58 protein-coding genes (1 of these 58 running past the window's edge) are annotated in these 54,402 nt (G+C 64.3%); 30 read left to right on the top strand and 28 right to left on the bottom strand.

Annotated features, from left to right (window positions below):
* The 5 genes from B5X69_RS04600 to B5X69_RS04580 all read left to right on the top strand — a co-directional run.
* Positions 1-181 carry the 3' end of a TonB-dependent receptor plug domain-containing protein gene (locus B5X69_RS04600; RefSeq protein WP_342745788.1) on the top strand. The gene continues 2,813 nt to the left of window position 1, outside the view, so only the last 181 of its 2,994 coding nucleotides appear in the window; the start codon falls outside the window, past its left edge; its stop codon occupies positions 179-181.
* 246 nt (positions 182-427) lie between these two features.
* Positions 428-1,357 carry a DUF4886 domain-containing protein gene (locus tag B5X69_RS04595; protein WP_079637526.1) on the top strand — a complete coding sequence of 310 codons (930 nt, stop codon included), beginning with the start codon at positions 428-430 and terminating at the stop codon, positions 1,355-1,357.
* 43 nt (positions 1,358-1,400) lie between these two features.
* Positions 1,401-3,281 carry an ABC-F family ATP-binding cassette domain-containing protein gene (locus B5X69_RS04590; protein ID WP_079637525.1) on the top strand — a complete coding sequence of 627 codons (1,881 nt, stop codon included), beginning with the start codon at positions 1,401-1,403 and terminating at the stop codon, positions 3,279-3,281.
* A 143-nt stretch (positions 3,282-3,424) separates the two neighbouring features.
* Complete coding sequence (gene hppD, locus B5X69_RS04585) at positions 3,425-4,510, top strand: 4-hydroxyphenylpyruvate dioxygenase (protein ID WP_079637524.1); 1,086 nt, start codon at positions 3,425-3,427, stop codon at positions 4,508-4,510.
* A gap of 93 nt (positions 4,511-4,603) precedes the next feature.
* Complete coding sequence (locus B5X69_RS04580; RefSeq protein ID WP_079637523.1) at positions 4,604-5,149, top strand: VOC family protein; 546 nt, start codon at positions 4,604-4,606, stop codon at positions 5,147-5,149.
* Positions 5,150-5,242: 93 nt separating this feature from the next.
* On the opposite strand, the gene B5X69_RS04575 is transcribed toward B5X69_RS04580, so the two are convergent.
* The 10 genes from B5X69_RS04575 to B5X69_RS04525 form a co-directional block, all read right to left on the bottom strand.
* Positions 5,243-5,893, bottom strand: coding sequence for a YqaA family protein (locus B5X69_RS04575; RefSeq protein ID WP_079637608.1), 651 nt, complete (start codon positions 5,891-5,893; stop codon positions 5,243-5,245).
* Between the two features lie 208 nt (positions 5,894-6,101).
* Positions 6,102-7,694, bottom strand: coding sequence for a bifunctional phosphoribosylaminoimidazolecarboxamide formyltransferase/IMP cyclohydrolase (gene purH / locus B5X69_RS04570; RefSeq protein ID WP_079637522.1), 1,593 nt, complete (start codon positions 7,692-7,694; stop codon positions 6,102-6,104).
* Between the two features lie 80 nt (positions 7,695-7,774).
* On the bottom strand, positions 7,775-8,173 hold the full coding sequence (locus B5X69_RS04565) for a phytase (protein ID WP_245798588.1): 399 nt from the start codon (positions 8,171-8,173) through the stop codon (positions 7,775-7,777).
* A gap of 105 nt (positions 8,174-8,278) precedes the next feature.
* Positions 8,279-10,030, bottom strand: coding sequence for a heparinase II/III family protein (locus B5X69_RS04560; protein ID WP_079637521.1), 1,752 nt, complete (start codon positions 10,028-10,030; stop codon positions 8,279-8,281).
* Positions 10,031-10,045: 15 nt separating this feature from the next.
* Positions 10,046-10,720, bottom strand: coding sequence for a ribulose-phosphate 3-epimerase (gene rpe / locus B5X69_RS04555; RefSeq protein ID WP_079637520.1), 675 nt, complete (start codon positions 10,718-10,720; stop codon positions 10,046-10,048).
* Between the two features lie 97 nt (positions 10,721-10,817).
* Positions 10,818-11,108 carry a hypothetical protein gene (locus B5X69_RS04550; RefSeq protein ID WP_079637519.1) on the bottom strand — a complete coding sequence of 97 codons (291 nt, stop codon included), beginning with the start codon at positions 11,106-11,108 and terminating at the stop codon, positions 10,818-10,820.
* Positions 11,108-11,308, bottom strand: a complete 201-nt coding sequence (locus B5X69_RS04545; protein WP_425441495.1) for a type II toxin-antitoxin system antitoxin — start codon at positions 11,306-11,308, stop codon at positions 11,108-11,110. The genes B5X69_RS04550 and B5X69_RS04545 overlap by 1 nt, the downstream gene beginning before the upstream one ends.
* Positions 11,309-11,327: 19 nt before the next feature.
* Positions 11,328-12,233 (bottom strand): SPFH domain-containing protein, encoded by a 906-nt coding sequence (locus B5X69_RS04540; RefSeq protein ID WP_079637517.1) that lies wholly within the window; start codon positions 12,231-12,233, stop codon positions 11,328-11,330.
* A gap of 313 nt (positions 12,234-12,546) precedes the next feature.
* Complete coding sequence (locus B5X69_RS04530) at positions 12,547-14,745, bottom strand: M3 family metallopeptidase (RefSeq protein WP_079637515.1); 2,199 nt, start codon at positions 14,743-14,745, stop codon at positions 12,547-12,549.
* A 123-nt stretch (positions 14,746-14,868) separates the two neighbouring features.
* The gene (locus B5X69_RS04525; RefSeq protein WP_079637514.1) at positions 14,869-15,738 is read right to left on the bottom strand and encodes an SMP-30/gluconolactonase/LRE family protein; all 870 of its coding nucleotides are present in this window, start codon (positions 15,736-15,738) and stop codon (positions 14,869-14,871) included.
* A 208-nt stretch (positions 15,739-15,946) separates the two neighbouring features.
* Here B5X69_RS04525 and B5X69_RS04520 point away from each other — a divergent pair, with 208 nt between their 5' ends.
* The 4 genes from B5X69_RS04520 (at position 15,947) to B5X69_RS04505 (ending at position 19,680) form a co-directional block, all read left to right on the top strand.
* Entirely contained in the window at positions 15,947-17,101 is a 1,155-nt protein-coding gene (locus B5X69_RS04520; RefSeq protein WP_079637513.1) for an acyl-CoA dehydrogenase family protein, read from the top strand.
* A gap of 95 nt (positions 17,102-17,196) precedes the next feature.
* Positions 17,197-18,366: an acetyl-CoA C-acetyltransferase gene (locus tag B5X69_RS04515; protein WP_079637512.1), complete on the top strand. Its 1,170-nt coding sequence runs from the start codon at positions 17,197-17,199 to the stop codon at positions 18,364-18,366.
* Between the two features lie 92 nt (positions 18,367-18,458).
* On the top strand, positions 18,459-19,241 hold the full coding sequence (locus B5X69_RS04510) for an SDR family NAD(P)-dependent oxidoreductase (protein ID WP_079637511.1): 783 nt from the start codon (positions 18,459-18,461) through the stop codon (positions 19,239-19,241).
* A 1-nt stretch (position 19,242) separates the two neighbouring features.
* Complete coding sequence (locus tag B5X69_RS04505; protein WP_079637510.1) at positions 19,243-19,680, top strand: acyl-CoA thioesterase; 438 nt, start codon at positions 19,243-19,245, stop codon at positions 19,678-19,680.
* 136 nt (positions 19,681-19,816) lie between these two features.
* On the opposite strand, the gene gmk is transcribed toward B5X69_RS04505, so the two are convergent.
* Positions 19,817-20,479 carry a guanylate kinase gene (gene gmk / locus B5X69_RS04500; protein ID WP_079637509.1) on the bottom strand — a complete coding sequence of 221 codons (663 nt, stop codon included), beginning with the start codon at positions 20,477-20,479 and terminating at the stop codon, positions 19,817-19,819.
* 59 nt (positions 20,480-20,538) lie between these two features.
* Here gmk and B5X69_RS04495 point away from each other — a divergent pair, with 59 nt between their 5' ends.
* The gene (locus tag B5X69_RS04495; RefSeq protein ID WP_079637508.1) at positions 20,539-21,093 is read left to right on the top strand and encodes a DUF2585 domain-containing protein; all 555 of its coding nucleotides are present in this window, start codon (positions 20,539-20,541) and stop codon (positions 21,091-21,093) included.
* A 440-nt stretch (positions 21,094-21,533) separates the two neighbouring features.
* Here B5X69_RS04495 and B5X69_RS04490 read toward each other — a convergent pair whose 3' ends face one another.
* Genes B5X69_RS04490 through B5X69_RS04475 form a run of 4 tightly spaced genes read right to left on the bottom strand, consistent with a single transcriptional unit; the run spans position 21,534 to position 24,124 of the window.
* Positions 21,534-21,899 carry a hypothetical protein gene (locus B5X69_RS04490; protein WP_079637507.1) on the bottom strand — a complete coding sequence of 122 codons (366 nt, stop codon included), beginning with the start codon at positions 21,897-21,899 and terminating at the stop codon, positions 21,534-21,536.
* Between the two features lie 17 nt (positions 21,900-21,916).
* Entirely contained in the window at positions 21,917-23,335 is a 1,419-nt protein-coding gene (fumC, locus tag B5X69_RS04485; protein WP_079637506.1) for a class II fumarate hydratase, read from the bottom strand.
* Positions 23,332-23,643, bottom strand: a complete 312-nt coding sequence (locus B5X69_RS04480) for a hypothetical protein (protein WP_176141513.1) — start codon at positions 23,641-23,643, stop codon at positions 23,332-23,334. The genes fumC and B5X69_RS04480 overlap by 4 nt, the downstream gene beginning before the upstream one ends.
* A 1-nt stretch (position 23,644) precedes the next feature.
* Positions 23,645-24,124 carry an SspB family protein gene (locus B5X69_RS04475; protein ID WP_079637505.1) on the bottom strand — a complete coding sequence of 160 codons (480 nt, stop codon included), beginning with the start codon at positions 24,122-24,124 and terminating at the stop codon, positions 23,645-23,647.
* Positions 24,125-24,211: 87 nt separating this feature from the next.
* Here B5X69_RS04475 and hisB point away from each other — a divergent pair, with 87 nt between their 5' ends.
* From hisB to B5X69_RS04450, 5 genes are all read left to right on the top strand, one after another.
* A complete protein-coding gene (gene hisB / locus B5X69_RS04470; RefSeq protein WP_079637504.1) occupies positions 24,212-24,799 on the top strand; it encodes an imidazoleglycerol-phosphate dehydratase HisB in 588 nt (195 codons plus the stop codon).
* Positions 24,800-24,808: 9 nt separating this feature from the next.
* On the top strand, positions 24,809-25,417 hold the full coding sequence (hisH, locus tag B5X69_RS04465; protein ID WP_079637503.1) for an imidazole glycerol phosphate synthase subunit HisH: 609 nt from the start codon (positions 24,809-24,811) through the stop codon (positions 25,415-25,417).
* The gene (gene hisA / locus B5X69_RS04460; RefSeq protein WP_079637502.1) at positions 25,405-26,160 is read left to right on the top strand and encodes a 1-(5-phosphoribosyl)-5-[(5-phosphoribosylamino)methylideneamino]imidazole-4-carboxamide isomerase; all 756 of its coding nucleotides are present in this window, start codon (positions 25,405-25,407) and stop codon (positions 26,158-26,160) included. The genes hisH and hisA overlap by 13 nt, the downstream gene beginning before the upstream one ends.
* Before the next feature lie 74 nt (positions 26,161-26,234).
* Positions 26,235-26,999 carry an imidazole glycerol phosphate synthase subunit HisF gene (hisF, locus tag B5X69_RS04455; protein ID WP_079637501.1) on the top strand — a complete coding sequence of 255 codons (765 nt, stop codon included), beginning with the start codon at positions 26,235-26,237 and terminating at the stop codon, positions 26,997-26,999.
* A 46-nt stretch (positions 27,000-27,045) separates the two neighbouring features.
* The gene (locus B5X69_RS04450) at positions 27,046-28,134 is read left to right on the top strand and encodes a calcium:cation antiporter (protein WP_079637500.1); all 1,089 of its coding nucleotides are present in this window, start codon (positions 27,046-27,048) and stop codon (positions 28,132-28,134) included.
* 3 nt (positions 28,135-28,137) lie between these two features.
* On the opposite strand, the gene B5X69_RS04445 is transcribed toward B5X69_RS04450, so the two are convergent.
* Positions 28,138-29,274, bottom strand: a complete 1,137-nt coding sequence (locus B5X69_RS04445) for a beta-ketoacyl-ACP synthase III (protein ID WP_079637499.1) — start codon at positions 29,272-29,274, stop codon at positions 28,138-28,140.
* Between the two features lie 184 nt (positions 29,275-29,458).
* Here B5X69_RS04445 and B5X69_RS04440 point away from each other — a divergent pair, with 184 nt between their 5' ends.
* Positions 29,459-30,010 (top strand): hypothetical protein, encoded by a 552-nt coding sequence (locus B5X69_RS04440; RefSeq protein ID WP_079637498.1) that lies wholly within the window; start codon positions 29,459-29,461, stop codon positions 30,008-30,010.
* Between the two features lie 21 nt (positions 30,011-30,031).
* Here B5X69_RS04440 and B5X69_RS04435 read toward each other — a convergent pair whose 3' ends face one another.
* Both B5X69_RS04435 and B5X69_RS04430 read right to left on the bottom strand, forming a co-directional pair.
* Entirely contained in the window at positions 30,032-30,799 is a 768-nt protein-coding gene (locus tag B5X69_RS04435; protein ID WP_079637497.1) for a sulfite exporter TauE/SafE family protein, read from the bottom strand.
* Positions 30,800-30,914: 115 nt separating this feature from the next.
* Entirely contained in the window at positions 30,915-31,841 is a 927-nt protein-coding gene (locus tag B5X69_RS04430) for a LysR family transcriptional regulator (protein ID WP_079637496.1), read from the bottom strand.
* 83 nt (positions 31,842-31,924) lie between these two features.
* Here B5X69_RS04430 and B5X69_RS04425 point away from each other — a divergent pair, with 83 nt between their 5' ends.
* Both B5X69_RS04425 and B5X69_RS04420 read left to right on the top strand, forming a co-directional pair.
* Positions 31,925-32,263 carry a hypothetical protein gene (locus B5X69_RS04425; protein ID WP_079637495.1) on the top strand — a complete coding sequence of 113 codons (339 nt, stop codon included), beginning with the start codon at positions 31,925-31,927 and terminating at the stop codon, positions 32,261-32,263.
* Positions 32,264-32,505: 242 nt separating this feature from the next.
* The gene (locus B5X69_RS04420) at positions 32,506-33,123 is read left to right on the top strand and encodes a response regulator (RefSeq protein WP_176141512.1); all 618 of its coding nucleotides are present in this window, start codon (positions 32,506-32,508) and stop codon (positions 33,121-33,123) included.
* On the opposite strand, the gene B5X69_RS04415 is transcribed toward B5X69_RS04420, so the two are convergent.
* Positions 33,109-35,436: a sensor histidine kinase gene (locus B5X69_RS04415; RefSeq protein WP_176141511.1), complete on the bottom strand. Its 2,328-nt coding sequence runs from the start codon at positions 35,434-35,436 to the stop codon at positions 33,109-33,111. The genes B5X69_RS04420 and B5X69_RS04415 overlap by 15 nt on opposite strands.
* A gap of 296 nt (positions 35,437-35,732) precedes the next feature.
* Between B5X69_RS04415 and B5X69_RS21675 the strand changes: the two genes are divergently transcribed.
* Positions 35,733-35,903: a hypothetical protein gene (locus tag B5X69_RS21675; protein ID WP_217699096.1), complete on the top strand. Its 171-nt coding sequence runs from the start codon at positions 35,733-35,735 to the stop codon at positions 35,901-35,903.
* 87 nt (positions 35,904-35,990) lie between these two features.
* Here the strand turns inward: B5X69_RS21675 and B5X69_RS04410 are convergent, their stop codons facing one another.
* Positions 35,991-36,527, bottom strand: a complete 537-nt coding sequence (locus B5X69_RS04410; protein ID WP_079637492.1) for a hypothetical protein — start codon at positions 36,525-36,527, stop codon at positions 35,991-35,993.
* A gap of 122 nt (positions 36,528-36,649) precedes the next feature.
* Between B5X69_RS04410 and B5X69_RS04405 the strand changes: the two genes are divergently transcribed.
* Positions 36,650-37,564 carry a Rossmann-like and DUF2520 domain-containing protein gene (locus tag B5X69_RS04405; protein WP_425441494.1) on the top strand — a complete coding sequence of 305 codons (915 nt, stop codon included), beginning with the start codon at positions 36,650-36,652 and terminating at the stop codon, positions 37,562-37,564.
* Between the two features lie 27 nt (positions 37,565-37,591).
* Complete coding sequence (locus B5X69_RS21335) at positions 37,592-38,407, top strand: hypothetical protein (RefSeq protein ID WP_176141510.1); 816 nt, start codon at positions 37,592-37,594, stop codon at positions 38,405-38,407.
* A gap of 145 nt (positions 38,408-38,552) precedes the next feature.
* Here B5X69_RS21335 and trmB read toward each other — a convergent pair whose 3' ends face one another.
* The 4 genes from trmB to B5X69_RS04380 are packed head-to-tail and all read right to left on the bottom strand — an operon-like array spanning position 38,553 to position 42,771.
* Positions 38,553-39,266 (bottom strand): tRNA (guanine(46)-N(7))-methyltransferase TrmB, encoded by a 714-nt coding sequence (gene trmB / locus B5X69_RS04395; protein ID WP_079637489.1) that lies wholly within the window; start codon positions 39,264-39,266, stop codon positions 38,553-38,555.
* A 52-nt stretch (positions 39,267-39,318) separates the two neighbouring features.
* A complete protein-coding gene (metK, locus tag B5X69_RS04390; RefSeq protein WP_079637488.1) occupies positions 39,319-40,542 on the bottom strand; it encodes a methionine adenosyltransferase in 1,224 nt (407 codons plus the stop codon).
* 52 nt (positions 40,543-40,594) lie between these two features.
* Positions 40,595-42,268, bottom strand: coding sequence for an apolipoprotein N-acyltransferase (lnt, locus tag B5X69_RS04385; protein ID WP_079637606.1), 1,674 nt, complete (start codon positions 42,266-42,268; stop codon positions 40,595-40,597).
* Positions 42,269-42,324: 56 nt separating this feature from the next.
* A complete protein-coding gene (locus tag B5X69_RS04380) occupies positions 42,325-42,771 on the bottom strand; it encodes an Lrp/AsnC family transcriptional regulator (protein WP_079637487.1) in 447 nt (148 codons plus the stop codon).
* A 124-nt stretch (positions 42,772-42,895) separates the two neighbouring features.
* Between B5X69_RS04380 and alr the strand changes: the two genes are divergently transcribed.
* Genes alr through B5X69_RS04365 form a run of 3 tightly spaced genes read left to right on the top strand, consistent with a single transcriptional unit; the run spans position 42,896 to position 45,664 of the window.
* Complete coding sequence (gene alr, locus B5X69_RS04375; protein WP_079637605.1) at positions 42,896-44,041, top strand: alanine racemase; 1,146 nt, start codon at positions 42,896-42,898, stop codon at positions 44,039-44,041.
* A complete protein-coding gene (locus B5X69_RS04370; protein ID WP_079637486.1) occupies positions 44,041-45,300 on the top strand; it encodes a D-amino acid dehydrogenase in 1,260 nt (419 codons plus the stop codon). Before alr ends, B5X69_RS04370 begins: the two co-directional genes overlap by 1 nt.
* 16 nt (positions 45,301-45,316) lie before the next feature.
* Complete coding sequence (locus B5X69_RS04365) at positions 45,317-45,664, top strand: RidA family protein (RefSeq protein ID WP_079637485.1); 348 nt, start codon at positions 45,317-45,319, stop codon at positions 45,662-45,664.
* Between the two features lie 24 nt (positions 45,665-45,688).
* On the opposite strand, the gene B5X69_RS04360 is transcribed toward B5X69_RS04365, so the two are convergent.
* The 3 genes from B5X69_RS04360 to B5X69_RS04350 are packed head-to-tail and all read right to left on the bottom strand — an operon-like array spanning position 45,689 to position 47,332.
* Complete coding sequence (locus B5X69_RS04360; protein ID WP_245798586.1) at positions 45,689-46,036, bottom strand: DUF2141 domain-containing protein; 348 nt, start codon at positions 46,034-46,036, stop codon at positions 45,689-45,691.
* A 7-nt stretch (positions 46,037-46,043) separates the two neighbouring features.
* Positions 46,044-46,802: a sterol desaturase family protein gene (locus tag B5X69_RS04355; RefSeq protein ID WP_079637483.1), complete on the bottom strand. Its 759-nt coding sequence runs from the start codon at positions 46,800-46,802 to the stop codon at positions 46,044-46,046.
* Positions 46,799-47,332, bottom strand: a complete 534-nt coding sequence (locus B5X69_RS04350; RefSeq protein ID WP_079637482.1) for a GNAT family N-acetyltransferase — start codon at positions 47,330-47,332, stop codon at positions 46,799-46,801. Before B5X69_RS04350 ends, B5X69_RS04355 begins: the two co-directional genes overlap by 4 nt.
* 96 nt (positions 47,333-47,428) lie before the next feature.
* Between B5X69_RS04350 and crtY the strand changes: the two genes are divergently transcribed.
* The 6 genes from crtY to B5X69_RS04320 are packed head-to-tail and all read left to right on the top strand — an operon-like array spanning position 47,429 to position 52,718.
* Positions 47,429-48,589 carry a lycopene beta-cyclase CrtY gene (crtY, locus tag B5X69_RS04345; protein ID WP_079637481.1) on the top strand — a complete coding sequence of 387 codons (1,161 nt, stop codon included), beginning with the start codon at positions 47,429-47,431 and terminating at the stop codon, positions 48,587-48,589.
* Entirely contained in the window at positions 48,586-50,100 is a 1,515-nt protein-coding gene (locus tag B5X69_RS04340; RefSeq protein ID WP_079637480.1) for a phytoene desaturase, read from the top strand. Before crtY ends, B5X69_RS04340 begins: the two co-directional genes overlap by 4 nt.
* Positions 50,097-50,678, top strand: a complete 582-nt coding sequence (locus B5X69_RS04335) for an LOG family protein (RefSeq protein WP_079637479.1) — start codon at positions 50,097-50,099, stop codon at positions 50,676-50,678. Before B5X69_RS04340 ends, B5X69_RS04335 begins: the two co-directional genes overlap by 4 nt.
* Positions 50,678-51,637 carry a phytoene/squalene synthase family protein gene (locus B5X69_RS04330; RefSeq protein WP_079637478.1) on the top strand — a complete coding sequence of 320 codons (960 nt, stop codon included), beginning with the start codon at positions 50,678-50,680 and terminating at the stop codon, positions 51,635-51,637. The genes B5X69_RS04335 and B5X69_RS04330 overlap by 1 nt, the downstream gene beginning before the upstream one ends.
* Positions 51,634-52,203: a nicotinamide riboside transporter PnuC gene (gene pnuC / locus B5X69_RS04325; protein ID WP_079637477.1), complete on the top strand. Its 570-nt coding sequence runs from the start codon at positions 51,634-51,636 to the stop codon at positions 52,201-52,203. The genes B5X69_RS04330 and pnuC overlap by 4 nt, the downstream gene beginning before the upstream one ends.
* Positions 52,200-52,718 (top strand): AAA family ATPase, encoded by a 519-nt coding sequence (locus B5X69_RS04320; protein WP_079637604.1) that lies wholly within the window; start codon positions 52,200-52,202, stop codon positions 52,716-52,718. The genes pnuC and B5X69_RS04320 overlap by 4 nt, the downstream gene beginning before the upstream one ends.
* A 70-nt stretch (positions 52,719-52,788) precedes the next feature.
* Here the strand turns inward: B5X69_RS04320 and B5X69_RS04315 are convergent, their stop codons facing one another.
* Positions 52,789-54,321, bottom strand: a complete 1,533-nt coding sequence (locus tag B5X69_RS04315) for a class I adenylate-forming enzyme family protein (protein WP_079637476.1) — start codon at positions 54,319-54,321, stop codon at positions 52,789-52,791.
* Between the last annotated feature and the right edge of the window lie 81 nt (positions 54,322-54,402).

The raw sequence follows: 54,402 nt of genomic DNA, 5'->3' as shown, positions 1-54,402 counted from the left end.
CTCGTTCGACGTAGATAGTGGCGGCCAGAAGTTCCGCCTTTATGGCGGGGTGAACAATCTTTTCGATTCGACCAGCCCGTTCCTCCCCACCGGTACCGAAAGCGGACGGCTGACCAACCAGAACGGCGTATATGATATCGCCGGTCGCCGCTTCTACGTCGGGGCAACGGTGAAATTCTGATGCAGGGCATCTTCGCTTTTCAGCTTCGCGGGCTGCATCCACTGGACCCGCGAAGGCCATCGCGGCGGCGGCGCTGCTGGTGCTGGCAGGGTGCGCGCCCGGTCGGCGCCCGCCAGCGCCGCCCCGCATGGCGAGTATGGAATGGCGGCGTCGTGGACGGCGTCTGCATCGCTTCGGGTAGGCGGGGAAGAAGTTTCTGCAAGCGGCTCGCAGCCATGAAGCGGCTCGGCAATTAGGGAGCAGGTTATGACGTATCGAAGGGATATCGGGCTCCTGATCGTTTCAGTCATGCTCGCCATGACGCCGGTGGCTAGGGCGCAGCAGGCGACGCCGGCGCCCGTCACGCAAAAGGCCGTGGCTCCGCGCACGATCCTGTTTATCGGCAACAGCTTCACCCAGGGCGCGCACTCGGCGGCTCGCAACTGGCGCGCGGGCACGGTCACCGACCTCAATGGCGCGGGCTATGGCGGCGTGCCGGCCCTCTTCAAGCTGTTCTGCGACCAGATGGGACTCGACTATGCCGTCAGCCTCGAGACGCAGGGCGGCAAGACGCTTGGCTTTCATTATGATAAGCGCCGTGCCCTGTTCGACCGTTCCTGGGACGTGGTCGTCCTGCAGGAGCTCAGCGTCCTCAACCGCGACAAGCCAGGCGACACTGCCCATTATCTGCGCGATGTGGCGCGGCTGACCTCGCTCTTCCGCGCGCGCAATCCGGCGGTCGATATCCGGCTGGTGGCGGCCTGGACGCGCGCCGACCAAATCTACCGTCCCCAGGGGCACTGGTATGGCCGGCCGGTCGCCGCGATGGCCAACGACCTGCGCGCCGCCGCTGACGGTGCCCGCGCCGCGACGCGGGGCGTCAGGGGGGTGCTTCCCGTGGGACAGGCGTGGAACCGAGCGATGGCGCAAGGCGTCGCCGACCCCAACCCTTATGACGGCATCGCCTATGACCAGCTCGATCTTTGGGCCTATGATCATTATCACGCGAGTGTCGCGGGCTATTATCTCTCCGCCCTGGTGACCTTCGGCGCGGTAACGGGCATCGATCCGACGACGCTCGGCGCGAAGGAAAAGGCGGCCGACGAGCTTGGCCTCTCCGAGGCGCAGGCCGCGGCGCTTCAGCGCGTGGCCCGGGATACGCTGGCGGCCGAAGGAGCGCGGCTCACCGAAGAGTGATCGCACTTGGGCTTCACGGCGCTCCGTGCTAGGCGGCGCGCCCATGCTGACGATCAACGACCTGACCGTGCGCCTCGGTGGGCGCACCATCCTCGACCGCGCGAGCGCGAGCCTGCCGGCGAAGAGCCGGACGGGACTGATCGGCCGTAACGGCGCGGGCAAATCGACGCTGATGAAGGCGATGATCGGCAGCCTCGAACCGGACGAGGGCGGCATCGAGATGCCGCGCAAGACGCGTATCGGCTATATTGCGCAGGAAGCGCCAAGCGGAACCGCGACGCCTTTCGAGACTGTCCTTGCAGCCGATACCGAACGCGCCGAGCTGCTTGCGCAGTCCGAAACGGTCACAGACCCCGACCGGCTGGGCGACATTCACGAGCGGTTGATCGCGATCGATGCCTATGCCGCGCCGGCGCGGGCGGCGCGCATCCTTATCGGCCTCGGGTTCGACGAAGAGATGCAGGGCCGGCCGCTCGACAGTTTTTCGGGTGGGTGGAAGATGCGCGTTGCGCTCGCGGCACTCCTTTTCTCGAACCCCGATCTGCTGCTGCTCGACGAGCCATCGAACCACCTCGACCTTGAAGCCACGATGTGGCTCGAAAGCTTCCTGCGCAGTTATCCGGGGCAGCTCGTTGTGATCAGTCACGAGCGCGACCTGCTCAACAATGTCGTCGATCATATCCTGCATCTGGAGGGCGGCAAGGTGACGCTCTATCCGGGCGGCTACGATGCGTTCGAGCGCCAGCGCGCCGAACGCGCGGCACAGCTCGCCGCTGCCAAGGCGGCGCAGGACGCGCAGCGCGCCAAGCTCCAGGACTATATCGCGCGCAACAGTGCTCGTGCCTCGACCGCGAAGCAGGCCCAATCGCGCGCCAAACAGCTCGCGCGCATGCAGCCGGTCGCCGCGATCGCCGAAGACCCCAGCCTGGTTTTCGATTTTCCAAGCCCCGCCGACGGGCTGAGGCCGCCTCTCATCACGCTCGACCTTGCCAGCGTCGGCTATAGACCCGGGGAACCCGTGCTCAGCCGCCTCAACCTGCGCATCGACCCCGACGATCGCATCGCGCTCCTGGGACGCAACGGCAATGGCAAGACGACGCTCGCGCGGCTGCTTGCGGCGCAGCTGCAACCCGAGGACGGCGCCATGGCCGCGTCGGCCAAGATGCGCGTCGGCTATTTCACGCAGTATCAGGTCGAGGAGCTCGACGGCAGCGATACGCCGCTTGGTCACATGACAAGGGTGATGGCCGGGAAAACGCCGGGCGCCGTGCGCGCGCAGCTGGGACGCTTCGGCTTTTCGGGGGCCAGGGCGACGACCGAGGTCGGCAAGCTGTCGGGCGGGGAGCGCGCGCGGCTCGCGCTCGCGCTGATCACGCGCGATGCACCGCACCTTCTCATCCTCGACGAGCCGACCAACCACCTCGATGTCGACGCGCGCGAGGCGCTGGTGCAGGCACTCAATGGCTTTGAGGGCGCCGTTCTCATTGTCAGCCACGACCGTCACATGCTCGAACTCGCCGCCGATCGGCTGGTGCTCGTCGATGGCGGGACCGCGAGCGACTTTGATGGCAACATGGACGATTATGTTGCCTTCATCCTCGGCAGGGCCGCGAACGAGGATGTGAAGACGGCGCCCGCGAAGCCGAAGGACGCCAAGCTTGCACGGCAGGAGGCGGCGAAAGCGCGCGAGGCCCAGGCGGCGCTGCGCAAGTCGGCGAAAGATCTTGAGGCGCAGGCTGCGAAGCTTTCGGCGCGGATTTCGGCGATCGACCGGGCGATGTTCGATCCCGCGAGCGCTGAATCTGCACTCGCAAAGCTCACGATGGGCGACCTCGCGCAGCGCCGCGGCAAGCTTGCTTCAGAGCTCGAAAGCGTCGAGGCGGCGTGGATGGATGCCTTGGAAGCGCTGGAAGCAGCCGCCTGATCCTGCTGTTTCGCCACATTCCATCCTGCCGGGTGACGCAAGATGCTGTTTCTCCAGCCAGGTCGCCCTGCCTGCGACGGCATTGACTTGCTGCCCCTTAACCCTCATAATAGTTTCATTTGAAACCATATGAGGGATTGACCATGGCCGATCTGTTCGAAAATCCGCTGGGGCTCGACGGCTTTGAGTTCGTCGAATTCTCAGCGCCCGAAAAGGGGATTCTCGAGCCGGTATTCGAGCGCATGGGCTTCACCTGCATCGCGCGCCATCGCTCGAAGGACGTGCAGCTTTGGCGCCAGGGCGACATCAACCTGATCGCCAACTATGAGCCGAAGTCGCCCGCCGCCTATTTTGCAGCCGAGCACGGCCCGTCGGCATGCGGCATGGGCTGGCGCTGCCGCGACGCCGCAAAGGCCTATGCCGAGGCGGTCGAGCGCGGCGCTGAGCCGGTCGAGGTGCGCACCGGTCCGATGGAACTGCGTCTGCCCGCGATCCGTGGCATCGGCGGCTCGATCATCTATCTGATCGACCGCTACGGCGACGACCTTAGCATTTACGATATCGACTTCGTCTATGAAGACGGCGTCGATCGCCATCCCGTCGGCGCGGGGCTGAAGGTGATCGATCATCTGACGCACAATGTGTACGGCGGACGCATGGCGCATTGGGCCGCCTTTTACGAGCGCATCGCGGGCTTCCGCGAGATTCGCTATTTCGATATCAAGGGCGAATATACCGGTCTGACGTCGAAGGCGATGACGGCGCCCGACGGCAAGATTCGTATTCCGTTGAACGAGGAAGGCGCGGGCGGAGGCGGCCAGATCGAGGAATATCTGCGCGCCTATAATGGCGAGGGTATCCAGCATATCGCCTTTGCGTGCGACGACCTCTGCGCCTCGTGGGACAAGCTGAAGGCGCTCGGCAATCCCTTCGCGCCGTCACCGCCTGAAACCTATTACGAGATGCTCGACGAGCGATTGCCGGGACATGGCGAGCCGGTCGAGGAGCTGAAGGGGCGCGGTATCCTGCTCGACGGCTCGACGACCGAAGGTGACCCCCGGCTGCTGCTCCAGATTTTCGGCCAGACGGTGATCGGTCCCGTTTTCTTCGAATTTATCCAGCGCAAGAAGGACGAAGGCTTCGGCGAGGGTAATTTCACCGCGCTGTTCAAGTCGATGGAACTCGACCAGATCCGCCGCGGTGCGCTTGAGGTCAAGGAGGACGCCTGATCCATCCGCTCACCCTCAAGCAGTCGCGGGGTGGGCCAAGGGAGATGCTTCAACAAGCTCAGCAAGAGCGGAAGGTGTAGAATGACGAGCCCCATGAAAAGTCCCGTCAGACTGGGCGGCGTTCACCACGCCGCCTACCGCTGCAAGGACGCCAAAGAAACCGTGGAATGGTATGAGCGCATGCTCGGCATGACCTATACGACCGCCTTTGCCGAGGATCATGTGCCGTCGACCGGCGAATACGACCCCTATATGCATGTCTTTCTCGACGCGGGCGGCGGCAATATCCTCGCATTCTTCGAACTGCCGAACCAGCCCCACATGGGCCGCGACGAAAATACTCCGGCCTGGGTCCAGCACCTCGCCTTCAAGGTCGGCAGCTATGACGAGCTGGTCGCGGCAAAAGCGCATCTTGAAGCGAACGGGGTCGAAGTCCTCGGCCCTACGCATCACGGCATTTTCAAGTCGATCTATTTCTTCGACCCCAATGGGCACCGGATCGAGCTCGCGTGCGACATCGGCACCGACGAACAATATTCCGAGCTGCGGCGCGTCGCGCCGCTGATGCTCGAGGAATGGAGCCGAACCAAGAAGGCGCCACGCCACGCCGACTGGCTGCATCAGCAGGCGAACGAATAAAGATCGCGGGCCTGGCCCACCTCGCATCAAGCGAAGTCAACCGACATGAGATGTTTGCGTTCGGCGCGTCTCGAGCTTGCTCGACTCAAAGGGCTAGTTTCGGTCGAGCCCGATGCTTTCGAGCGTTGCACCGCTGCACTTGTCGGCGGTCTTTTCGCCGCCGCCTGACAGGGCCCCCACGACCAGAAACCCTGCCACTACCGCGACCAGAAATCCTCCCGCGACCCAGGCGAGATATTTGTCGATGAACGCCTTGATCGGCGCCCCGAACAACCGGAACAAGATGCCCACGAGCATGAAAGAGAAAGCGCGGCTGGCGAGGCTCGCCCACAGAAAGGTCCAGAAGTTCATGTGGATGAAGCCGGCGGTGATCGTCAGCAGCTTGAAGGGGATGGGTGTTGCGCCCTTCACCAAGATGATTTCGGCACCATAGTCACGAAGATAGCAGGCTGCAGACGGAAAGGCCTCGGCGAGACCCAGCACACCGAGCAGCCAGAGACCGACGCTCTCATAGAGGAAGAAGCCGATGGCGTAACCAAGCACGCCGCCTGCCACCGAGGCGAGCGTGCAGACGAGCGCATAGCGCACGGCCTTCTGGGGATTGGCGAGGCACATCAGCCCGAGCATGGGGTGCGGGGGGATGGGAAAAAAGCTCGCCTCGACGAAGGAGACGAGGGCGAGCCAAAATTCGGCGTGGGGGTGAGCCGACTTCTCCATGGTCCAGTTATAGAGGTTCTGGATCATGGACTTGTTGCGCGGGGTGGCGGTCATGCTGCTCCTTGTCGCCGGGTCAGGATGACCTCCCGCCCCCTATGCCGCTCGCGTCTGGCGAAATAAAGCCCCAGCATGTCTCCTCGCCCAGTCATGAGGCGGGGCCGCATGCGCTGTGCGCATCGCGCCAGGGAGGTTCGCCCGTTGCCCTGCGTCCCAGGGCAAGGATCATTTAGCAGGATCAATGGCGGAAATGCCGCATCCCAGTGAACACCATCGCCAATCCCGCATCGTTCGCTGCCGCGATCACCTCGTCGTCGCGGATTGAGCCCCCCGGCTGGATAACGCAGGTCGCGCCCGCCTCGACGGCGGCGAGGAGGCCGTCGGCGAAGGGGAAGAAGGCGTCGCTCGCCACCGCGCTGCCCACTGTGCGCGGCTGCGCCCAGCCCGCGGCCTCGGCTGCCTCGCGCGCGCGCACGGCCGCGATGCGCGAGGAATCGCGGCGGTTCATCTGCCCCGCGCCGATGCCCGCGGTCGCGCCGCCCTTGGCATAGACGATCGCATTCGACTTCACATGCTTGGCGACCGTCCAGGCGAAAAGCGCGTCGGCCAGCTCTTCCTCGCTCGGCGCGCGCGTGGTGACGACCTTGAGGTCGTCCTTCGTAATCCGCCCATTGTCGCGGTTCTGCGCGAGCCAGCCGCCGGTGATCGTCTTCATGACAAGGCCGCCGCGCGCGGGATCGGGAAGCTCGCCCGTGAGCAGCAAGCGGAGATTCTTCTTCTTTGCAAAAACCGCGCGCGCGTCGGCATCGGCGTCGGGGGCTACGACCACTTCGGTGAAGATGCTTGCAATCGCCTCGGCGGTCGCGCCGTCTAGCGCGCGGTTGAGCGCGACAATGCCGCCGAAGGCCGACACGCTGTCGCAGGCGAGCGCTTCGTTCCACGCCTCGGTCAGGGTGGCGGCGCTCGCGACGCCGCACGGATTGGCGTGCTTGACGATCACGCAGGTCGGATCGGCCTCGCGGAATTCAGCCACGAGGTCGAGCGCCGCGTCGGCGTCGTTGATATTATTGTAGCTGAGCTCCTTGCCCTGAACCTGCTCGGCCTGCGCGATTCCCCGCGCCGTCGGGCCGGCGGGAAGATAGAGTGCGGCCTTCTGGTGCGGATTCTCACCATAGCGCAGCTCGGCCGACATCTTCGCGGTCAGCGGCAGCCTGTCGGGGAAGAGCCTGCCCTGGTCCGCAAAGGCGAACCAGCTTGCGATCATCCCGTCATAGGTCGCGGTGTGTGCAAATGCGGTCGCGGCAAGGCGCTTGCGCAGCGCAAGGCTGGTCCCGCCGCCGTTCGCATCCATCTCGGCGATCACCGCCCCATAATCCTCGGGCTCGGTGACGATGCCGACGAAGGCGTGGTTCTTTGCCGCCGAGCGCACCATCGCCGGGCCGCCGATGTCGATATTCTCGATAATGTCCTCGCGTGGTGCGCCCTTCGCGACCGTCGCGGCGAAGGGGTAGAGGTTGACGACGACGAGATCGATCGCGCCTATCCCGTGCTGTTCCATCGCCGCGACATGCGCCGCGTCGTCGCGCACCGCAAGAATGCCGCCGTGGACGGTCGGGTGCAGCGTCTTGACGCGGCCGTCCATCATCTCGGGAAAGCCGGTGAGGTCGGCGACATCGCGGACGTCGTGTCCTGCCTCGCGTAGCGCTTTTGCGGTGCCGCCGGTCGACACGAGTTCGACACCGTGACGCACGAGCGCGGCTGCAAGCTCGGCGAGCCCCGCCTTGTCGCTGACGGACAGGAGAGCGCGGCGGACGGGAACGAGATCGGTCATGGGGAGGGGCCTTTGCAGGATGGGAAAGACGCGGCTCCCCTAGGCGCGAGCGGTGCGTACCGCAACCCCGTGCAGGCTTTTTAGAGCGTGAGCGCGGCCGCGATCACATCCCAGCGCTCGAGCCTGTAATTCTGCGCGCTCGGTGCGTTGTCTCCGTCCTGCGCGGGAAGGATGCCGTCGGGATAGGCGGGAGAGAAGTCGCCCGCGGCGGCTAAGATCCCGTCGGTCACGCTCGATGCATCGAAACTGCCTGCCGCGGCAGCGAAGCGGCCGACATATTCGGCCTCCGGGAGGCGAAAGACGGCATAGGCATTGTCGGTCGGGCTCGGCGCGAGCAGATAGCGTCCGCCATTGCGGTCTATCGTCGCGAGACCTTCGACATCGAGGCGCTGGTTGTCGACCGGCACGACGCGGCGCGCGGTCGCACCCCTGCCATTTCCGCTCCAACTGCCCGATGCCGCCGTCCTCCTCGCCGACATAAAGCGTATCGCCGTCAAGGACGCAGAAGCGGGCCGGCAATGCCGCATACAAGGAAAGGCGCGGGACGCCCCCGTCTTGCAAAACGCTCCGAATGGCTGGGCTCGTCAGCCGATGTGCTTGAAGATCCAGCCGATACTCGCGCCGCCCGCCGGGGCGATGCTGGTGACGACGAGCTGCTCGGTGGGGTGCGGCCGGCCCTCGCCGTCGACCCACAAGCTTTCCTCGACCGCGAGGCTGCCCTCCGAGGTGCGGAACTGCCACAGCGGTCCGCCCGCGATCCGCAGCAGCGCGCCCAATCCATCGGCGGTCAGGCTTGCCGAGATATTGGGGCCGAGGTGAAAGCGCAGCGCAAAACTCTTCTCGCCCTTGCGGCGCGTGCGCGGTGCGGGAAGCAGCATGTCCTCGCCGCGCAGCTCGCGGCCGTTCGGTGACAGGATGAGAAGGCGGCGATGGATCAGCCCGTGGCGGCGCGCGTAGCCGTCGTGGCTCATCTCGAGCCGGCTCCCCTGCGTCGTCTCGCGCCGGTCGAGCTCGACCTCGGTCACGCCCTTGCCGAGCGACCCGTTTGCGAGAATCGCGGTCGAATTGCTGTCGGCGACAATCAGCGTCGAATGCGCTGCAGTGGTGCGCAGTCCGCGTGCGAGGTCGGCGGGAACCGTCGCGCCGGTGAGCGCGGCGCCGCCGCAATTGACGACGATGCGTTCGTCGCCGTCGGACATCTCGAAGGCGAGAGTTGAGGCGCAGCCCGCTTCCGTCACGCGGGCGATCGGCGGTGGGGCGGCGTCGGCGAGAACAACAACCTTGTTTCCGACGAGCCGCTGATAGCCCCAGTCGCGCGCCTGTTTGAGCGGGCGCGTGCGTACGCCGCTCGCCGCGACGATTGCCTGGATACGCTCCGCCGGCGTCGCGCCGCTGCCCTGCCAGCTTCCCATGCTGCCATCGCTGTGGGTGAGGCCGAGCAGCGCTGGAACCGCGCGCGCGAGGACCTCCTGCACGAAGGGCGGCACCTCCATCCGGCGCATGTCGTAGGTTCGCGCGAGCATAGACAGAACCATGATCGCGTCCTGTTGTGCCTGCGGCGAGCGCGAGATGGTGCCTCCATCGGCGTAGAAGCTCGTTTCGAGCACCTTGCGCAGACCCGCCTCGCCGAAAACCTGCCGCGGCTCGCCGCCAGGCATGAGAAGCGAGGCGGCGACAATGCCGACCCAGGCTACGAGCTGGCCGACCCCGGGGCGCGTCTTGTCTGCGATACGGTCGAGGTGACGCGCAGAGCGCGCAAGATGGTTGAGTACCGCCGAGCGGTAGATGAGATCGCTCGAGGAGAGGATCAGCGGCGCGTGGCTCGCCCAAAAGAGGATACGCCAGCCACTGTTCTCGGCGCTCCACGCGGGCTCGCTGACGGTCTCGCCGTGCGCTGCGAGCCACTGACGAACGAGCTGCTCGGCGATCGGCGCGGTTTCGGCGCGGGTGCCCGCAGCGGCGAGATCGCGCAGCCACGCGAAGCTGTGCAGATAGTCGGCAAAGGCCGGTGCTACCGTGACCGCCGCGAAGTCGAGCTCGGCAAGCGGTTGCTTGAGGCCGCGGTGGAGAAAATGGCCGGCGCGGATTGCGGTCCCGGCGCGCGCATCGCCCGGAACGGGGTCCTCGGGCACGCCGAGCAGTTTCAGCGGAAAGCGGCCCTTGAGGCGGAGGGCGTGGAGCGGCGTGCGCCAGGTGAGGCGGGTGATGTGGTTGGCAATCCGGTCACCCAGAGACAGGCCCTTGTCGGCGGGCAGGCGGATGAGCCGCTTGCCCGGCTCGATCGTGTCGTCGAGCGTCTCAGAGCTGCTGTCGGGTGCGTCGGTCGCGCCGTTCACCGCTGTCCTCTCCCGTCAGGCACCACGCAGCCGCCGGATATTGTCGGCATAGTCACTGGGGCCGCCCTTGAAGGTCGCCGTGCCCGCGACGAGGACGTCAGCGCCAGCTGCGATGGCTTGGGGCGCGGTGGCGGCGTCGATGCCGCCGTCGACTTCGAGCCGAATGTCGCGACCCGACTTGTCGATCATCCTTCGAACGGCCTCGATCTTGCGCAGCTGGCTTGCGATGAAACTCTGGCCTCCGAAGCCGGGGTTGACGCTCATCACCAGGACAAGGTCGATATCGTCGATCAGATAATCGAGCATCTTGGCGGGCGTTCCAGGGTTGAGCGACACGCCAGCCTGCTTGCCGAGCGACTTGATGTGCTGGACGGTGCGGTGGATATGCGCTCCGGCCTCTGGGTGGACGGTGATGATATCGGCGCCCGCTGCGGCAAAGGCGTCGAGGAAATGATCGACGGGCGAGATCATCAGATGGACGTCGAATGGCAAGGCGGAGTGGGGGCGCAGTGCCTTTACCACCATCGGGCCGATCGTCAGATTGGGGACATAATGTCCGTCCATGACGTCGATATGCACCCAGTCGGCGCCGGCTTCCTCGATCGCGCGTACCTCATCGCCAAGCCGCGCAAAATCGGCACTGAGGATCGAGGGGGCGATGCGGACGGGAGCGGGTTCGGGGGCGGTCATGGAGACCGGCCTTAACCATCAACTGAGGGGTGGGCAAGGTGTCGTCAGCGCGGGTGCGCCGGCTATCCCGAATATTCGGTCGGCTGACGGCGCGCGGCTATTTCCGGCGCCCCTTTCGCCGCCGCATGTCCGCAGCCCGCTCGCCCCAGCGCCAGCGCCAGCCGCCTTTGGTCCGGGCGTGGTAGAGCGGTAAGGGCGCGAACGCCGCGATGATGAGGAGCAGCGTCATCACGACGGGTTCTTGATTGAGCAGCATCGCGAGGCCCGCGATCAGCGCAACATGCATGGCAAGCATGACCCAGCCCTGCCACGCGATCGGCAGGCCGGCGCCATAGCCGTGGGTCTTGGGGCGGAACCAGGGGCGATCGTCGAGGAAGAGGTGGAGCATCAGTCATTCTCCCTGGGTGGGCGTCCGCGTCTCGGTGGCTGGGGTGGCTTTACCGTGACGCCGCGCCGTGCCAACGCCTCGCGCAGCAGCACTTCGATCTCGGCGTTGGCGCTGCGCAGATCAGCCGCCGCGGCGCGCTCGATCGCCGCATAGAGCGCGGGATCGAGGCGTAGGGCAAAAGCTTTCTTGGACGCGGGCATGATTCGGCCTCGCGGGCGCTCAATAGAGCGAGCCCGTGTTTACCACCGGCTGGGTGTCGCGCTCGCCGCACAGCACGACCATCAGGTTCGACACCATTGCCGCCTTGCGCTCGTCGTCGAGATGTACGACATCCTTTTCGGAGAGATGCTGAAGGGCCATTTCGACCATCGTCACCGCGCCCTCGACAAGCTTCTTGCGCGCTGCGATCACGGCTTCGGCCTGCTGGCGGCGGAGCATCGCGCCGGCGATCTCCTGCGCGTAGGCGAGGTGGGTGAGGCCGCATTCGTCGACGGTAATCCCTGCGACCGCGAGCCGCTCGATCAGCGCCTTGCGCAATTCCTCGCCGACCTCGTCGTGGTTGCCGCGCAGCGTGACTTCCTGATGCTCGATATCGTCATAGGGATAGCGCGAGCCGATCGACCGCACCGCTGCCTCGATCTGCGCGAGAACGAACTCCTTGTAATCGTCGACGTCGAACAGCGCCTGGGCGGTGTCGGTGACGCGCCACACGACCTGGGCGGCCATCTCGACGGGGTTGCCGCGCAGATCATTGACCTTGATCTTGTCGGAGATGATGTTGTTCGCACGCACCGTGATCTTCTTGCGGCTGAGCCACGGCAGCACCCAGCGCAGCCCGGTCTCCCGGTCGGTACCCTTGTAGCTCCCGAAGAGCTGGATCGCTGCTGCCTCATTCGGGTTGATGAGATAGAAGCCGCAGAGGATTAGCGAGCCAATGATGGCGGAGAGAACGACGACCGCCCATTTCCACCCGACCTGGACCTCGGCAGTGCCGTTGCTGATCCCGGCCCACAGCGCGAGCGCCAGCAGCATGATCCAGATGAACAGCATGAGATAGCCGCTCGCGGTTGCCGCGCGCACTTCGCGCGTCTGGTTCAGCGCGGCTGTTGCAATCGAAACATTCATGACGCCCTCCGATATAAATATGATATCATCTTTATATCGGAATTGCCGGCGGTCAAGCGAAATTGCGCGGGGGAAATCGCAAAGCCCAGTCCCCACGCGATCGATTTCGAGACCGGCATTCTGCCTCGATCGGCTGAAATCCGCGCTGGCGAGCCGCGGCGTCCGGACAAGACCGGTTCATCGCGCGCGGTCGCGAGGAGAAAGCGGATGTTTCTCGTGCGCGCCGCATTTGGCGGGTCCATAGCCGCCGGCGCGGCGTCGCAGCCGCCGTCAACGCGGCGCGAGCATCAGCATGAGGGGTCCAGCATATCCTTTAGTTTCCAGTGGGAAAGCCGCGGCGGATCAAGAGGGCCCTTACGTCAGGGTCGCGGCCGCGGAAGGTTCGATAAGCTTCGGCGCGGTCGGTTTCGTTGCCTGTCATCAAGAGGATCGTGCGAAAGCGGTCCGCGACCCTGCGGTCCCAGGGCCCGCCCGCTTCTGTGAAGGCGGCCCAGGTGTCGGCATCCATTGTTTCCGACCAGAGGTAGCTGTAATAGCCCGCCGAATAGGCGTCGCTCGAAAAGAGATGGCCAAAGTGCGGCAAGCGGTGCCGCATGACGATTTCTTTCGGCATGCCGATTTCGGCGAGTGTATCACGTTCGAAGGCGTCGATGTCGGTGACTGGCGCCGTGCGGTCGTGCAGCTTCATGTCGACGATCGCGCTTGCGAGATATTCGACAGTTTCGAATCCTTGGTTGAATTTCTGGCTCGCGAGAATCTTGTCGACCAGCGCCTGCGGCATCGGCTCGCCAGTTTGATAGTGGGTCGCGAATTTCGACAATATTTCGGGGGTCAACAGCCAGTTTTCGTTCACTTGGCTTGGATATTCGACAAAATCACGCGGTACGCCGGCGAGCCACGGATATGTCACCTTTTGGAGGAGATAATGGATGCCGTGGCCAAATTCGTGGAACAGGGTCGCGGCATCGTCGAGGCTGACAAGCGTCGGCACGCCCTTTGCACCTTCGGTGAAATTATTGTTGTTCGAGGCAAGAACATTGCGTTCGCCGCCGAGCGTCTGCTGGCTGCGATAGGTGGTCATCCACGCGCCCGAGCGCTTCCCGTCGCGCGCGAAATTGTCGAGATAGAGAAGGCCGACATTCTCGCCCGTCTTGAGGTTGAAAACCTCAAACGTCCGCACCTTGGGGTCGAAGACAGGGACAGTGCCGGTATTTTCCTTGAACCCGAGGTCATAGAGCTGGCCCGCCGACCAGAACATGGCGTCGACGAGCTTGTCGAGCTGGAGGTAGGGCTTCACTTCGCTTTCATCGAGGTCGTATTTTGCCTTGCGGACCTTTTCGGCATAAAAGCGATAGTCCCAGGGCTCGATGGTGATCTTGGATCCCTGGCCCGCCTTCGCCTCGGCATCGGCGATCGCCTGCATGTCGGCGACCTCCTCATGCACGCGCGCGACCGCGGCTGGCCAGACCTTCATCATCAGGTCCATCGCTTTCGCCGGAGTCTTGGCCATCGTGTCGGCCATGCGATAGTCGGCGTGAGTCTTGAAGCCGAGCAATTCGGCGCGTTCCTGACGAAGCTTCAGTATCTCGGCGATCGTCGCATTCGTGTCATTGGCGTCGCCATTGTCGCCGCGGTTCACGAAGGCGCGCCAGACCTTTTCGCGAAGCGCGCGGTTTGTTGCGTTCTGGAGCACTGGCTGCGCCGACGAGCGCGTGTTCTTGATCGCCCACTGACCGGGCTTGCCCTGCGCAGCGGCGGCATCGGCGAGCGAGGCGACGAAAGCGGGTTCGAGCCCGGCGAGTTCGGCCTCGTCGCTGACGAAGGTATAGAGTTTTTCATCGGCCAGGAGTTTCGACGAGAAGGCCGAGAATAGTCCTTCGAGCTTCGAATTCATCGCAACCAGCTTCGCCTTGTCGGCGGCCGAGAGATTGGCGCCGTCGCGCACCATCTCGTCATAGCTGCGCTCGACGATGCGGATCTGTTGAGCGTCGAGACCGCTGTTGTGGCGCTTGTCGTAGACCGCCTTGTAGCGCGCGAAGAGTCCCGGATCGAGGAACAGCTCGGTGAAGAAGCTCGACAGCTTTGGGCTCCATTCGGCGTCGAGTTCTTCGACCCGCGGCGACGAGACATTCGAGGTCTGCACGCCCCACAGCGCATAAAGCCGGTCGATCGTGTCGCCCGCGAGCATCATCGGGACAAACGTATTGTCGAAGGTTGCCTCTTCGGGATTGTCGATGACCTCCTGCACCTCGGCTTTGATTTCGGCCATCGCCTTTTCGAAGGCATCGGGGAACAGTTCGGGGTCCATCTTGTCCCACGGGGGCACGCCCTCGAAAGGACCAGTCCATTTGGCGAGGAGCGGATTGTCGCTCGCGGGCGCGTTGGCGGCCGCCGTGGCCGCGGCTTCGGTGGCAGATGCGTCTGGGATGTCCATGGCGTTATAACCTGCAAGAAGGACGGTGGATGCAAGCAGCATCGACAGGCTGCGGCGAAAAGGCGCGGTGTGCGGCATGTAGGACTCTCCCCGGGGAAACAAGTATCGGCCGAAACCGGATTCGCCCGTCCTAGCCGGATAGGACGGGGCCGCGCAAGCTGGAGGGAAGCGCCGGGCGATTGCGTCGAATCGCGAGGCGTATCAGGCGCCGAACGCAGGTTGCGCAAGGCCGGGCACATCGACGCGGAAGGTGAAGACGCCCCCCGCATGCGGCTGCGCCGCCCGCTCCTCCTCGCTCAGATTCTTGCCGGCGCTGGTGACGAAGGCTGTCTTGAAGTCTTCGCCGCCGAATGCGATCATCGTCGGGCGCTGCACGGGAAGCTCGACCGTCTGGAGCAGCTCGCCCGCTGGCGACAGACGCACGATGCGCCAGCCCTCCCATAGCGCCGACCAATAGCAACCCTCAGCATCGACCGCGGCGCCGTCAGGCCGGCCGTTCCCCATCTCGAACTGATGGAAAATGCGTCCCTTTCCCAGCGTGCCGGCAGCCGCGTCGACGTCATAGGCGCGCACCGCGTGCGTCGGCGTGTCGGCATGATAGAAGATTCGCCCGTCAGGGCTGAATGCCGCGCCGTTGCTCGTCGTCAGGCCGCCGAAGATCTCGGTTAGCGATCCCGCGGGGTCGAGACGGTAGAGCGCGGCTTGCGGGTTCGCCTTGTCGCGCGTCAGGCTGCCAACCCAAAGACGACCCATAGCGTCGACGCAGCCGTCGTTGAAACGCTGCTCGGGCATGGCAGCGAGAGCGGCGGGGCCGAAGGGGCGCGGCACGGCTCCCCAGCTGTCAATGAGGGCGCAGCCATCCTCGAGGGCGGCCACAAGCCCGCCACCAGCGCGCGGCGCGATGCAGCCGACCTGAACGTCAAGCCCCATCACCTCGTCACGGCCCGTTGCAGGATCGGTGCGATGGATATTGCGGCCCTCGATATCGACCCAATAGAGGCGCTGTTCCTGCACGCTCCAGCGCGGCGATTCGCCGAGCAGGGCCCCGGCGTCGAGAAGAAGATCGACCATGGGCGGAACGCTAGCGCATGCGACTGCTGCTGCCCAGTGCGCAGGCTCGGCCGCATTCCTATTCGGCACGGTGCGCAGGCCCCGGGCAAGTTTCCTGCCGTAACGTCATTTCTACTTGACGTGCACGTAAACGTAAGGTCTCTTGGCCGGCGAGAACCTAGCGGCCGACTCTCCGCGTACGTGCGGCCGCCTCAAGGAAAGGAAGACAATGTCGCTCGATAAGCTCTCGCGCACCGCCTATAATGAGGATCATGAGGCGTTCCGCGCGACGGTCCGCCAGTTCCTCGAAAAGGAAGTCGCACCGAACGCCGCGCAATGGGCAGAGGAGGGCATCGTTCCGAAGTCGCTCTGGCCCAAGGCTGGCGAGATCGGCATGCTCTGCCCCACGGTTCCCGAGGAATATGGCGGGCTGGGCCTCGACTTCGGATATAATGCGATCGTCGACGAAGAGAGCGCCTATTATGGCCGCGCGACAACGGGCTTTTCGCTGCAGTCGGACATCGTCACCAGTTATATTGTCAAATATGGCAGCGAAGAGCAGAAGAAGCACTGGCTGCCGAAGATGGTGTCGGGCGAGGTGATTACCGCCATTGCGATGACCGAACCTGGTACCGGCAGCGACCTTCAGGGAATGCGCACAACCGCGAAGAAGGATGGCAATCATTATGTCATCAACGGGTCGAAGACCTTCATCACCAACGGTCAGAATGCCGACCTCATCCTCGTCTGCGTGAAGACCGACACCGAAATCCAGCCCGCGTGGAAGGGTGTGTCGATCGTGCTGGTTGAAGCCGACCGCGAAGGTTTCGAGCGCGGCCGTAATCTCGACAAGATCGGGCAGGACGAGGCGGATACCTCGGAGCTGTTTTTTAATGACGTTCGCGTGCCGATCACCAACTGCCTTGGCGAGGAGGGGCAGGGCTTTATCTATCTGATGAGCGAGTTGCCGCAGGAACGCCTCTCGATTGCGGTTTCGGCCCAGGCCTCGGCGCAGCGCGCGTTCGACGACACGGTTGAGTATACGCGTGAGCGTAAGGCCTTCGGCAAGCCAATCCTCGATTTCCAGAACAGCCGCTTCGTTCTCGCGGACCTCAAGGCAAAGCTGCAGGTTGGCTGGGCGCACCTCGACTGGGCGCTCGCGCGTCATATGAAGAAGGAGCTCACCCCTGAAGAGGGCGCCGCGGCGAAGCTGTGGCATACCGACCTTCAGTGGGAAGTAATGGACAAATGTCTCCAGCTCTTTGGCGGCTCGGGATATATGAACGAGTATCCGATCGCCCGCGCTTGGCGCGCCGCGCGCGTGACGCGCATCTTTGGCGGCACGAACGAGATCATGAAGGAACTGATCGGGCGTAAGCTCTGAGACATCCCCCCAGCGAAAGCGGGGACCACCATCGAACCCATCAAGCGATCCGGGCATTCGCCGGGGTCGCGAATAGAAAGCGAAAGGAACTCCCAATGGCTACAGCCTATATCGTCGATGCCGTCCGCACCGCCGGCGGCCGCCGCGGCGGCCGGCTTGCCGGCGTCCACCCCGTCGACCTCGGCGCTGCAGTGTTCGACGCAATTGCTGAGCGCAATGATTTCGATACATCGAAGATCGACGATGTCGTCACCGGCTGCGTCAGCCAAGGTGGCCAGCAGACGATGGATCTTGGCCGCAATGCGGTGCTCGCCTCGAGGCTGCCCGACTCGATTCCCGCCGTCACCATCGACCGCCAGTGCGGCTCCTCGCAGCAGGCGGTTCAATTCGCCGCGCAGGGCGTTATGTCGGGTACGCAAGACATCGTGCTCGCGAGCGGAATCGAGAGCATGACGCGGGTCCCGATGGGCAGCGTCGCGACGCTGTTCATGAAGGAAGGGCTCGGAAATTATAAGTCCCCGCGGCTCGAAGAAAAATATCCCGGCATCATGTTCAGCCAGTTCATGGGCGCCGAGATGATCGTCAAGAAGCATGGCTTCACCAAGGATGACCTCGACGCCTTCGCGCTCGAAAGCCACCGCCGCGCGAAAGCGGCGACCGAGGCAGGCTCGTTCGACCGCGAGATCGTGCCGGTCGAGATCGAAACGGCCGACGGGAAGGAATGGCACAAGGTGGACGAGGGCATCCGCTTTGATGCGACACTGGAAAGCATCGCGGGTGTAAAGCTGCTTCAGGAAGGCGGCACGATCACCGCCGCGACGTCGAGCCAGATCTGCGATGGTGCCTCGGCGGTACTCGTCTGCTCCGAACAGGCATTGAAGGATCACGGATTGACTCCGCGGGCACGCATCCATCACGTCTCGGTCACCGCTGGCGATCCTGTGATCATGCTTGAGGAGCCGCTGTTTGCGACCGAGCGGGCGCTGAAGAAGGCCGGGCTCAAGATTGAAGATATCGATGCCTATGAGGTCAACGAAGCCTTCGCTCCGGTGCCGCTTGCGTGGCTCAAATATCTGGGCGCGGACCCGGCGCGCCTCAACGTCCACGGCGGTGCGATTGCGCTCGGCCACCCGCTCGGCGCCTCGGGCGCAAAGCTGATGGCGACGCTGATCAATGCGCTTGAGGCGCGCGGCGGCAAATATGGGCTGCAAACGATGTGCGAAGGCGGCGGCCAAGCCAACGTCACCATCATCGAGCGGCTGTAAACGATCGATTTTTCCGTTCACCGGGGCCTGTCGAAGTCCAAAAGGGCCTTCGACAGGCCCCGGTCGAGCGGGCTGAGGAAAGGACTGAACAGATGAAACTCGACTCCACCGTTTCGGCCGTCGTTACCGGAGGCGCTTCGGGCCTCGGCGCGGCTACTGCCCGCGCGCTCGCGGCGAAGGGCGTGAAGGTCGCGATCTTCGACCTGCAGGAAGAAAAGGGCAAGGCGATTGCCGAAGAGCTCGGCGGTGTGTTCTGCGAATGCAACGTCACCGACGACGCCTCGGTCGATGCCGCCTTTGAAAAGGCGCGCGCCGCGATCGGGCAGGAACGCATCCTCGTCAATTGCGCTGGCACCGGCAACGCGATCAAGACTGCGAGCCGCTCCAAGGAAGATGGCAGCATCAAGCATTTCCCGCTCGATGCCTTCAACTGGATCATCCAGATCAACCTCGTCGGCACCTTTCGTTGCATCGCCAAGTCGGCGGCGGGTATGCTGACGCTCGACCCGATGGAAGACGGCGAGCGCGGCGCGATCGTCAACACTGCGAGCGTCGCAGCCGAGGACGGGCAGATCGGGCAGGCGGCCTATTCGGCGTCGAAGGGCGGCGTTGTCGGCATGACGCTGCCGGTCGCGCGCGACCTCGCGTCGGAGAATATTCGCGTCAACACGATCCTGCCAGGCATCTTCGACACGCCGCTGCTCGCGGGTGCGCCTCAGAATGTTCGCGACGCGCTGGGCGCATCGGTTCTCAACCCGAAGCGACTCGGCAATCCGGCCGAATACGCCAATCTTGCGCTCTGCATGATCGAGAACGGCTATTTCAACGGCGAGGACGTCCGTCTTGACGGGGGCATCCGCATGGGCCCGCGCTGATATGGCCAAACCGGAAAGCTGGCGGCTCGACGCCGCCAGCTACCCTGTCCACCTGGAGTTGCAGACCCGCTTTCAGGACATGGATGTCAATGGCCACCTCAACAATGTGGCCTTTGCAGCGCTGTTCGAAAGCGGCCGCGTCATGATGAACCGCCATGTGCGTCCGATTGCCGAACGGGCGGCCAACGAGCGGACGATGGTCGCAGCGGTCGAGATCAACTATCTCGCCGAGGGCAATTTCCCCGACCCTGTCGAGATTTCCACGGGTATCGGCCGGATCGGCACGTCGAGCTGGACGATCGTCCAGGCGATGTTCCAGAACGGCCGCGCGATTGCGACCTGCGACACGGTGGTCGTATGCCGCACCGATGGGGAGGCAAGACCACTGCGCGCCGAAGTGGTAGCGGAGCTCGAGGCCAATCTGGCGCAGCCGGCCTGACGAACCCCCATTTCATTCCGGGCTGCCTCTGAAATCCCGCTTTATGGATCTTGATCCTGTTTCGATATCAGGCTGAAGCAGGTCGGGTGTGACGGATTGACCGGGTTTCTGTCCGCTCGGAGGAACATGCGATCGCCTAGATCGTCGTGTCAGCCTCAGGCACTGAGCGGATGAGGTCGCGCGCGAAGCCGATCAGACCGATCTGGCGGCGGCGCTTCAGCCGTTCAGCGCGCAAGATCGCCTTCACTTCGCCGTAGCAGTCGTCGACATTGTCGTTGATCAGCACATAGTCATAGCCGTCCCAGTGGCTGATCTCATTTGCAGCGCGCGCCATGCGTGACGCGATCACCTCGTCGCTGTCGGTATTGCGTGCCCGCAGCCGGCGCTCGAGTTCGTCCATCGTCGGGGGCAGCACGAAGACGCGGACGACGTCGGGCCCAGCCTCCTGGTAAAGTTGCTGCGCCCCCTGCCAGTCAATGTCGAACAATACGTCCTTGCCCGCATTGAGCAATTCCTCAACCCGCGCGCGCGGCGTGCCATAGCGGTGGCCGAAGACGTGCGCCCATTCGAGGAATTCGCCGTCGGCTGCCATCTGCTTGAAGGTGTCGACATCGACGAAATGATAGTCGACCCCATTCTGTTCTCCGGGCCGCGGCGGCCGCGTCGTCGCCGAGATCGACAGGGCGATGTCAGGGTCCTGTTGCAGCATCATCTTCGAGATGGTGGTCTTGCCCGCACCCGAGGGCGAGGAAAGGACGAACAACACGCCTCGGCGGTTGAGGTGGACGCTATCAGCCATGCGGGCTAATTGCGCGAGCGAGGGCAACGGTCAAGCGGGAAGGGGTCGCGATGCCAGGAATGACCCAGAGAGGATGGCTGATAGCGGCGGGTCTTCTAGCCTTGCTCGGGGCGATGCTGACGCTGATGGGGCGACCCTTGACCTGTCCTTGCGGAACCGTCAGCCTTTGGCATGGCGTCGTGCAGTCGAATCAGAACAGCCAGCAGATTTCTGACTGGTACAGCTTCAGCCACATCATCCACGGTTTCATCTTCTTTGGCCTGTCACGCTGGCTGCTGCCGCGCGCGCCGCTGTGGCACGCGCTCGCGCTTGCGATCGGGATCGAGGGCGTATGGGAAATCCTCGAAAACTCCCCCATCATCATCGAGCGCTATCGCGAGGTGACGATGGCCTATGGCTATTTGGGCGATTCGGTTCTCAACTCGGTGAGCGACGCCGCCTTCATGGTGCTCGGCTTCCTCGCTGCCAGTCGGATGCGCTGGTGGACGACCGCGGGGATCGCGATTGCCTTCGAGCTGTTCACGCTCTTCGCGATTCGAGACAATCTGACCCTCAACGTGCTGATGCTGGTGTCGCCGATCGAGGCAGTGAAGGCGTGGCAGGCTGCGGGCTGATCCCTCCAGCGGCGTTGCGGCTCTCGGCTGGCGCGTCGACGGCGGGCACCGGGGCATCGCTGCGAATGCAGGCTCATCCGGGCGGCTCTGCGGGATACGCCCATAGGCGAGTTCTCGCGTGAGTAGGCCGCCTCCCGTCGCTGAGACGGGCTCGGCGGACGACGTCGTGACGGGCGGCGAGCGGGAGGAAGACGCGCATGTCGCCGTGGAAGCCGGCGTTTCGGTGGCGGCCTGAAGGCCCTTCCGTCACTGGATCGCACGAAGCGGCGAGCCGATCGTTGATCCCCGCATCTCACCGATAGGCCGTACGGCGCAGGACGCGGCGTCGCTCGCAGACGCGCTGCTCGAACGACGGGGTGCGATGCGAGCTGTCTTGGGCCGGATCGAGGCCCCGACCCATATAGCGCACTCACCTGATCCGAGCCGCCCTCCGCTCTCGACTAATGGACCGAAGGGCGTTTGCCGTTCGTTTCAACGGGAATCGCGGGCGGCAAGGCGTCACCCATGCTTTCTCCATCGGTAGCAGCGTCCGTCCCGGCATAGCTGTCGACGACCCCTTCGCGGGCAAGTGCCTCGTCGGCCGCATGCGCGGCTTCTGCATTCTTGCGCGCTTCGGCGCGTTCGGCCCATTTCTTCGTAAGATAGGCGGCGGCGGCCGTCGCCGCGAGCACGGCGTAGCGCTGCGGGAAAAGGCGCCGTGCCGCGAACAGCGTGCCTGCGCCAATCACGGCTCCGGCAACAGGGTGGTTATTCTTAGTGCGCCCGATCGCGCTACCAAGCACACCGCCGATGATCCGTCCCATCATCCTGAATCTCCTTCCCCCTATATATTCCCGGCAGAGCCTTCGGGTTCCGGCCCCAACATTCTTCGCGGGTCAACAATGCGGTCGAAGGTCGCGACGTCGACATAGCCAAGGTCGAGCGCGGCCTCGCGCAGCGTCGTGCCGCGCTCGTGCGCCTGCTTCGCGATTTTTGCCGCCTTGTCATAGCCGATTTCCGGGGCGAGCGCCGTCACCAGCATCAGCGAGCGGTCGACGAGTTCGGCAATGCGCGCGCGATTCGGCTCGATGCCCTCGACGCAGCGCTCGGCAAAGCCCTCCATGGCGGTTGCAAGCAGATCGATCGAGCGGAGCACGTTGGCGCCGATCAGCGGCTTGAACACATTAAGCTCGAGATGGCCCTGCATCCCGCCAACGGTTACCGCCTGATGATTGCCGATCACTTGCGCCGCGACCATCGTGAGCATCTCGCACTGGGTCGGGTTCACCTTGCCCGGCATGATCGAGCTGCCCGGCTCGTTGGCTGGCAGGTCGAGCTCGCCAAGCCCCGCGCGAGGTCCCGATCCGAGCAGGCGGATGTCGTTCGCGATCTTGGTGAGAGCCGCCGCGAGCGTGTTCAGCGTTCCCGACAGATGAACGAGCGGATCATTCGATGCGAGCGCCTCGAACATATTCTCGGCGGGCAGGAATGGATGACCGGTGATTTCTCTCAAGGCCGCGCAGAATTCGTCCGCGAAGCCAGCGGGCGAATTCAGTCCGGTGCCGACCGCCGTCCCACCCTGCGCAAGACGGTTGGTGCCGTGGGTGATCGCGGGCTCGATGCGCTGCCGAGCGCGGTAGAGCTGATTTGCATAAGCTGAAAATTCCTGCCCCAGCGTCAAAGGCGTGGCGTCCTGCAAATGGGTGCGGCCGATCTTGACGATGCCGGCCCAATCCGCTGCTTTGGCCTCGAGCGCCCCTTGCAGGCGGTCTTGGGCAGGAAACAGGCGCTGCGTTGCTGCAAGCGATGCGGCGATGTGCAGGGCGGTCGGAAAGCTGTCGTTCGATGACTGGCCGCGATTGACATCGTCATTGGGATGGATCGGCGATTTTCCGCCGCGCTGGCCGGTCAATATCTCGTTTGCGCGGCCCGCGATCACCTCATTGACGTTCATATTGCTCTGGGTGCCGCTCCCTGTCTGCCAGATGACGAGAGGGAATTGGTCGTCGAGCTTGCCCATCACGACGTCTGTCGCCGCCGCTTCGATTGCATCGGCCTTTTCGGCGGGAAGCCCGTGGCGGCGGTTGATCCGCGCCGCGGCCTGCTTCACGAGCGCGAGCGCGTGGACGATCTCGATGGGCATTCGCTCGCGCGCGCCGAAAGGGAAATTCTCGATCGACCGCTGGGTCTGGGCGCCCCAATAGGCGCCGCCCGGGACCGCGATTTCTCCGAGGCTGTCGCTTTCGATTCGTGTCTCGCTCATCCGGCCAGCATCCTCGTCACCAGAACCGCGCCCGCCCAGATCATCGCGACCAGGCCGAGCAATTGCCAATAACCGCCGTCGCCCACCCGCCGCCTTAGCCAGCCCGCGGCAAGCCAGGCGAACACAAGCGCTGGCGTCAGGACAAGCAATGTGAAACGCAATATTCCTTCAGCGATCTGGCCATGCCGGCGGGCTTCAAAGATCGCATAGCCCTCGACCCCCCACCAGAAGGCCGCTGTCAGCACTACCATCCCGGCGAGCGCCCAATATTGCCAGAAACGGCTGGGGGGCCAGGGGGGGCCCGCCACGCTATTTCCGTTTGCCGAAATCCACCGTCACGACGTTGGAACCATCCTCGGCCGAAGCATCGGGGCGGTCGTTGTCAGCCTCGTCGTGCGGCTCGGGGTCCTCGCTGTCGTCGCTGACCTGGAATTGCAGCCCAAAATCAACCGACGGATCGACGAAAGCGGTGATTGCCGCATAGGGGATGGTGAGCATTGAGGGCGTCTGGTTAAACGACAGGCCAACGCTGAAATGATCGTCCTCGACGGCGAGGTCCCAGAAACGATTCTGAAGGACGATCGTCATCTCGTCGGGGAATTTGGCGATCAGATGCCCGGGGATCGCAACGCCGGGCGCCTGCGTCTTGAAGGTGATGTAAAAATGATGTTCGCCCGGCAGGCTGTCGGTGCCCTCGATCTGCCGCAGCACGCGGCCGACCACGGCGCGCAGCGCGTCCTGCACGATTTCGTCATAGGGAATCAGACTGTCGCGAACTTCATCACTCATGGTCGTGGGGGATGAACGCGGCGCGCGCGGCGGTCAAGTGGGGAGAGTCGCCTTGCAACGCGAAAAGTCGCTGCTATGGGGCGTCTCATGCGAACCGCAACCGTCCAGCGCACGACCAAGGAAACGGATGTCGCGATCACCGTCAATCTCGACGGCTGCGGCGATTATTCGGTGTCCACCGGCATCGGCTTCCTCGACCACATGGTCGAGCAGCTATCGCGCCACTCCCTGATCGACATTGCGATGGCGGTGAAGGGCGACCTCCACATCGACCAGCACCACACGGTCGAAGATTCCGCGCTCGCACTCGGCGAGGCGATAGCCAAGGCGCTCGGCGACAAGCGCGGGATCGCCCGCTACGGCGAGGCTCATTCGCCGATGGACGAAACGCTGACCCGCTGTGTGCTCGACATTTCGGGGCGCCCGCACTGCGTCTGGAAGTCAGGATTTTCGCAGCCTCGCCTCGGCGAAATGGACACCGAGCTTTTCCCGCACTGGTTTGCAAGCTTTGCCCAGGCCGCTGGGATAACGCTGCACATCGAAACCCTCTATGGCGAGAACAACCATCATATCGCCGAGAGCATGTACAAGGCGCTGGCGCGCGCCTTGCGCCAGGCGGTCGAGATCGACCCGCGCAAGGGCGATGCGATCCCCTCGACCAAGGGGGTCCTCTAGGACTTTCCTATGAGCGCCATCGCCCTGATCGACTATGGCGCGGGCAATCTGCGCTCGGTGCACAATGCGCTCGTCGCAGCGGGCGCAAAGACCGTTGCTGTCACCGCCGACCCCGATGCCGTTGCAAAGGCCGAGCGGATCGTGCTGCCCGGCGTCGGTGCCTTTGCCGCGTGCATGAACGGTCTTTCTGCTATTCCCGGCCTTGTCGAGGCGCTGGAGCGCCGCGTACGCCGGGACGGCGCGCCTTTCCTCGGCATCTGCGTTGGCATGCAGTTGCTCGCCGATGCGGGCGAGGAGCATGGGCGGCGCGCGGGCCTCGGCTGGATCGGCGGCACCGTTCGCCCCTTTGCGCCCGCGCCGGGGCTTCGTATCCCGCACATGGGCTGGAACGACGTCCTCCCGACCCTCTCGCATCCGGTGATTGCACGCGGCGAGGCCTATTATCTCCATGGTTATCATTTCGACGACGCAGCGCATGTCGCGGCAACGAGCGAGCATGGCGGGCCTTTCACGGCAGCGGTCGCTCGCGACAATATCGTCGGCGTTCAGTTTCACCCCGAAAAAAGCCAGGCCTATGGCCTCGCGACGCTCGAAAGGTTCCTGAAGTGGCGACCCTGACCATCTTCCCGGCTATCGACCTCAAGGGCGGGCAGGTGGTGCGGCTCGCCGAGGGGGATATGGCGCGCACGACCGTTTATGGCGACGATCCTGCAGCGCAGGCACGCCTCTTCGCCCAGGCCGGCGCGTCGCACCTCCATGTCGTCGATCTCGACGGCGCCTTTGCAGGGACGAGCGTGAACGGCGGCGCGGTCGAGAGCATCCTTGCCGCCTTTCCCGGAAAAGTGCAGGTCGGCGGCGGCATCCGGGACCGAGCTGGGGTCGACCGCTGGCTCGCGCTGGGGGTCGAGCGGGTCATCATCGGCACTGCGGCATTGAAGGACCCCGACTTCGTCAAGGCGGCAGCGCGCGACCTGCCCGGCCGGATCATTGTCGGGGTCGACGCAAGGGACGGAATGGTTGCTACCGAGGGATGGGCGGACGTCTCCGACGTGCGTGTTGCGGATCTTGCGCGGCGCTTTGAGGATGCAGGAGTGGCAGCGCTGCTTTTTACCGATGTCGGTCGCGACGGGCTGCTCAAGGGCTGCAACGTCGAGGCGACGGTGGCGCTAGCGCAGGCGGTCGATATCCCGGTCATCGCGAGCGGCGGGGTTGCTGGGATCGCCGATATATATGCTCTGCGCGACCATGTGACTGACGGTATCGAGGGCGTGATCACCGGGCGGGCGCTTTATGATGGGAGGCTTGATCTGTCCGAAGCGATTGCCATCGCCGGATCACCCCCGGCTTGCGGGACGGCCTAGGGGAGACATGGAACGATGACGCGCTCCCCCAACGGCCGTTGCCCGGAGCCTTCGCGCGGGCAGGAGGACAGCCGATGACCGTCCGCGTTCGCGTCATTCCCTGCCTTGATGTGGCCAACGGACGCGTCGTCAAGGGCGTCAATTTCGTCGATCTGCGCGATGCCGGGGATCCTGTTGAGGCAGCGCGTGCCTATGATGCTGCGGGTGCCGACGAGCTCTGCTTCCTTGATATTTCGGCCAGCCACGAGGGACGCGGGACTCTGCTCGAGACGGTCGCACGGACCGCTGAAGTCTGCTTCATGCCGCTAACCGTAGGCGGCGGCGTGCGCAGCGCCGAGGATGCGCGGGCGCTCCTGCTCGCGGGTGCCGACAAGATCGCGGTAAACAGCGCCGCGGTCGCGCGCCCTGAACTGGTCGCCGATATTGCTGACCGCTTCGGCAGCCAGTGCGCGGTCGGGAGCATCGACGCGCGGCGGGTGGGGGAGAAACGCTGGGAAATCTTCACCCACGGCGGCCGCACGCCAACGGGGATCGATGCGCTTGATCATGCCGTGCGACTGGCCTCGCTGGGCGCAGGCGAATTGCTCGTGACGAGCATGGACCGCGACGGCACGAAGGATGGCTATGACCTTGCGCTCACGCGTACTATCGCCGATGCGGTGAGCGTCCCGGTCATCGCATCGGGCGGCGTCGGTCATCTCGATCATCTCGTCGCCGGAGTGATCGAAGGCGGCGCGAGCGCGGTGCTCGCGGCCAGCATTTTCCATTTCGGGGAGGCGACGGTCGCCGAGGCACACGCGCGGCTTGCGGCCGCCGGACTGCCGGTCCGTGCCCATTAAAGCCGGCTACAGCTAGCAAGGAAGAAGGCGGCTGTAAGAGAAGCGCATGACGACGAAACTTCGCCTCGCCGACCGCACCAACGATATTTTTCCCGTTCTGGGATTTGCCGCCGCGATGGCAAGCTTTGCCATGCCGCTCAACCCCTGGCTGGTTGCGATCATTCTAGCAGGCTCGGTCGTCGCGGCGGTTCACCACGCAGAGGTGATCGCGCACCGGGTCGGCGAACCGTTCGGGACACTTATCCTCGCGCTCGCCGTCACCGTGATCGAGGTCGGGCTGATCCTGACGCTCATGCAGGCCGAGCCGGAAAAGGCGCAGACGCTCGCGCGCGACACCGTGTTTGCAGCGGTGATGGTGATCCTCAACCTTCTGATGGGGCTTTGCCTGCTCAGCGGTGCGATCCGCCATCACGAACAGCGGTTCCAGCGTACTGGCATCGGGGCTGCGCTCGCGACGCTGACAGTACTCACCGTGGTGACGTTGGTGCTCCCCAATTTCACGTCGAGCGTGCCCGGGCCCTTCTATTCGGCGAAGCAGCTCGGTTTTGTCGCGGCGGTGTCGTTGATCCTCTATGCCACCTTCGCGCTCGTCCAGACGGTGCGCCACCGCGATTATTTCCTGCCAGACGGCGATGCCGACGGCGACGGGGAGCCCGATGCCCACGCCGCCCCGCCGAGTGGCCAGCGAACCGCACTCTCGGGCGCGCTTCTGCTTGCGAGTTTGGTTGCGGTTGTGCTTCTCGCGAAGAGCCTCTCTCCCGTCATCGGCGCGCTGCTTGCTGACTGGGGAGCGCCGCCGGCCGTCCTCGGTGTGCTCATCGCGGCGCTGATCCTGGCTCCCGAAGGGCTCGCGGCGGTACGCGCGGCAAAGGCTGATCGCTTGCAGACCAGTCTCAATCTTGCGCTTGGGTCAGCGCTCGCGACCATCGGGCTCACGATTCCGGCCGTCGCGATTCTGTCGATCGCCATCGATCTGCCGATTAGCCTCGGCCTCGACGCCAAGTCGACGGTGCTGCTCTTCCTGTCCTTGATCGTCGCGTCGCAGACGCTCGCGAATGGCCGCACCACGGTGCTCCAGGGCACGATTCACCTCATGCTTTTCGCGGTCTATCTGTTCACGACCTTCGTGCCTTGACGCTCAGGTCTTGCGCACGAACACCGTCCCGGCCGAATAGCCGGCACCGAACGAGCAGATCAGCCCTGTATCGCCAGGGGTCATATCCGCGTGATGGAGATGAAAGGCGATAATCGACCCTGCGCTCGATGTATTGCCATAGGTATCGAGCACCGTGGGGCTTTCGTCTGCACTGGCCTCGTGCCCGAGCACACGTTGTGCGATCAGACGGTTCATGTTGGTGTTCGCCTGATGCAGCCACAGGCGGCGCATGTCGGTACCCTCGAGCCCCAGCTTCTCCATTTCCTCAACGATCATTGCCGCAACCATCGGCACGACCTCCTTGAATACCTTGCGGCCTTCCTGGACAAAGAGCTTGTCCGTCTTAGGGTCCGACTGGTCGATGCCGCCATGGGTGCGATTCAGGAAACCAAAATTGTTGCGGATATTGTTCGAGAAAGCGGTCTTGAGCCGCGTCCCGAGGATATCCCAATGCCCCACTGGAGCAATGCTCTTGTCCTCGATCAGGATCGCAGTCGCGACGTCGCCGAAGATGAAATGGCTGTCGCGGTCGCGCCAGTTCAGGTGACCTGAACAGATTTCGGGGTTTACGACGAGCACGCTCTTCGCATGACCCGCGCGAATATAATCGGCCGCGGTCTGGATGCCGAAGGTCGCCGACGAGCAGGCAATGTTCATGTCGAAGCCGAATCCTTCGATGCCGAGCGCGTGCTGCATTTCGACCGCCATGGCTGGATAAGGACGCTGCATGTTCGAGGCCGCGCACAGCACCGCGTTCACATCGCTGGCGTCGCGGCCAGCCCGGGCAAGCGCATCCTTCGCCGCGGCCACGCCGATTTCGGCGAGGATCGACAGTTCCTCGTTGCTGCGCTCGGGCAGCCGCGGCGCCATGTGGTCCGGATCGAGGATGCCCGCCTTGTCGACGACATGGCGCGAGCCGATGCCGCTCGCCTTCTCGATGAATTCGACGCTCGATTCAGCGAGCGCTGCGATTTCGCCCGCCGCGATCGCGGCCGCATTCCTGCTGTTATGGAGCGCGACATAAGCGTTGAAGCTGGCGACGAGCTCTTCGTTCGAGATGGTTTCTTGAGGGGTGAAGAGTCCGGTGGAGGACAAGACCGGCTGCGGTGAGTTCGACATGAAAGCCCCTGAGTGTCGTGGTTGATGTGGATTAGGACTGGTCGCAATTCGGCGCAATGTCCCACGCTGGCTGGATGAGGTCCGTCATCATGGTTAACCTGCCACTAACCTTTGCTATGGCACATTGTCCAAGTGCAAGCCTCCCGGGGGACGGCTCCCGGGGTGCGATGCGGGGAGCATGACGATGGCGACGCGTTCAGGACCGGCCGCGGGCGACCTTTCTATTTCGGAAATCAAGGAATTTGCGGGTTTTTCCGCCTCGACCCAGCGTTATATCCGGCGTTCGCTCGACATCGGGCTCGAACGCGACGATGCAATCGCGCGCTGGTCGCGCGACATGGTCGAAGAGACCGCGATCCGCGTTCAGGCCCGAGTCTACCAGCGGCTTGGCGAAATTCGCGAACATATTCCCGAGGATAGCGGTCTCGATGCGCTCGAAGGCTTCATGGCGCCGCTCGTCGCCGTGTCGGCGTTCGACCTCGGTCAGGACCGGCTTCCCGGCTTTGCCTCTTACCGCTTTCTCTACGAGCGGCTGCTCGGCGCGCATGCGCGACCGTGGCTTCCCGGCGCTTTTTGCGCCGCAGCGTCGCTTCCGCACCTTCATCCCGACAAGCGGCGCTCACTGCTCCAGTCGATCAGCGAAGCTGCTGCGACCGCGCCCGGCTGGTCGGCGCGCGAGCCCAGTTTCTACCCCGAATGGGTCGACAAGATCGACGTGACGCGGCCGGCGAACTGAACCGTCACCGCCGGCCGGGCGCTAGACGAGCACCTTGTATAGCCCAAAGGCGCTCGTCGCCGTGAGCACGAAGCCGACGAGGAGCAGCATGAGCTTGGGCGAGAAGCGCTTTGCCATCACTGCGCCGAGGGGCGCGGCGAGGACGCCGCCAATGAGCAGGCCGAGGGTCGCGCCAGCAATGTCATCGAGGCCAAGGTGCCAGATGAAGGTCGCCGAGACCGCGAGAGTCAGGAAGAATTCGACGCTGTTCACCGTGCCCACGACCTTGCGCGGTTCGGCGCCCTGGACCAGTAGATTCGAGGTCACCACGGGCCCCCAGCCGCCGCCGCCCGCGGCGTCGAGGAAACCTCCGATCAACCCAAGCGGGGCGATCACCTTCGGCTTGCGGAATTTGGGCGGATAGAGAAGGCCGCGGACAAGAAGCCAGATGCCGACTGCAACCAGATAGGTGAGGACGAACGGCTTGACGAAATCGCCATGAAGCGAACTCAGGAGGTAGGCGCCCGATACGCCGCCGATCAGACCGGGAATCAGCAGCTTAAGGAAGAGACCCCACTCGATGTTGCGGTGAATGAGGTGGCTGATCCCCGACACGCCGGTGGTGAAAACCTCCACAACATGGATGCGCGCCGATGCCGCCGCGGGCGGCACGCCCATCACAGCGACGAGCAGAGTGTTGCAGATGACACCGAATGCCATCCCGAGAGCCCCGTCGACCAGCTGCGCTGCAAAGCCGATGAGAATGAAGGGCAGGAGCGCCGTGGGATCCAAGGCGGCCAGATCGAGCATAAGGTCATTCCAACTGTTTTGGTTGACATCTGGCTGCCGTCTTTTGGCGGGAATCGCCAGCCCAATTTTTCTGCGCGCGGCAAAGGGATTTGTTTGTGCGGGGCATGCGAATGGTTCAGACGCTCACATCGTTGGGCAGATGATCGCGGACATAATCGATAAAGGCGCGCAGTTTCGGCATTACCTGTTTGCGGCTCGGGTAATAGAGGAAGAGGCCGGAGGTCGAGGCGGCATGTTCGGTGAGAAGCACTTCGATTTCGCCTGTCTTGACGAGCGGCTGGGCGGTCGGCTCGGCGATCATGCCCATCGCGACCCCGGTGCTGACGGCTACCATCATGGCATGGAAATCGTTGACGATCACGGGTCCGGTCACCGCCACCTCGATTTCGCGATTGCCGCGCGCGAAGGTCCACGGCATCATGGCGCCGGTGCCAAGGCGGAGGCGCACGCAGCGATGGTTGCGCAGGTCCTCAGGCGTCTCGGGGCGTCCGTGGCGGGCGATATAAGCGGGCGCTGCAGCAACGACGAAGCGAAACGGCCCGGTTAGCCGCACGGCGATCACATCGGCATCGAGCGATTCGCCCATGCGGATTCCAGCATCAAAGCCTCCCGCGCTAAGGTCGGCAAAGGCGTCGTCAGCAAAAATCTCTACCTCGATTTCGGGGTAGGCTTCGCAGAAACCTGCAAGGATCGGCGCGAACAACGGCTGGACCGCACCGCGCATCAAATTGATCCGAAGCCGTCCCGCGGGCCGGTTGCCGAGGTTGCGCGCCGCTTCATAGGCATCGGCGAGCCCGGCATAGGCCGGCGCTGCGCGTTCCAGGAACATCTCGCCCGCCTGGGTCAGCCCGACGCTGCGGGTAGTGCGCATGAACAAGGGTGCGCCGACGCGGGCCTCCAGAGCCTTGACTGTCTGACTGATCGCAGACGGCGAGACGCCAAGATCAGCGGCGGCGGCGGAAAAGCTCCGCCTCTCCGCGACGCGCAGGAAAGCCTCGATCCCGTCGAGCGCCCCATGGGGAATTGTTAAATCCTGCTTCAAGGCACTTGCAGATTATAGAGGATTATCTATGTGCGCAACCGCGGCTAAAAAGGTTGCACAACGAAACGAAAGGAACCTCTCCCATGACCTATCAGCTCTCCTCTTTCCGGCGCTTCCCCTCCGCCCTCGCTATCGTCGCGGCTTCCGCGCTCGCTTTTACCGGCCTGATCGCCTCGACCTCGCCGGCCTACGCTCAGGCGAAGGGCAGCGACTATCGTTGCGCGGGTCTTGCTGATCAGGCGCGCGCCGCTGCCGATGACATGCAGGGCAGCAAGCAGTCGAGCGCGAAGCGCTTTGTTTCGACCGGCAACAAGCTGTGCGAAGCGGGCAACGAACGTGCCGCTGCCAAGCAGTATCGCGCTGCGCTGAAGATCGCCGGCGTCGCCGAAACCGAATCCGACAGCCAGATGGCCGCTCGCTGAGCCATAAGGCACCAATCTCCGGCCCGCCGCACTCTCCCTCTCCCCGGCGGGCACCACAACTGGGGCGGCTCCTCATCGGGCCGCCCCATTTGTATGAGAAAGGCCCTCGAATTCGCGCGATGCGCGGCGGATCCGTGCGCGCGGGAACAAGTCCAAGATCGCGCGCCCCCAAGATTATTCAGGTTGCGATATTTCTCGCACTTGGGGCAGATTGGCTGCGGCTTGGGGGGCGAAGAATGGCGATGAGCACGCATCACAGGATCCTGATCGTCGACGATCACCCGATCACCCAGGGCGGTCTGCGGCTGCTGTTCGCAGGGCAGGAGCGCTTTCTCGTCGTCGGCACGCTCGACCGCGGCGCCACGGTGAGTGCCTTCGTCCAGTCGCAGCCCGTTGATCTTGTGATCCTCGACCTCAATCTGCCCGACGTGCGCGGGATCAACGTGCTTGCAGAAATTATCGGTTCGCGCGACATGACCGTGATCATTCTGACGGGCGAGACCCAATATGGCGAAGTCGATTATGCATTGAAGCTCGGCGCGCGCGCGGTGGTGAGCAAGGCCGACCCGCCCCGGGAGATTCTTGCCGCGTGCGATGCAGCGCTCGCAGGTGACATCTATATCTCACCCCAGATGCGCGAGGCGCTGGGGAGGTATCGTCAGCCGCCGGTGACTTTATCATCGCGGCAGATGGCGATCCTCCACTATCTTGCGCAGGGCGAAAGCAACAAGGAAATCGCCTACCGCCTTTCGATCGCGCAGCCGACAGTTTCGTTCCACATCGCCGAACTAAGGCGTAAGCTCGAGGTGTCCCACAACCGCAAGATCGTTGACCGCGCGCACGAATTAAACCTCCTTTGAGCCGCCTTTCAGCCGGGGATGCGCGGCCATTTCGCGGCACAGCGGCTTGATGAACACCATTCCCACCAGGTCGGCAAGACGACCGCGCGTGATGCTCGTGTCGTCATAGGTGCAGGCAATGATCTGCTCCTTGGGCGCGGGAACGGTGGACAGCGCCGCCTCGAATGTGTCGCGCTGGTCAAAGTCGATCAAATGTAAGCCAGGGAGCAATTCGGCGATATCGGCCACCGAACAGGGCGAGACGGCGAGGAACGCATGGGGGAGGATAATCTGGATCTCGGTGCCCGCCGGAGTGGAGCTCAGGATGCGTATCGACCCCGACAGTGCTTCGATCAGACGCTTGGCGGACTGGAAACCGGATCCGCTGCCGTCATTGGTCTCGTCCGCGCGCAGCCGGGTGACCGCCTCGTCATTGAGGCGGGCCATGACGTCAGCGGGCATACCCTTGCCGCTGTCGGTGATGGTGACCGCGACCTGCCCGCCCTGCGCCGCGACATGGACCCGCGCGCCGCCATGATCGGTATAATGATAGCTGTTGCCGAGCAGGTTCGCGAGCGCGCGCATCAGCAATGGCCGATCCGACAGGATCATGATTTCGCCGGCTATTTCTACGTCGAGCGTCAGCTTTTTCTGCGCGAAACTGGTTTTGAACATCATCACCAGCGGCTCTGTCAGGGCCTCTGCCGGAAAGCTGCTGAGGGTAATGAAATCCATATCGCTACCCACGATGCTGGCACCCGATATGGTGGTGGACACGATCCCGCTCAAATAGGCGGCGGAGCCTTGCAGCAGGTCGGTGAGTTCGCGGTGTTTGTCGGCGTCGCCGCCGCGCTTCAGCACCTCGACCGCGCTGTTGAGCGCCAGGATCACCTGTTTGCTGTCGTGACCCGAGGCGTGGAGCATCGCATTCTGGCTGTGGACCGTTGCAAGTGCGAACGCCTTTTCCTCGGCGAGCCGGGCAGCACGCTCGCTAATGCGCACTCGTTCGGCAAGTGAGCGCGCATAGTTGGTATCGGCGGCAAGCTTGTCAGTCTGAATTTTCTTGAGATTCAGTCCGAGCGCGAGCGTCACCATGATCGCCTCGAAGAGACCGACGGGCCCCGCCAGGTGCCAGTTGATCGGCAGCCAGGTAAACAAACCCATCGAAGCGATCGCGGCATAGAGGATGAACAGCGCAAGGCTGGCCCAGCCTGCGAACAAAGGCCAAAGCTGACGCCCGAATTGCCGCATCGCGGCAAATCCGATCACGGGAAGAAAGAAAGCGACCGCGACCGTGACGATCCAGGTCGCGCTATGCAGCGCTGCGAGCAGCCATCTCGGATAGAAGGAGAGCCCCGCCTGCAGCAGCGCGATGGCCAGCGCCGCGGAGATCAGGCCTTTTAGCGCGATGTCGCGCTTGGGAAAATATTTGGCCGTGTTTACGAAGCTGCGGCAGAATTGGGCCATGGTAGCGGCGAAGCCGCATTTGATAACATCCTCAACCGCTACGCCGGTCAGCGGTTTGTCGGCGAGGAAGAATATTGTGAAATAACCCTCCGAATGGAGGGTGTTGAGCGCGAAGAAAGCCTCGGCAACTGCCAGCCATATGAATTCGCGGTAGCCTGTGATCGCGAAGAAGAGGAAGTTCAGGAGGATGAGGACGACGGTACCGACGACCACGCCCGATACCATCGCGATATTCGCACGCCGCTCCTTGAAGAAGGTGCCGTAGGTGGCGATTCTCAGCGGCATATAGGTCGAGTTTGCGGAGAGAAAGTCGATCAGGATCAGCCTTTCCTGGCCAGGTTCGAGCACCAATTCGGTGCTGAACGCCTGATAGGTCCGCAGATTGTCGCTCGCTGTGCGCGCATCAGTCCCGTCGACAAGCAGGGTTAACTCTCTTCCCGACACTTCGAACAGACGGAAATAAGCAAGCGACCCGCGTCCGGTGGTCAGGATCCAGCTTCCTTGCGCCCCGCCCGCATTGCGGACCTTCAATAGCACCGCGGTGTGGCGTCCGGGCGGTCCGAAGTGAATCGTCGGCCCAGTGACGCGCGCGAGCGGGGCTGCGAGCATCGCGTCCGCCACTGCCCGATCGATCGGCGCGCTGCGCTTTGCGTAGCGGACGAAAGGCGCAAGCGATGGCGCATCGTGGCCGGGCCGAAGATCGAGCACCGGAAGCTGCAAGGCGCCGCCGCCCAGGCGGGAACAACCGGTTGGATCGTTGCAGGCTTTGTCGGCGGATCGGAAAGCCTGGTTCGCGCCCGGCCGGTCGGCGAGCGCAGGCGTGGCCTGCGCAAAGGGAAGCGCCGCCAGCATCGCGAGCACGAACATCAGAATTCGGCTTGATCCCCCCATGACCGGTGATGTTGCTGCCTGCCCCGCGGAAGTCAAATTTCTTTTGTACTGAGGCGGTTGGCACGTTCATCCGCTAGCCACACGGGAAGGATAACCGAGCCGACCCCAAAAAAACATTGGGTAGACGCTGGCATCATTCGGCAACTAGTCGGTCCTATAATGTCGACAGCCGGAGGGCTCGTTCGGCGCGGGGGTGCAGCAGGCAGGGGGAACCTTTGGACGCGGCTTCCCGGCGCTGGTCGGGCTACCCGCCTCGGCGAGGGGATTGTTCGATGCCCGGCGATTCGATGTCTGACCAGCAGGCCGCGTGCGGCTTAGCTGCGATCGAATCGGGTTTGGCTTGTCGTGGAGCCGTCTTCGGCTTCGCTGCCGCCGGCTGGGGCACATCGATCTCGGATCGCAACACCGACGGTGCTTGCGTGGCTGCATGGATTCTCTTCTGACCTCGCGACCCGGTCGGGAGGGAACCATGCAGTCGGCCGGGGCAGCACCCACCGCCCCGGCCATTTCTACACGGGCGCAGACAGGCCTTAAAGCGCGACCGCCAGCACGCCGGCGGTTCCGGCCGCGAGCGCCACGAGCAGCGCGGCGCGGGGCGCATAGGTGCGGAGCACCCCAAAAGGCGGGGTGACCTCGACGGGATATTCCTCGATATCGGGTTCCGCGACAGTGGCAGGCGGCTCGCTCGGGCCCCGACGCAGGAAGGCGGGCGCAGACGCGAGGTCAGGCCCGCTGACCCCGCTCGCCAGCGCAAGTTTTTCGAAGGCGAGCGCCATCTTCTCTTCGAGTATCTGGCGGGTAATCGCCTTCAGCTTCGGATCTTCGGCGCAAGGCAGACTTTCAACGAGTTTTTCGACCTGAGAATCAACCGCGTGGAGCCGATCGATCGCCTCGATCGCCGCGATCCGGTCGCCGCGCTCTAAGGCGAGCTGCAAGCGCAGCAGCGATAACGCACTGGCGCGGGAAAGCTGAAGGCCGAGCGCGGCGTCGACTGGCGGTTCGCCAGGCGATCCGCGGTACAGGTCGTTGGCGGCATCGCCGCCGTCTCGCGTCGAAAGGGCGTTCATGTCTTGGCTCCCGTCCTGCAGTCGCCCCCCCAAAGTCTCGGCCTAGAGCCAATAGCGCGCCGCAAGGAGTCCTCATCGGGCCTGCCGTGCCCCGGACGCGCCGGGCTGCAGTGGCCGGCACCATGGCGGGAGCGGTTTGGCGGCGCTACAAGAGGGCGATGACGAAGAATGGCTATCGGCAAATCGGGATTGTCGGCGCTGGCCGGGTGGCGCAGGCGCTTGCGCTCGGCCTTGGCGCTCACTCGGCGGCGCCCGTTATGCTATGGGGCCGCTCACCGGACCGGCTCGAGAGCGCCGTCAAACGGGCTGGCCGGACCTTGGCGGCAGAGCTCGAAACGCTGGTCGGCGCCTGTGACCTGATCGGCATCGCGGTGTCCGACGATGCGCTCGGTTCAGTAGCGGTAGCCATGGCGGCCGCGATGCCGCGAGGGCGCGCGCCCTTCGTCTTTCATGTCAGCGGACGCAGCGGGGCGGCGCTGCTCGATCCTCTGCGCGCCGTCGGCGCACTGACCGCGGCGATCCATCCCGTAATGACCTTCACCGGCGACCCGGGCACCGAGGTGCAGCGCATGTCGGGCGCGCGGTTCGCGATTACAGGGGCGGACGCTGAGGCGAAGGCGGCCGCCCGCGATGTCGTGTGCTGTCTCGGCGGCGTCGGCGTCGATATCGCCGAAGCGCATCGTCCGCTCTATCACGCCGCGCTTTGCCACGCCGCAAACCATCTTGTCACTTTGCTCGAGGGCTCGTTCGACGCGCTCCGCGGCGCTCGTGTGGACGACCCTGCGGGCCTGCTCGCACCGCTCGTTCGAGCGGCGCTCGAAAACAGCCTCGGGCACGGCCTCTCGGCGCTTTCCGGTCCGCTGCTGCGCGGTGACGAGGAGACGATTGCGGGACATCTTGAGGCACTTGCCGGGCATCGGCCGGAGATATTGCCTCCCTATCGCGCCATGGCACTGGCCACGCTCGACGCATTGGAACGCTCGGGGGCCAGCGTTCCGCCCGCGCTCCGCGCCCGTCTGGATCAGCTCCGCGGCTGATGGCATTACTCGATTCGCGAAATCTCCATGCCGAGGCTCAGGCTGGCACCATGGCTGCTCCGGATCATCGAGTTCGGCGACCAGCCGCCGCTGTTCGTTGCGCTTCGCTTCCAGGCGCTCCAGCACGCTGTCGAATTGCTCCAGCTCGGCCTGCGCGGTGCGAGCGTCCTCGGCGGCCGACGATGCGGTTTCCTGCCTGTCGAGCTTCTTCTTGCCCTTCGAATAGGCGGTGAAGCCCGCGCCGCTCGAGGTGGGGAACACACGCCCGCTGCGCGGCCAGCGATCGCCGCCCGCAACTTGGTCCAGTTCGGCAATGGCCAGATCGTTGAGAGGAATGATGTTCGGCTCGCCATTCTTCGCGCGATCGCCGGGGAGTTGCCATTCCCGCTCGGCCCGGTCCACTTCCGCCCAATCAAGGCTGGTGACTTCCTCGCGCCGCTGTCCTGTCACGATCAGCAGTCTGACAATCGGGCCGAAGCAGCGATGGCACGTGGGCGCCTGGGCCCAGATTCGGGCAAGCTCCGCGTCGCTAAGCCAGCGTTCGCGCGGCTTGACCGCAGGGGGTGTCTCCATCCCTCCATGGGGCTGCGTTCGATGTCGCCGCGGCTGATCGCCCATTTGAACAGGCGCCGCAGGACCGCAAACACGTTCCGTTTATTGGCGATCTGGTCCGTGGGAAGCCGGTCGAACACGGCGACGACGTCGACGCGCGTGACCGTCGGCAGCGGCTTATCGCGAAGGACCGGCTTCACATGGAGCTTCAGTGACCGCTTGACGAGGGTGACCCAGCCCTTGCCTTTGCAGGCCTGCGCGATTGAAGGGCGGCGAGCGTTCGGATCGTGATCTTCCCGGTCGCCACAATGGCACTTCGGATACCATAAAAATAATCATCCAGCACTCACCATTGCGGAAGCCATCGGATAGAATATCGCATGTTCTTTGGCTTAACATGCTGGGAAAACATGGTATTTAGAGGCTAGCGATTGAGCTAAATGCGTCGGTATCGGAAGTACCAGACCTCATGCCCCTGTGCGCGCGCCTTGGCTTCATAGCGCGTCTCGGGCCAGCCGCTCGGGCGGACGAGAAAGTCCTTCGCCTCCTTTGCCAGCCATTCGAACTGGTGGCGGTGGCGCTGCATTATCATGAGCGCGTGGGCGAGGTAGACGGGGTGGTCGGTGCCAAAACGGAACTCCCCGCCGGGTTTTAGTTTCGCCGCAATCAGATCGACTGGACCGTCGTTCATCATCCGCCGCTTCGCGTGGCGCGCCTTCGGCCAGGGGTCGGGGTGGAGCAGATAGGCGAAGGAGAGGGCGCCGTCGGGGATGCGGCGCAGGACTTCCAGCGCGTCTCCATGATGGATGCGAATATTGGCGAGCGGCGGATGCGCGCCATGATCGCCGCTGACGTGGACCAGGGCCTGCGCGACGCCGTTCAGGAAAGGCTCGGCACCGATAAATCCATGATCGGGCAGCATGTCCGCGCGCGCTGCCATATGCTCGCCGCCGCCAAAACCGATCTCAAAATGCAATGGGCATGCCTGCCCGAACAAGCGCTCCGCCGACACTTCGCCTTCCTCGGGCACGGTAATCTGCGGAAGCAGATGATCGACCAGATCCTGCTGTCCCGCGCGCAGGGGCTTCCCCTTGGCGCGGCCGTAGAGACGGTTCAGTGTGGTCGGGTCGCCCGACTTGTAAGCGGTCATGGCGCGCGCCCTAGCGTCCGGGGACCGGGGCGGCAAGCGCCCCGGCAATCCGTCAGGCGAAGGCCGCCTTCAGCTTGTCGGTCAGGTCGGTGCGCTCCCACGGAAAAGCGTCGCCGTTCGCCTGGCGGCCGAAATGCCCATAAGCGGCGGTCTGCCGGTAGATCGGCTTGTTGAGGCCGAGGTGGGTGCGGATGCCCTTCGGCGTCAGGCGGACGAGTTGCGGAATCAGCTGTTCAAGCGACGCTTCGGTCACGCCCTTGGCGGCCGTACCGTGGAGGTCGACATAGACCGACAGCGGCTCGGCGACGCCGATCGCATAGGAGAGCTGGATGGTGCAACGTCGCGCGAGCCCTGCTGCAACGATATTCTTGGCAAGATAGCGCGTGATATAGGCGGCCGAGCGGTCGACCTTGGTCGGATCCTTGCCGCTGAACGCGCCGCCGCCGTGCGGGCTTGCACCCCCATAGGTGTCGACGATGATCTTGCGCCCGGTCAGTCCGGCATCACCGTCGGGCCCGCCGATCTCGAAACGCCCGGTCGGGTTGATATGATAGACGGTGTTGGCAGTCAGCAGTTCGGCGGGCAGTACCTCGGCAACCACGCTCTTCACATAGTCGCGAAGCTTCGCATATTTTGCCTCATCGCCTTCACCATTGTGCCAGTAATAGCCGGGCGCATGCTGGGTCGAGACGACGATCGCGGTGGCCTCGACCGGGCGCTCGTTGGCGTAACGAAGCGTGACCTGGCTCTTCGCATCCGGTTCGAGGAACGGCGCCTTGCCCGACTTGCGGTCCGCCGCCATGCGTTCCAGAATCTTGTGACTGTAATCGAGCGTAGCCGGCATGAGGTCGGGTGTCTCGTCCGAGGCGTAGCCGAACATAATGCCCTGGTCGCCGGCGCCTTCGTCCTTGTCGCCGCTTTCGTCGACGCCCTGCGCGATATGGGCCGACTGGCCGTGAAGATTATTCTCGAAGCGCAGCGTTTCCCAATGAAAACCATCCTGCTCGTAGCCGATTTCCTTCACCGTCTTGCGGACGGTCGCCTCGATCTCTTCCAGCGCGCCCGGTGCCCATTCGCCATTTTCGTAGACGCCTTTGCAGCGAATCTCGCCCGCTAGCACGACAAGCTGGGTGGTGGTCAGTGTCTCGCACGCGACACGCGCCTCGGGATCCTTCGACAGGAACAGGTCGACGATCGAATCCGAAATCTGGTCCGACACCTTGTCGGGGTGACCTTCGGACACGCTCTCGGACGTGAAAAGGAAGCTGTTGCGCATGGAGATGCCTTCTGTGGATCGGATATAAAGGATGCTTTATGTCGCGCTGCTGTTAGCGCCCGCGGCGCCGAAAGGCAATGGCAGCCGCGATGAGCAGCAGCGCGAGACCGACGGGCACTAAGTTCCCGTAGCGCGCAAATGGCGTCGGTGCGCCCGCGCGCGGAATCAAGCTGTCGATCCGCCCCGCCATGTGCATCGGGATCGCGTGGAGGACGCGCCCGTCCGCAGCGATTACCGCGCTGATGCCCGTCGGCGTCGCGCGCAGAACGGGCAGGCCCTCCTCGATCGCACGCAGCCGTGCCTGCGCCAGATGCTGCGGCGGACCCCAGGCGCCGAACCAGGCATCGTTCGATGGATTGAAGATGAAATCAGGACGGTGAGCGCGGTCGACCACCTGCCCCGAGAAGATGATCTCGTAGCAGATTTGCAGACCGGCCCTGCCGAAGCGCCCGAGGTCGAGCGTTCGTGCGCCCAGGCCAGGCCAGAAGTCGATATCGCCCGGTGCGAGCCGCGACAGACCGATGGCCGAAAGCACAGAACGCATCGGCAGATATTCGCCGTAGGGAACAAGATGCGCCTTGTCGTAGCGCGGGCCGAGCGTGCCGTCGGAATGGAGGGTCATGACCGCATTGCGTGCGCCGACGACGTCCCCGGTGCGGTCGAGTTCGAGCTTGAGCGCGCCGAGCAGCATCAGGTCGCCTGGGTTCATGAGGTCGGTCAGCCGGCCGCGCGCCGCAGCCGGCGGGCGGTCGTAATAGACCGACGGATAGCCGGCCTCGAGGTAATCAGGGATTGCCGCCTCGGGCCACAGGATCAGACGCGGGGTCTCATCCTTCGGAATCGTCAGCCGCGCGAGCTTGGCGAAATTGGCGTCGGCCTTGCCGCCCTCCCATTTGTCCTCCTGTCCAATATTGGGCTGGACAAGGGTGACGGGGGTCGCGCCGCGCTGCGAAGATTCGGCGACGCTCATGTTGGTGAGCAGCGCTACCAGAACCGGCACACAGAGAAACGCAATGGGGGCGAGGATCACGGTAGCAAAGTAGGTGCCGTTCTTGGGCCTGCTGCGAAAGGTTGCCGGCCACCGGAACGCCAGGCGCAGCCCCCATCCGACCCACAGCAGAGTGAGCCCCGACAGGCCGTACGTCCCGATGGTCCTCGCCGGGGAGGCCAGCGAAACCGGAACGAGAATTGCGCCCAGAGGATTCCAGGCGAAACCGGTGAAAATCCAGCTTCGCAGCCATTCGGTGAGCGTCCAGAAAGCGGCGAAGGCGAGGATGAAGGACAATGTTAGCCCTGCAACAGCCGGGATTGCATTCGGACTTGGGCGTGGGCTGCCCGCGGCGACCTTCGCGGACGCGGCGTATCGCTGCACCGCCCACGCGCTCCAGGCTGTGAGCGCGGGGTAGACGGCCAAATAAAGCGACAACAGGAGTACCGCGACCCAGCCGAGCCAGGCCGGCATCGCCGCCTGGTAAGTGAAGGCGGTCGCGATCCAATTGAGGCCGAGTGCGAAATGCCCAAGGCCGAACGCCCAACCGATTCCGAACGCGCGCCAGCCCGCGGCGCTCCGCGCGACGAGCGCCATCCAGGCCGCGAGCGCGAGCAGGGTCAGGGGCCAGAGGTTCAGCGGTGCGAAGCCGGTTGCAGAAACGAGCCCCAGAAGGAACGCCGACAGCTTGGTATAGCGATCTGCAAGCGTGGTGATGCGGAGAAAGAATGCGGTCACGCGCGATCCCTTAGACGATCGGTCTGCGTTTGTATCGCCAATTGGCGATTCCGGGCTCACATGCGGCGGTGGCTGCGCATCGCAAAACTCGACGTGATGCGCGAAACGCCGGGGAGGCGCGAAAGGACGTCGCGGTGAAAGACGCCATAATCGTCGATCCCGGCAATCTGGACGCGGAGGATATAATCGCCGTCGCCGGTCATCAGATACCATTCCTGAATTTCGGGGTGGCGGCGTAGCGCCGCCTCGAAGCGGACGAGATATTCCTCGGTCTGCCGTTCAAGCTCGATCTGCACGATCGCGACCGTGCCTTCGTCGGGCGCCGCACCCGAAACGATCGCGGTATAGCCGCGAATAATTCCCGACCTCTCAAGCAGGCGCACGCGCCGAAGGCAGGCTGAGGGCGAAAGCCCGACCTCGGCAGCGAGCGCGCTGTTGGTGATCCGCGCGTCGAGGCGAAGGCGGGTAAGGATGCGCCGGTCGGCGTCGTCAAGCGCGTGCATGCAGAAAATTCCAATATTTCGCAAATTCTGCTGAAATTACGCAGGTGTTCGGTCCCAACAATATATAGATCGGTGAAAAATGCAGCACAATATTCGCTATCTTTCTCCTGAGCGGGAGCGCGATATGCAGCAATTATCTTGCGTTGAAACCTGTTCGAGCCGCCTTGGCATCGACCTCGACGCCCTTCGCGCCAATTACCGCACGCTCGCCGATCGCGTAGCGCCCGCGCGCTGCGGTGCGGTGGTCAAAGCAAATGCCTATGGTCTCGGCGCAACGCGCGTCGGCTCGGCGCTTTATCGCGAAGGCTGCCGCGCCTTTTTCGTCGCCCAGCTCGCCGAGGCGGCACCATTGATGCGCGCGGTCGGCGCCGATGCGACGATCTTCATCCTCCATGGACTCGACCCGGCGAGCGAAGCATCTTGCGCCGCCGCGGGCGCTGTTCCGGTGCTCAATTCCTTGTCTCAGGTCTCTCGCTGGCGCGCCTACGCCCGGAAGCTGGGATATCCGCTTCCCGCCGCGCTGCACATCGACAGCGGCATGTCGCGCCTCGGCCTCGCGGCGGAGGATGCGATCGCGCTCGCCGCCGACCCGGCGCGCGTCGGTGAGCTCGACCTCCATCTTCTGATGACGCATCTCGCCTGCGCCGACGAGCCCGACTGCGCGACGAATGAAGAGCAGCTTGCCGTATTTCGCCGGGTTGCAGCGCATTTCCCGGGCCTGCCCCTGTCCATCGCCAACAGCGGCGGCGCCTTTCTCCCAGCGGCGTTTCACGGTCAACTCGCGCGCCCGGGCGTTGCGCTGTTCGGCGTCGATCCGGGCCCGCATGCGCGGGGGCTGCGCCCCGTTGTCCGGCTCGATGCTCGTGTGCTCCAGATCCGCACCATCGCGGCGGGAACGGGGGTCGGTTATGGACTCGACCATATCGCCCCTGCAACGCAGCGGCTCGCGACGATCGCGCTCGGCTACGCCGATGGCTGGCCGCGCTCTCTCGGCGTCGGCGCAGGAGCAGCCTGGCACCGCGGCATACGGCTGCCCATCGTCGGGCGCGTGTCGATGGACAGCCTCACAGTGGACATCAGCGCGCTTCCCGAAGACGAACTCGCCGAGGGCGAATTCGTGCAATTCTTGGGTCCGTCGCAATCGCTCGCCGATGTCGCGCACGATGCGGGCACCATCGCTTATGAAATACTGACGCGGCTCGGTGCGCGTCACGCGCGCATCCTTGTCGAGGACGCCGCCGCCGAGGTCGTCCTCCCGGGAGACATTTGATGAAGGTCATCGTGTTGGGCGCCGGCGTCATTGGCGTTACCTCCGCCTGGTATCTCGCCGAGGCGGGGCATGAAGTTGTGCTGGTCGACCGCCAGCCCGGCCCGGCGCTCGAAACCAGCTTCGCCAATGCGGGCGAGATTTCGCCGGGCTATGCCTCGCCCTGGGCGGCGCCGGGCATTCCGGCAAAGGCGCTGCGCTGGCTGTTCATGAAGCACGCGCCGCTGATCATCGAGCCGCGGCTCGACATGGCGATGCTGCGCTGGACGCTTGCAATGCTGCGCAACTGCACTGCTTCCCGCTACGCGCTGAACAAGAGCCGCATGGTGCGGCTCGCCGAATATAGCCGCGACGAACTTGTCGCACTGCGCGCCCAGCTCGGTCTCGACTATGACCATCGCTCGCAAGGTACCCTCCAGCTCTTCCGTACCGAAAAGCAACGCGAAGCAAGCGCGGGGGATATTGCCGTACTTCGCGACTACGGCGTCGCGTTCGAGCTGCTCGATCGCGACGGCTGCATCGGCGCCGAGCCGGGCCTCGCCGGTGCGCGCGATCGTTTCCTTGGCGGGCTACGGCTCCCGCACGACGAGACAGGCGACTGCCATGTCTTTACGAGCAAGCTCGCCGCGCTGCTGCCCGCGAAGGGCGTTGATCTGCGATACAACACGCGGATCGAGCGCCTCGAAATGGAGGGAGGAAGGGTTTCCGCGGTTCATACGGCCGCCGGCGTGCTGCGAGCAGACGCCTATCTGGTCGCGCTCGCAAGCTATTCGCCCGCGCTTTTACGGCCGCTGGGACTTCGACTCCCCATTTATCCCGTGAAGGGCTACTCGATCACGCTGCCGGTCGCCGATCCCGAACGCGCGCCGGCTTCGACGCTGCTCGACGAAAGCTACAAGGTCGCGATCACCCGGCTTGGGGACCGTATCCGCGTCGGCGGCATGGCCGAGCTTTCGGGCTTCAATCGCGCGCTTCCGCCGCGGCGCGAGGGAACGCTGCGACACTCGCTGAATGATCTGTTCCCTGGTGCTGCCGCCAACGAAGCGCCGTCCAATTTCTGGAGCGGGCTGCGCCCGATGACACCGGACAGCACGCCGATCGTCGGAAAGACACCGATTTCAAATCTGTTCCTCAACACGGGGCATGGCACTTTGGGCTGGACGATGGCATGCGGCTCGGGTCGTCTGATCGCCAGCCTCATCGGCGGCGAGACACCGCCGATCGACCCCGAAGCTTTGGGGCTCGACCGCTATTCACATTAACCCAAAGGAGATTGCCATGAGTATCGAGCGCCTTCATTCGGGCTCGCGCATGAGCCAAGCCGTGATCCATAATGGCATTGTTTACCTCGCGGGCCAGGTTGGCGCGCCGGGCGACGATGCGGCCAGTCAGACCCGCGCCGTCCTCGCGCAGGTCGACCGCCTGCTCGCCGAGGCGGGCACCGACAAGTCGCGGTTGCTGACCGCGATGATCTGGCTCGCCGACATGGCCGATTTCGGCGCGATGAACAGCGTGTGGGAAGAGTGGTTGGGGGGCGCGGGCGCGCCGACCCGCGCGACCGGCGAGGTTCGCCTCGCGACCCCTGACTATAAGGTCGAGGTCATCGTTACCGCAGCCCTGCCCTGAGCAGGTACAGCGCGCGGCGGGTGGTTACAGCATATATTTCATGCGAATCGCCTGCCGCGACTCGCCGTCGAGGGCAAAGCTTGCCGCTCTGAAGCTCGGCGGGCCGACAGTGATCGCGGGATTGCGGGAAAAGCCGAAACCCTCCTTTGGCAGGAACAGTGCCTTGTCCATCCGGTGGTTACCATTCTCGTCGTGGACGACGGCAATCGCATAGGTGCCATTGGCGGGCGCCTCGATGACGAAATCGGAAGCGGCCCCGGCCTTCACCGCCATTCGTACCGCGCCTTTGTCATCACTGCAGTCGGGAAAAGCCTTGGGGTTTGTGGTCAGGCAGACGAGCAACTGCCCTTTCGTGCTGCGCAGCCCGGTCACGCTCACTTCAACGCTCGGCGGGGCTGTGCTTGCGCCGATCAGGAGCGGACAAAGAGCCAAGCCCGATATCCGTGCCGCAAGCCTTGTCCCAGAAGCGAAAATAGAGCCCATAATTTCCCCGATAGACCGCGTGATGAGCCTCATGATGCGTTGCGGTTATCAGCCAGCGCCCCGCGCGTCCATGCACCAGTGCGCGGGGCGCGATTTCCCACCCCATATGATTGGCAACGCCCATCAGCGTCATGATGGCGAGGATGAGGCCAAGCACGGCGACATGGATCGGGATGACGAAGACCAGCGCCGGTATGACGATAGCGCCCGTCAGTGCTTCCAGGGGATGAAAGCTCATCGCAGCCCAGGCCGTCGGGGGACGGCTTGCGTGATGCACCGCATGCGCCCGGCGGAACAGCCAGGGGCGGTGCATCGCCCGGTGCGTCCAATAGAACCAGCTGTCATGGATTAAGAGGTAGGCAAACAGGCTCACCGGCAAATACCAGAGGGCAAAGGCGTCCGCATCAGTGTAGATGCGCGTCCAGTCCCGTGCTTGCCAGCCCCAGGCGACAACACCTGCGGGGATGCCATAAATGGCGGCGCTCGCAAGGCTCCAGCCGATTTCGCGCCGTATCTGCGCCTCCCTCCCGCGATAGAGGCCGGGGTGCCGAAGACGCGTTGCCAGGGCAAAGGCGCCGCTCGAGAGCAGATAGCGACCCCCGACGATCAGCGTCATCGCAACCGCCGAGAGCGCGATAGCGGCTGCCGCGCTCATTGGGGCGGGCTCGCCGTGCCGACGCCGAGCGCGCGCTGCATATAGACGGTGTCGAGCCAGCGCCCGTGCTTCCATCCCATCCCAGTGAGACGCCCTGCGTGCGCAAAGCCGCAGGCAGCGTGGAGCGCGACCGAGGCGGGCTCGCCGCCACCTATCACCGCGACCATAGTGCGGAAGCCCGCCTCGGCGGCCGCTGTCAGCAGCGTGTCGAGAAGCATGCGGCCGACTCCGCAGCCCTGCTGCGACGGCGCGACATAGATACTGTCCTCGCACGCCCAGGCATAGGCGGCGCGGGGGCGAAACTGGCTGGCATAGGCATAGCCCGCGACACCGCCGTCTGGCGCACGCGCCGCGAGAAAGGGCCAGCCTTTCGCCTGATGTTCCGAAATCAGCGCGGCGGTTGCGACGACACTGCGAGGCTCAACGTCGTAGGTCGCGGTGCCGCGCGCGACGTGATGCGCATAGATGGACGCGATGGCCCGGGCATCAGCGGGCGTGGCGGGTTCGATGCGGAAGGCAGGACTGGACACGGACGGATTTTGCCGCAAGCCGCATCGAAAGTCATCTGCGCCGAATAGCGCGGCATTGGCCTTCCCCCCGCTCGCATGCTCGGCTAGGCCCTTCGCATGACCAGCACCCCGTCCTCGCGCTGTGACATCGCCATCGTCGGGGGCGGGCTTGCAGGCGGGCTCGCGGCGCTCGCGCTTGCGGCGAAGCGTCCCGACCTTGACGTGCGGTTGGTCGAGGCGGGGCCAGTCGGGGGCAATCATATCTGGTCCTTCTTCGACAGCGACATCGCGAAGCGCGACCGCTGGCTCGTCGCCCCGCTCGTCCGCTATCACTGGCCCGCCTATCATGTCCGCTTTCCTGGCCATCACCGCACTTTGCGCATGGGGTACAAGAGCATGACCGGCGAGACATTGGCAGAGGCGGTCGAAGCGGCTCTGCCCGCCGGGCACTTGATCGCCGACCGCGCGCTCCATGTCGCGCCTGACCATGTTCTGCTTGCTGCGGGCGGAAGGCTCGATGCGCGCCATGTCATCGACGCGCGCGGTGCGACAAGCAATGGATCAGGGCTTATCTGCGGATGGCAGAAGTTCGTTGGACAGGCGCTGCGCGTGAAGGGGGGGCACGGGCTTGCCCAGCCGGTCGTGATGGACGCTGCCGTTGAGCAACTTGAGGGTTATCGCTTCGTCTATCTCCTCCCGCTCGATGCCGAGACGATCTTTGCCGAGGACACTTATTACAGCGATACGCCCGACCTCGACGTCGCAGCGGTTCGGGAGCGCATCCGGACATATGCAGCGGCGCAAGGCTGGGCGGTCGCGGGAAAAGCGCTACGCGAGGAGACCGGCGTTCTTCCGGTTATGATCGCGGGCGACTTCGACCGCTATTGGCCGCCTTTGGACCGCACCGCGCGTATCGGCGTGCGCGCCGGCGCTTTTCACGCCACGACCGGATATTCGCTGCCTGATGCGGTGCGCACTGCGGCGGCGCTTCCCGCGCTGATCGGTCCTGATCTACCTGCGTTGCTGCGTGAACGCGCGGCCGCAGGTTGGCGGCGCCAGCGCTTCTACCGGATGCTCGACGCGATGCTCTTTCGGGCGGCTGATCCCGACGAACGCTATCGCATCTTCGAGCGTTTCTACCGCCTTCCCTCCGGGCTGATCGCGCGCTTTTATGCGGGGCGATCGCGGCCCGGTGACAAGCTGCGGCTGCTCACGGGAAAGCCGCCGGTTTCCGTTGGCCGCGCAATCGCCGCGTTACGGCGCTTCGACTGGAAATGACGCAAAGAGCCATTGTGATCGGTGCAGGCTTCGGCGGCCTTGCGCTTGCCATTCGCCTCCAGTCGGCGGGTGTGTCGACCACCATCCTCGAGGCACGCGACCGGCCGGGCGGGCGTGCCTATCACTGGCGGCGCGAGGGGCATATTTTTGACGCGGGCCCCACCGTCATCACCGATCCGCCGTGTCTTGAGGAATTGTGGGCGCTGAGCGGGCAGGCAATGCACAGCGACGTTGAACTCGTACCCGTCGCCCCCTTTTATCGCCTCGATTGGCCGGATGGGTCGCGGTTCGACTATTCGAACGACGAACCTGCGCTTCGCGCACAAATTGCGTCGCTGAATCCCGCCGACATCGCCGGCTACGAGGACTTCCTTGAGTATGCGAAGGGCGTGCATCGCGAAGGATATGTGAAACTTGGCGCGGCCGCCTTTCTCGATTTCGCCTCCATGCTCCGCGCTGCGCCTGCGCTGATGCGATATCAGGCCTGGCGCAGCGTCTATTCAATGGTCTCATCCTATGTCCGCGACGAGCGGCTGCGGCAGGCGCTGTCGTTCCATACGCTGCTCGTGGGCGGCAATCCGATGACGACGAGCGCGATCTACGCGTTGATCCACACGATCGAAAAGCAGGGCGGCGTCTGGTGGGCGCGCGGCGGGACAAACGCGTTGGTGAGTGGAATGGTACGGCTCTTCGAAAGGTTGGGCGGTACGCTTCGCCTCGGCGATCCGGTGGTCAGAATCGAAACGCAGGGCGACCGGGCGAGCGGCGTCGCCACGCAGAGCGGCTGGCGGGCTGGCGCCGATATGGTCGCCTCCAATGGTGACCTGATGCACAGTTATCGCGATCTGCTCGATCACAAGCGCGGCGCCACCGTTGCCCGAGCTCTCGCGCGAAAGCGCTGGTCACCCTCGCTGTTCGTCGTCCATTTCGGGGTACGAGGCGATTACCCCGATATTGCGCACCACAGCATTCTCTTCGGGCCACGCTACAAGGGGCTGCTCAACGACATCTACCGGCATGGGACGGTGCCTGATGACTTTTCGCTCTATCTCCATCATCCCAGTGCGACCGATCCGGGAATGGCGCCCCCCGGCCATGCCACCTTCTATGCACTCGCCCCGGTTGCGCATCTTGGAAAGGCGCCCGCAGACTGGGGCGGGGCGTTCGGGAAGCGTTTTGCCGATGCCGTGCTTGCGGAGGTCGAACGGCGCATGCTGCCCGGGCTGCGCGACAATCTGGTGACCCGGTTTCACTATACGCCGCGCGATTTCGAAGCCGACCTTGCAGCGCACCTTGGCAGCGCTTTCAGCCTTGAGCCGTTGCTGCGGCAGAGCGCCTATTTTCGCGCCCATAACCGCGATGACCGGATTTCGAACCTTTACTTCGTCGGCGCGGGGACGCATCCGGGCGCGGGAATCCCCGGGGTCGTCGGCAGCGCCAAGGCGACGGCCGCCCTGATGCTGAACATGCAGATCCGTTTGCGCTGCGAGCGGAAAAGGAAAAGCCTATGAAACGCCTCGCCGTCTACTGCGGGTCCGCGACCCCGGCCGACCCCGTCTATATCGAAACCGCGCGCCACGTCGGGCGCACCCTGGCGAAGCGCGGGATCGGCGTCGTGTATGGCGGGGGGCGGATCGGACTGATGGGGGCGGTCGCCGATGCGGCGCTCGAGGCCGGCGGCGAGGTGATCGGTGTGATCCCCGACGCGCTGGTCGGCACCGAGGTTGCCCACCGCGGCGTCACGCAGCTCCACGTCGTCTCGGGGATGCACGAGCGCAAGCGCATGTTCACCGATCTCGCCGACGGCTTTCTCACCATCCCCGGCGGCGTCGGGACGATGGACGAGCTCTGGGAGGCGATCAGCTGGGCGCAACTTGGCTACCACGCCAAGCCCGTGGGCCTGCTCAACGCGGCGGGCTTCTATAACAATCTGATCGCTTTCAACCGCCGAATGATCGAAACCGGGTTCATCCGCCCAGCGCATGCAGGCATCATGATTGTCGATGCCGGGATCGACGAGCTGCTCGAGAAGATGGAGGCCTACCAGCCGCACGAGCCAATTTTCGCGATGAAGGCCGGCGATCTTTGATGAGCGAAACGGGGGGCTATGACGCACATGCCCTGCACGGCTTCGCGCACGACAGCATCGCGCACGGCTCCAAGAGCTTTGCGCTCGCGAGCCAGCTGTTCGACCGGACCACGCGCGAGCGAGTGTGGCTGCTCTACGCCTGGTGTCGCGCCGCGGACGACCTGGTCGACGGGCAGGATCATGGCGGGCCGATGGGAGCGGGGCATGATGCGAAAGCGGCGCTGACGCGCATCCGCGCGCTGACCGACCGCGCCTTTGCGGGCGAACCCACCGGTGAACCCGCGTTCGATGCGCTCGGCCTTTTGCTTACCGAAATTGCCATCCCGTGCGCCGTTATCGACGACATCATCGCGGGCTTTGAACTCGACGCCGACGATTGGAGGCCGCGCAGCGAAGAGGATCTCCTGCGCTATGCCTATCATGTCGCAGGCGCGGTGGGCGTCGCAATGGCGCTTGTGATGGGGGTTGACCCTGCGGACGCGACCACGCTCGACCGCGCATCGGATCTTGGCATCGCTTTCCAGCTCGCCAATATCGCGCGCGACATCGCCGAGGATGCCGCCGCCGACCGCTGTTACCTGCCCGACGAGTGGCTCGCCGAACTCGACATTCCGCCTGGTCAGCACATGCACCCTGCCTTTCGTTCGCGGCTCAGCGTGATGGCGAAATGGCTCGCCGAGATGGCGGAAGAATATGAGGCCTCGGCGCGTTGGGGCGCGCGCAAGCTCAGGCCGCGAAGCCGCTGGGCGGTGCTCGCCGCGACCGGAATCTATGGCGACATCGCACGCGAAGTTCGCCGCCGCGGCGATCGCGCCTGGGACCACCGCGCGTCAAGCTCGCTTGCCGCCAAGATCGGCTGGGTGGCGCGCGCCGGCTGGTCGGTTCTGCGCCGCCCCCCGCAGCGCCGGATCGGCCGCGAAGGGCTGTGGACGCGGTCGCGGGCGGAGAAAGGCACATGAGCGAGCTCGAGTGGCTGGCGGCAGCGCTGGTGCTGATCAATGTGGCCTTGGTCGCGCGGCGGAGCATATGGAATTACCCCTTCGCGCTCGTAGCGGTGAGCCTCTATGGAATCCTGTTCTTCGAGGCGAAACTCTATAGCGACATGCTGCTCCAGGGCTTTTTCTTCGCGCTCAATATCTACGGATGGTTGAACTGGCTCCGCGCGAAGGAGGAGAAGGGCGTCCCGGTGGGATGGTTGACGCGCCGCGACCGCCATTTCTGGATGATCGCGACGATCGCGGCGTGGGCCGCATGGAGCGCCATGATGCAGCGCTTCACCGATGCAGCGGCTCCCTGGGCTGATGGCGGCATTGCGATAGCGAGCATCGCGGCGCAAGCTTTGCTTGCACGGCGCCGCGTCGAAAGCTGGTGGCTGTGGATTCTCGTCGATCTGATCGCGGTGCCCCTGTTCGCGTGGCGGGGCCTCTATGCGACAAGCGCGGTCTATGTCGTGCTGCTCGGCATTTCGATAGCGGGGCTGGCCAAATGGCGCCGCGCCGCGGCCGACGGGGCGCTTCTCGCATGACGCGGCACATCTGCCTCCACGGCGCCGAAAGTACCGGAAAATCGACGCTCGCCCAGCGCCTTGCGGCCAGGCTCGGCGCGGTTGTCGTGCCCGAATATGGCCGCCTCTATGCCGAAGCGAATGGCACCGCGTTCGAAGAGGCGGATCTGCTCGCGATCGTCGATGGCCATGTTGCCGCGACCCGTGCGGCGCAGGCGGAGCGTCCCGAGTGGCTGATCTCTGACACCGACCCGCTCATGACGCAGGCATGGGCGATCATGTTGCTCGGTCGCCGCCTGCCGGCGATCGATGCGTGGCAGGATACTGCTGACTATTACCTCGTCCCCGCGACCGACCTGTCCTGGAGGGAGGATGGCACCCGCCTTTTTGGGAGCTTGGCCGATCGGCGGCGGTTCATGGAAGTGGCAATCGGCGAGCTCGATCGCCGGGCGCTCCCCTGGGCTTGGGTCGAGGGTCACGGGGACGCCCGGCTCGAGAGTGCCCTGGCGGCGCTTACGGTCGGAGGCATGGTATAGCGGGCAGGTCCGAGGGGCCGAGCGGGGCCGTTCCTTTTTTTGCGGAGACCGGGGAAAGACCTTGTTGCCGCTACCCGGAATGACGATCGCGCAATTCGCGTTTGAGCACCTTGCCGATCGGACTGCGCGGCAGTTCGTCGACAATCCTGATCGCGCTGAGGCGCTGAGTCTTGCCAACCTTTGCATTGCAGTCAGCGCGAACCGCCTCGGGGTCGGCGCCCTCCTTCAGCACGACGAACGCCACGGGCGTTTCGCCCCATTCTTCGCTCGGCATGCCGACGACGGCGGCTTCGACGACGCGCTCGTCTGCGGTGAGGATCGCTTCGAGGTCACTCGGGAAGATGTTGAAACCGCCCGAGATGATCATGTCCTTTGCCCGGTCCATGAGAGTGAGGAAGCCATCCTCGTCGATTCGCCCGATGTCGCCGTGGCGATAGAAAAGATTTCCTTCTGCATCGTACCAATGCATCGCCTTGGTCGCGTCGGGGCGGTTGTTATAACCCGTCATCATCGCAGGGCTCCGGCCGACCAGTTCGCCGACCGAGCCTTGTGGCAGCTCGTTGCCGTCTTCGTCGATCACCTTGGCGATATGGCCGGGCGCGGGTTTGCCGACGGTGTGGAGCTTGTCGGGATATTGATGCGCTTCGAGGATGAATGTCGCTCCGCCCTCGGTCATGCCATAGATTTCGACCAGTCCGCCCGGCCAGCGTTTCAGCACATCGGCCTTGAGTACAGCGGGGAACGGCGCCGAGGTGCAATATTTCATGACGAAGCTCGACAAGTCGAAGCGGTCGAATTCCTCCAGTGCCATGATACGGCGATACTGCACAGGAACGAGCATCGTATTGGTCGCCCGCTCGCGCTCGGCGAGTTCGAGGAATCCGCGGGCGTCGAATTTCTTCATCAGCACGACCTGTCCGCCCGACCCGAGGGTGGGCAGGAAGCTTGCCATAGTCGTGTTGGAATAGAGCGGGGTTGACAGGATCGTCACTGCCGCGGGCCCATAGGCTGGGGCGCCGCGCTGGATATGCTGCCAACGCATTGCATGGCTGTGCACGATGCCCTTGGGCGTGCCCGTCGTGCCCGACGAATAGATGATATTGAAGCCGTCGAGCGGATCGATCGTCACCGGCGCCGGGGCAGCCCCCTCGGCCGCCATCCAGATGTCGAGCGGCGTGCCGACGTCACTGCCGTCCATGGCGATGCGATCGCTCGCGGTGACGGTCTGACCTTCAAGACTCGCCGAAGCGGCGCTGTCGAGGAACAGGTGGCGCGCGCCCGTGTCGGCGATCATCGCCGCCATCTGTTCTCCCGTCGCGCTGTTGGTGATCAGGCCCGCGACACCGCCGGCGCGCAGCGTGCCGAGGATGACCGCCACCTGCTCGACACTGTTCAGCCCTGCGATCGCGGTCCGATCTCCCTTCGCCAGCCCGTCCTCCTGAAGCCGCGCGGTGATTCGGTCGACCATCCGGTCGAGCTCGAACCAGCTGAGGCGCCGGAACGGATCGGCGGCCGCTACGGCATCCAGTCGCTTTTTTGCGTGAGCGCGAACAAGGTCGGGCAGGGTGGCGAAGTGGGTTGCAAGTATGTCGTCGGTGGTCATGGCGACCCGTTAGCACAGCAGCGCCGGTCTGGAACGCTGCGAGGAAATATCGGCGGCGAGCTTGCTTGACCAAAAGTTTCA

Origin of the sequence: Sphingopyxis flava, assembly GCF_900168005.1 — a bacterium.
GTDB lineage: Bacteria > Pseudomonadota > Alphaproteobacteria > Sphingomonadales > Sphingomonadaceae > Sphingopyxis > Sphingopyxis flava.
The sequence above is the reverse complement of the archived record's forward strand: the minus strand, read 5'-3'. Positions and strand labels throughout refer to the sequence as shown.

What these genes read in the sequence shown, in the direction of transcription:
- B5X69_RS04505 (WP_079637510.1), top strand. Translation starts at nt 19,243, where the DNA reads ATGGCCAAACCGGAAAGCTGGCGGCTCGACGCCGCCAGCTACCCTGTC.
- pnuC (WP_079637477.1), top strand. Translation starts at nt 51,634, where the DNA reads ATGAGCGAGCTCGAGTGGCTGGCGGCAGCGCTGGTGCTGATCAATGTG.
- B5X69_RS04415 (WP_176141511.1), bottom strand. Translation starts at nt 35,436, where the DNA reads ATGTTCGTGCTCGCGATGCTGGCGGCGCTTCCCTTTGCGCAGGCCACG.
- B5X69_RS21675 (WP_217699096.1), top strand. Translation starts at nt 35,733, where the DNA reads ATGCCCGGCGATTCGATGTCTGACCAGCAGGCCGCGTGCGGCTTAGCT.
- gmk (WP_079637509.1), bottom strand. Translation starts at nt 20,479, where the DNA reads ATGGCTGATAGCGTCCACCTCAACCGCCGAGGCGTGTTGTTCGTCCTT.
- B5X69_RS04420 (WP_176141512.1), top strand. Translation starts at nt 32,506, where the DNA reads ATGAGCACGCATCACAGGATCCTGATCGTCGACGATCACCCGATCACC.
- B5X69_RS04550 (WP_079637519.1), bottom strand. Translation starts at nt 11,108, where the DNA reads ATGCTCCACCTCTTCCTCGACGATCGCCCCTGGTTCCGCCCCAAGACC.
- B5X69_RS04490 (WP_079637507.1), bottom strand. Translation starts at nt 21,899, where the DNA reads ATGATGGGACGGATCATCGGCGGTGTGCTTGGTAGCGCGATCGGGCGC.
- B5X69_RS04365 (WP_079637485.1), top strand. Translation starts at nt 45,317, where the DNA reads ATGAGTATCGAGCGCCTTCATTCGGGCTCGCGCATGAGCCAAGCCGTG.
- metK (WP_079637488.1), bottom strand. Translation starts at nt 40,542, where the DNA reads ATGCGCAACAGCTTCCTTTTCACGTCCGAGAGCGTGTCCGAAGGTCAC.
- fumC (WP_079637506.1), bottom strand. Translation starts at nt 23,335, where the DNA reads ATGAGCGAGACACGAATCGAAAGCGACAGCCTCGGAGAAATCGCGGTC.
- B5X69_RS04590 (WP_079637525.1), top strand. Translation starts at nt 1,401, where the DNA reads ATGCTGACGATCAACGACCTGACCGTGCGCCTCGGTGGGCGCACCATC.
- B5X69_RS04320 (WP_079637604.1), top strand. Translation starts at nt 52,200, where the DNA reads ATGACGCGGCACATCTGCCTCCACGGCGCCGAAAGTACCGGAAAATCG.
- B5X69_RS04515 (WP_079637512.1), top strand. Translation starts at nt 17,197, where the DNA reads ATGGCTACAGCCTATATCGTCGATGCCGTCCGCACCGCCGGCGGCCGC.
- B5X69_RS04435 (WP_079637497.1), bottom strand. Translation starts at nt 30,799, where the DNA reads ATGCTCGATCTGGCCGCCTTGGATCCCACGGCGCTCCTGCCCTTCATT.
- B5X69_RS04315 (WP_079637476.1), bottom strand. Translation starts at nt 54,321, where the DNA reads ATGACCACCGACGACATACTTGCAACCCACTTCGCCACCCTGCCCGAC.
- B5X69_RS04595 (WP_079637526.1), top strand. Translation starts at nt 428, where the DNA reads ATGACGTATCGAAGGGATATCGGGCTCCTGATCGTTTCAGTCATGCTC.
- rpe (WP_079637520.1), bottom strand. Translation starts at nt 10,720, where the DNA reads ATGACCGCCCCCGAACCCGCTCCCGTCCGCATCGCCCCCTCGATCCTC.
- B5X69_RS04330 (WP_079637478.1), top strand. Translation starts at nt 50,678, where the DNA reads ATGAGCGAAACGGGGGGCTATGACGCACATGCCCTGCACGGCTTCGCG.
- B5X69_RS04445 (WP_079637499.1), bottom strand. Translation starts at nt 29,274, where the DNA reads ATGTCGAACTCACCGCAGCCGGTCTTGTCCTCCACCGGACTCTTCACC.
- B5X69_RS04475 (WP_079637505.1), bottom strand. Translation starts at nt 24,124, where the DNA reads ATGAGTGATGAAGTTCGCGACAGTCTGATTCCCTATGACGAAATCGTG.
- B5X69_RS04410 (WP_079637492.1), bottom strand. Translation starts at nt 36,527, where the DNA reads ATGAACGCCCTTTCGACGCGAGACGGCGGCGATGCCGCCAACGACCTG.
- B5X69_RS21335 (WP_176141510.1), top strand. Translation starts at nt 37,592, where the DNA reads ATGCCGAGGCTCAGGCTGGCACCATGGCTGCTCCGGATCATCGAGTTC.
- B5X69_RS04525 (WP_079637514.1), bottom strand. Translation starts at nt 15,738, where the DNA reads ATGGTCGATCTTCTTCTCGACGCCGGGGCCCTGCTCGGCGAATCGCCG.
- B5X69_RS04440 (WP_079637498.1), top strand. Translation starts at nt 29,459, where the DNA reads ATGGCGACGCGTTCAGGACCGGCCGCGGGCGACCTTTCTATTTCGGAA.
- purH (WP_079637522.1), bottom strand. Translation starts at nt 7,694, where the DNA reads ATGACCGATCTCGTTCCCGTCCGCCGCGCTCTCCTGTCCGTCAGCGAC.
- B5X69_RS04450 (WP_079637500.1), top strand. Translation starts at nt 27,046, where the DNA reads ATGACGACGAAACTTCGCCTCGCCGACCGCACCAACGATATTTTTCCC.
- B5X69_RS04405 (WP_425441494.1), top strand. Translation starts at nt 36,650, where the DNA reads ATGGCGGGAGCGGTTTGGCGGCGCTACAAGAGGGCGATGACGAAGAAT.
- trmB (WP_079637489.1), bottom strand. Translation starts at nt 39,266, where the DNA reads ATGACCGCTTACAAGTCGGGCGACCCGACCACACTGAACCGTCTCTAC.
- hppD (WP_079637524.1), top strand. Translation starts at nt 3,425, where the DNA reads ATGGCCGATCTGTTCGAAAATCCGCTGGGGCTCGACGGCTTTGAGTTC.
- B5X69_RS04335 (WP_079637479.1), top strand. Translation starts at nt 50,097, where the DNA reads ATGAAACGCCTCGCCGTCTACTGCGGGTCCGCGACCCCGGCCGACCCC.
- B5X69_RS04520 (WP_079637513.1), top strand. Translation starts at nt 15,947, where the DNA reads ATGTCGCTCGATAAGCTCTCGCGCACCGCCTATAATGAGGATCATGAG.
- B5X69_RS04380 (WP_079637487.1), bottom strand. Translation starts at nt 42,771, where the DNA reads ATGCACGCGCTTGACGACGCCGACCGGCGCATCCTTACCCGCCTTCGC.
- alr (WP_079637605.1), top strand. Translation starts at nt 42,896, where the DNA reads ATGCAGCAATTATCTTGCGTTGAAACCTGTTCGAGCCGCCTTGGCATC.
- B5X69_RS04575 (WP_079637608.1), bottom strand. Translation starts at nt 5,893, where the DNA reads ATGATCCAGAACCTCTATAACTGGACCATGGAGAAGTCGGCTCACCCC.
- B5X69_RS04510 (WP_079637511.1), top strand. Translation starts at nt 18,459, where the DNA reads ATGAAACTCGACTCCACCGTTTCGGCCGTCGTTACCGGAGGCGCTTCG.
- B5X69_RS04540 (WP_079637517.1), bottom strand. Translation starts at nt 12,233, where the DNA reads ATGAATGTTTCGATTGCAACAGCCGCGCTGAACCAGACGCGCGAAGTG.
- B5X69_RS04425 (WP_079637495.1), top strand. Translation starts at nt 31,925, where the DNA reads ATGACCTATCAGCTCTCCTCTTTCCGGCGCTTCCCCTCCGCCCTCGCT.
- B5X69_RS04370 (WP_079637486.1), top strand. Translation starts at nt 44,041, where the DNA reads ATGAAGGTCATCGTGTTGGGCGCCGGCGTCATTGGCGTTACCTCCGCC.
- B5X69_RS04545 (WP_425441495.1), bottom strand. Translation starts at nt 11,308, where the DNA reads ATGCCCGCGTCCAAGAAAGCTTTTGCCCTACGCCTCGATCCCGCGCTC.
- hisB (WP_079637504.1), top strand. Translation starts at nt 24,212, where the DNA reads ATGCGAACCGCAACCGTCCAGCGCACGACCAAGGAAACGGATGTCGCG.
- B5X69_RS04565 (WP_245798588.1), bottom strand. Translation starts at nt 8,173, where the DNA reads ATGTCGGCGAGGAGGACGGCGGCATCGGGCAGTTGGAGCGGAAATGGC.
- hisF (WP_079637501.1), top strand. Translation starts at nt 26,235, where the DNA reads ATGACCGTCCGCGTTCGCGTCATTCCCTGCCTTGATGTGGCCAACGGA.
- B5X69_RS04340 (WP_079637480.1), top strand. Translation starts at nt 48,586, where the DNA reads ATGACGCAAAGAGCCATTGTGATCGGTGCAGGCTTCGGCGGCCTTGCG.
- B5X69_RS04355 (WP_079637483.1), bottom strand. Translation starts at nt 46,802, where the DNA reads ATGAGCGCGGCAGCCGCTATCGCGCTCTCGGCGGTTGCGATGACGCTG.
- crtY (WP_079637481.1), top strand. Translation starts at nt 47,429, where the DNA reads ATGACCAGCACCCCGTCCTCGCGCTGTGACATCGCCATCGTCGGGGGC.
- B5X69_RS04580 (WP_079637523.1), top strand. Translation starts at nt 4,604, where the DNA reads ATGAAAAGTCCCGTCAGACTGGGCGGCGTTCACCACGCCGCCTACCGC.
- B5X69_RS04530 (WP_079637515.1), bottom strand. Translation starts at nt 14,745, where the DNA reads ATGCCGCACACCGCGCCTTTTCGCCGCAGCCTGTCGATGCTGCTTGCA.
- B5X69_RS04495 (WP_079637508.1), top strand. Translation starts at nt 20,539, where the DNA reads ATGACCCAGAGAGGATGGCTGATAGCGGCGGGTCTTCTAGCCTTGCTC.
- hisH (WP_079637503.1), top strand. Translation starts at nt 24,809, where the DNA reads ATGAGCGCCATCGCCCTGATCGACTATGGCGCGGGCAATCTGCGCTCG.